The organism is Peiella sedimenti, from assembly GCF_030504955.1.
In the GTDB taxonomy this organism is placed as follows: Bacteria; Pseudomonadota; Alphaproteobacteria; order Caulobacterales; family Caulobacteraceae; genus Brevundimonas; species Brevundimonas sedimenti.
Window position 1 is genome coordinate 164,988 of record NZ_JAUKTR010000001.1, and the last position, 53,416, is coordinate 218,403.

The window sequence follows — 53,416 nt, forward strand, 5'->3', positions numbered from 1 at the left end:
GCTGGAGGCCATCGTCACCCGCCTGCCGCCGCCCAAGGGAGACGAGGCCGCGCCGCTGAAGGCCCTGCTGGTCGACGCCTGGTACGATCCGTACCTGGGCGTGGTGGTGCTGGTGCGCGTCTTCGACGGACGGCTGAAGGCCGGCCAGCAGATCCGCCTGATGCAATCGAAGGCCACCTACCGCGTGGACAAGGTCGGCGTCTTCAAGCCCAAGGCCACCGACGTGGACTCGCTCGGCCCGGGCGAGATCGGCTTCATCACCGCCCAGATCAAGGAGGTGGCCCACGCCGCCGTCGGCGACACCGTCACCGAGGAGAAGCGCCAGACCGACAAGCCGCTGACGGGCTTCAAGGAGGTGCAGCCGGTCGTGTTCTGCGGCCTGTTCCCGGTGGACGCCGCCGACTTCGAGGACCTGCGCGCCGCCATCGGCAAGCTGCGCCTGAACGACGCCAGCTTCTCCTACGAGATGGAGACCTCGGCCGCCCTGGGCTTCGGCTTCCGCTGCGGGTTCCTCGGCCTCCTGCACCTGGAGATCATCCAGGAGCGTCTGAGCCGCGAGTTCGACCTGGACCTGATCGCGACGGCGCCCAGCGTCGTCTACAAGATCACCATGACGGACGGGTCGGTGATCGACCTGCACAACCCGGCCGACATGCCCGATCCGGTCAAGATCGACGCCATCGCCGAGCCCTGGATCAAGGCCACCATCTTCACGCCCGACGAGTACCTGGGCGGCGTCATCAAGCTGTGCCAGGACCGCCGGGGCGAGCAGCGCGAGCTGTCCTACGTCGGCGCCCGCGCCATGGTGGTCTACGACCTGCCGCTGAACGAGGTGGTGTTCGACTTCTACGACCGGCTGAAGTCGGTCTCAAAGGGTTACGCCTCGTTCGACTACGAGATCGAGGGCTACCGCACCGGCGACCTGGTCAAGATGTCGATCCTGGTCAATGCCGAGCCGGTCGACGCCCTGTCGATGCTGGTGCACCGCGACCGGGCCGAGGCGCGGGGCCGCTCCATGGTCGAGAAGATGAAGGAGCTGATCCCCCAGCACCTGTTCCAGATCCCGATCCAGGCCGCCATCGGCGGGCGCATCATCGCCCGCGAGACGGTCCGGGCGCTGCGCAAGGACGTCACCGCCAAGTGCTACGGCGGCGACATCACGCGCAAGAAGAAGCTGCTGGAGAAGCAGAAGGAGGGGAAGAAGAAGATGCGCCAGTTTGGCAAGGTCGAAATCCCCCAGGAGGCCTTCATCGCGGCCCTCAAGATGGATGGGGATTGAGGGGGGGGGTAGTGCCGACGGTGGTCAGCGAACCGCTAGTCAAAGTCGTGGAGATGGGCGAACAATCCTTAACGCGGAGGATGCCATGTCGCTCGAAGGGTGGATCAAGGCTGTCGATCTTCAAATGCGCCGGGACTGGTGCATAGACAGTATCGACGCAGGCTTGTCCCCTGAAGAACTGAAGCGGTTTTGGGGCCACGGTGAGACGCCCGCTGAGTTCGTGGCGTGGTTCGCGAAGAAGCACGACCTGCTCAGGTTTGAGCAGCATCCGTTTCGGGTGCGCCCCCGCTGATGCCGGGCTATTGGTGGGTCAATCATAAGCAGACGCTTCGGCAGGAGATCGAAGGTGAGTACCTTTGGTCCCCAAAATTCGAGCGGAATGGCGCCCGAAGCCAATTCTACGACAACATGCGACTGGCCTCACCCGGCGATATCGTTCTGTCGTTCGCCAACGGCCAGATCGGCTCGATTGGCAGAGTCGCCGACTTCGCTATCACCGCGCCCAAACCGGAGGAATTCGGCTCAATCGGCGCTTATTGGGATCAGGAGGGCTGGTACCTCCCGGTATTCCGGACGCCCTTGCGGCCTCCCGTCCGTCCGAAGACACTGATTGACGAACTGAGCCCTCTCCTCCCCGAGAAGTATTCTCCCATTAGCCCAATGACTGGGAACGGAAACCAGAAGGCTTACCTCGCTAGCATCACACAGGACGTCTTCGAGCTACTTGTCGCGGCAACCGTTTTCAGGAGCGACGTCTTGATGAGCGGCGGTGGCAATAGCCTGACATATGAGGCCGTCGCCGAGCGCTTAGACGACGCAGTTCAGCGGGCGATCGAAAGAGATCCTGGGCTCGACACGACGATCAAGGACAAAGTCATACAGGCGCGACGCGGCCAAGGCGTGTTCAGAAAGTATGTGGAGGCGCGGGAGAGTGCGTGTCGTCTAACCGGGATCAGAAATCCGGCACTTCTCATCGCCAGCCACATCAAACCGTGGCGCGCGTGCAGAACAGCGAACGAACGGCTGGATGGCGCCAATGGACTGTTGCTGACACCGGACGCCGATCACCTCTTTGACCGAGGGTTCATCACCTTTAGCCCCTCAGGGCAGGTGATGGTGTCGCAGCGGGTGCCCGACGAGGACCTTAGGCGCCTGGGCTTCGAGCAACTCGTTCGGCAACGCTTTGGGGTGGCGGAAACACCGGCGGAATGGACCACCGACGGATTTCCAGAATCCGCGAACGATTACCTCGCCTACCATCGCAAGCAGGTCTTCGTGGCTTGATCAGCTGGCGGCGTCGGCCAAGAACCCCCCGTGAGTCTCTCGGCGGCCAGCATGCCGGGCTGGCGGGGCGGGTCAAGGATCGGCCCTGAAGGGCCGACCGGCGCGGCGCGCGCCTGACGCAGGCGCGCGTCCTTGACGCGCCGCCGCCGTCGCCCGGCGATGATCCTGCATGAGAGATTGGGCGGCTCAGGCCGGCATCTTCTCCAGCGCACGGGCGCCGCGAATGCTGGTGATCAAGAGGACGGCACCGGCGGTCTGAACTATCCAACTGAGCCCGGTCGTCCAGGCGGACGTCACGGTGGGTTGGTCGGCCGGCATGGGCAGGCCCATCAGGGGGAACAGATAAACCGACAGAGCGCCCAGCACGCCGACGAGTGTCCAGACAAGGATGATCGCTGGAATCCAGACGTTCGGCTGACGCCACTGAAGCACGGCCAGTCCCAGATAGAGGGCGACGAACAGAAAGCCCCAGATCAACACGGGCAGGAACATGCCCTCCGCCATCGCCGCCGTCATGGAAGCCACCGCATCAGCCTCCGCCGAAGAGACGCCCGGCGCTTCGACAGGCGCGCTCATCAAGGCGACAAAAGCGTCTCGGTTGAGGACCAGCTCGACCGAGCTCAGCAAGAGCACCAAGGCCGAAGCGACCAGCGAGATCGCGCCCCATCTGGCGGCGCGCAGCGCCGATGCTCGGGTGGCCGGCCTGACGAGCGGATTAGCGTCGGTCAGCCAGCCTTTCAGGTCGGATGAAGCCATGGTCGCGTTCTCCCCGACGCGACGTTAGGCAGGCCGTAAGGCGATGAAAAGGGCCCACCTCCGTAGCGCGGGGAAAGGCCGTCCGAAAACGGCGACCAACGCCCCCCGCCTGCCAGTGATCTGGGGAGAACAAAGTTCAGTTCAAGAATTGGCCGGCGGCGATTTTTGCGCCGTCATCCGCCCCCTGTTTTCTGAAGGGCGGAGCCTCCATGACCACCGATGACGCGCGCGCGACGCAGACCCTTTACCACGGCACGCGGGCGGACCTGGTCCCCGGCGACCTGATCCATCCGGGATACGCCCCCAATTTCGGCAGCCGCCCGGCGGCGGCCTTCGTCTATCTGACGGCGACGCTGGAGGCGGCCGCCTGGGGCGCCCAGCTGGCCCGGGCGCCGGGCCGCGAGCGCATCTATGTGGTCGAGCCGACCGGCCCCATTGAGGACGACCCGAACCTGACGGACAAACGGTTTCCCGGCAATCCGACCCTGTCCTACCGCAGCCGCCACGCCCTTCGCGTGGTGGCCGAGGTCGAACGCTGGACCCCGCATCCGCCCGCGCATGTGCAGGCCATGCGCGACCGGATGACCGAGCTGGAGCGCCAGGGCGTGGAGATCATCGAGGACTGAGGCGGGGACTTATCCACGCCGATCCGGGCCGGCGCAGACTGGCGGGATGAGCGACACAGACGCTGACGCGGACCCCGGCCCGGAGCCCGACGATCACGAGACGCGGCCCGCCCACTATCACCTGTCGCGGGCGACGTGGAAGATGATCCTAGACGAGTACAAGGCCGGGGCCACCGCGCCTTTTCTCGCCGCGAAGTGGAGAGTCTCGGTTCAGGCGATCCGGGCGCGCATCACGCGGCACAAGGCCACCAAGCGCGACTGGGGCGACGCCCAGGCCCTGGCGCAAGCCCAGGCGCGGGATGAGGCGCTGAGGGTCAAGGCCGAACGCTCGCCCAAGGCGCGCGCCGCCCGCCTGTTCGAGGGTCTGGTCGACGAAGCGGCCGGCCCCGGCGACGAAGCCACGCCCGCCGCCCTGATGCGCCAGGCGGTGATCGCCTCGGGCCGGGCCATGCATGGGCGGCTGTGGAACGAGGCCAGGGTGCTGTCGGGCCTGGCGGAGGCCTATGGCCGGCTGGCGCGGGCGCAGCGGGACGCGGGCCTTGGCCCCGACTGGGGGCCGCCCATGGACGCCCGGCGCGAGGACGAGATGCGCGAGGAACTGCTGCGGCGGCTGGCCCGCCGCGCCAAGGAGCTGAGGGCCGAACGGCGCGCCCAGGGCCTGCCGCCCTATGACCCGGATGAAGATGAAGACGAGGAGGACTGGGAGCAGAGCGAGGAGGCGGAGCGCGACGATGACGGGGTCGAGTGGCTGTGACGACGCCCTCGCGATCCCCGCCCTTGCACCCTAGCGCCTGAGCGCCTCGACCCCCGGCAGGACCTTGCCCTCCATCCACTCCAGGAAGGCGCCGCCCGCGGTGGAGACGAAGGTCATGTCCTTGGCCACGCCCGCGTGGTTCAGGGCCGCCACCGTGTCGCCCCCGCCGGCGACGGCGGTGATGGCGCCGGACCTGGCCAGCTGGGCCGCGGCCTGAGCGGCCTTGACCGTGGCGGCGTCGAAGGGCGGAACCTCGAACACGCCCAGCGGGCCGTTCCAGATCAGGGTGCGCGACAGGGCCATGGCCTTGGTCAGCCGCTCGACGCTGAGCGGGCCGGCGTCGAGGATCTTTTCGTCATCGCCGATCTCCTCGCGGGCCAGGACCGTGCGGGCCTCGGCGCCCGGCTTGACCTCTCGGGCCACGACCACGTCCTGGGGCAGCAGGATCTCGCAGCCCTTGGCCTCGGCCTCGGCCAGGATTTCGCGGGCCGTCTCGGCCATGTCCTTCTCGGCCAGGGAGCCGCCGATATCGACCCCTTGCGCGTAGAGGAAGGTGTTGGCCATGCCGCCGCCGATGGCCAGCCGGTCCAGCCGCCCGACCAGGTTCTTGAGCAGGTCCAGCTTGGTCGAGACCTTGGCCCCGCCGACGATGCCGATGACCGGCTTGACCGGCTTGCCGAGGGCGGCGTCCAGCGCCTCCAGCTCGCGGCGCATGGATTCGCCCGCATAGGCCGGCAGCAGGCGGGCCAGCCCCTCGGTGGAGGCGTGGGCGCGGTGCGCGGCCGAGAAGGCGTCGTTGACATAGAGGTCGCCCACCTCGGCCAGCTGGGCGGCGAAGGCGGGGTCGTTCTTCTCTTCGCCCTTGTGGAAGCGCACGTTCTCCAGCAGCAGCACGCCGCCCGGATCGAGGTCGGCCACGGCGGCCTTGGCGGCCTCGCCCACGCAGTCCTCGGCGAAGCGCACGGGCGCGCCCAGCAGGGCCTCCAGCGTCTCGACCACCGGGGCCAGGCTCATGGACGGCACGCGCTCGCCCTTGGGCCGGTCGAAGTGGGCCAGCAGCACCACCTTGGCGCCCAGGTCGCGCAGGCGCTGGATGGTGGGCAGGGCGGCGCGCAGGCGCGTGTCGTCGGTGACGCGCCCGTTCTCCATGGGCACGTTGAAGTCCACGCGGACGAGGGCGGCCTTTCCGGCCGCGGCGGAAAGATCGTCGAGGGTGCGGAAGTCGGTCATGGCGCGGCTCTATAGGCGGCCCGGGCCGAGGTGAGAAGGGCGGGAGGCGCGCTCCCGCCCCTTAGACGGGTATCAGCCGGTCCAGCCGACGATGCCGTCCACCGTGCCGGTGGTGACCGAGTGATAGCCCGGCCGCGCCTGGGCGTAGATGCGCCGGGCGATGGGCTGGCCCCAGTCGCCCTGGTTCATCAGGCTCTGGAACAGGGGGGCGATGAACTTGCGCCGGCCCTGACTGGTCAGGAACTGCTCCAGCGAGGGCAGGGCGGGCTCATAGCGGTTGCGCACGGCGATCTGCAGCCAGGCGAAGCGCACCTCGCTGTTGCCGGCCTGGGACAGGCCCAGCGTGCGGTCCAGGTCCGCCAGCTGGGCGGCGGTCAGCTGCTGGGGCAGGGCGCCCAGGAAGTGCTGACGCTCCTGGGTCGACCAGTTGGACCAGGTCACGGCCGAGGCGGGGCCTCCGGCGGCGAAGGCCTGGGCCTGGGCGTCCACGGCCGCGAAGGCGCCGGACTGCGGGACCTGGGCGAAGGCGGGCACGCCCGGCTGGTGGATCCAGGCGTCGAAGCCGATGCGGCGCTCCCAGTCCTGATTGCCGCGGATCAGGTTCTCGCGGATGTCCGCCACGAAGCCCGCCGTGGTGATGGGCTGGAAGGCGCGGCGGTCGAAGTAGGAGCGCATCCAGCGGTCGAAGTTCTCACGGCCCACCACGCTTTCGATGTGGCGGAGGAAGGCCGCGCCCTTTTCATAGGCGATGTCGCTCATGCCCTCGTCGGGGTCGCGCCCGGCCAGCTCGAGCTGGAGCCGCTCGTCGGCCTCGGGCGTATCGGCGATGGTCTCGTGCAGGTCGCGCCAGCCCAGGGACTGCAGCATCAGCGCCCGCTCACGGCCGTACATGGCCTCCATGATGCGGTTCTCGAAATAGGTGGTGAAGCCCTCGTTGAGCCAGAAGTCGTCCCACACCGCGTTGGTGACCAGGTTGCCCGACCAGCTGTGCGCCAGCTCGTGCGCCACCAGCGAGACCAGCGAACGGTCGCCGGCGACGATGGTCGGCGTGGCGAAGGTCAGGCGCGGGTTCTCCATGCCGCCGAACGGGAAGGAGGGCGGCAGGATGAGCAGGTCGTAGCGGCCCCAGCGGTAGGGGCCGTAGATGCCCTCGGCCACCTCGACCATGCGCTCCAGATCGGCGAACTCGTGCGCCGCCTCGGCCAGGCGCGACGGCTCGGTGTAGACGCCCGTGCGGGGTCCCAGCGGCTGGAAGGCGATGTCGCCGACCGCGATGGCCATCAGATAGGGCGGGATCGGATTGTCCATGCGGAAGCGGTAGGCCTTGCGGCCGCCGGGCGCCGGCTCGCCCTCGGGCGTCAGCATCTCGGCGCTCATGACCGCGCGCAGCTCGGCAGGCACGGTGATGCGCGCCGTATAGGTCTGGCGAATGCCGGGGCTGTCCTGGGTCGGAACCCAGGTGCGGGTCAGGATGGCCTGGCCCTGGCTGAACAGGAACGGGTGCTGGCCGCCCGCCGTCTGGGACGGGCTGAGCCACTGCAGGGCCGCCGCGTCGGGACGGGTGGCGTAGTCGACCTCGACCCGGTGCGTCCCGCCGCCGGGCAGCGGGATGTGCAACGGCCGTCCCAGGATGGCGTCGGACTGGCCCAGGCGATGCTGGACGGGGCGACCGTCCACGCGCACCGCGCGGATGTCCATGTTGCGGACGTCGAGGATGACCTCGTTCGCCCCCTCGGCGGCGCGCACGTTCAGGGTCGCCGTCCCGGCCAGGGTCTTGGCCTGGAAGTCGGCGTTGAGGTTCAGGTCCACGTGGGTGACGGCGGCGATCTCGGGCCGGGCGTAGGAGTGGACATCGCGGACGTAGGACGGCTGGGCCGGCGCCTCTGGCGCGGCGGGCGGCGTCTCAGGGGCGCCAATGCCGGGCAGGCTGGCGCAGGCCGACAGCGAAAGGGCGGAGCAGGCGGCGAGCAGCAGGCCAGGGCGAATATGGGCCGAGCGGGTCATAGCGTTTCCTCTTCGCTTCGTGCGAATTTTGCGCCCGACATAGCCCCGCCCGCCCGTCGGCGCTATCCCTTCGAGACCGGAGGAGCCGCCATGCCCTATGTCTGTCACCCCGCGCCGCGCCTGATCGTCGAGGACGGCGGCGTGTCGCGCCTGGGCGACCTGGCGAAGGAGCTGGGCGGAACAAGGGTCCTGCTGGTGACGGACGCGGGGCTCGTGGCGGCGGGTCTGGCCGCACGGGCCGAGGCCGCCCTGACCGGGGCCGGTCTTCCGGTCGCCGTCTTCGATGGGGTGGAGCCCGACCCTTCGTGGGGCTCGATCCAGCGCGCCGTCGATCTATCGCAAGATGAGGGCTGCGACCTGATCGTGGGGTTCGGCGGCGGCTCGTCCATGGACACGGCCAAGGTGGTCGCCCTGGCCCGCGCGGACCGCGACGTGGACGCCGTCATGGCGCTGAACGACGACGGCGGGGGCCGTCTTGCGATGATCATGGTTCCGACCACCGCCGGCACGGGATCGGAGGTCACCCCCATCGCCGTCGTCACCACGCCCACGCACGAGAAGGTGGCGGTGAACCATCCCATCGCCGTCGCCGACATCGCCCTGCTGGACGCCGAGCTGACCCTGGGCCTGCCCACCCGCGCCACGGCCATGACCGGCATCGACGCCGTGGTGCACGCGGTCGAGGCCTACACCACCCGCCTGCGCAAGAACCCGGTCTCTGACGCCCTGGCGCGCCAGGCCCTGCGCCTGCTCAGCGGCAATCTGCGCCAGGTGCTGGCCGAGCCCGGCGACGTGGCGGCGCGGCGCGCCATGCTGGAGGGCGCAATGCTGGCGGGGCTGGCTTTCACCAACGCGCCGGTGGGGGCCGTGCACGCCCTGGCCTATCCGCTGGGCGGGCATTTTGGCGTGCCGCACGGCCTGGCCAATGCGCTGGTCTTCCGACAGGTGCTGGAGTTCAACGCCCCGGCGTGCGGCCATCTGTATGCGGAGCTGGCGGCGGACCTGCCCGCCGACCTGACCGGCGGCGATCTGTCGGCCGAGGGCTTCATCCGCGGGATCGACCGCCTGCTGGATGCGTTGCCGCTGGAGCGCCGCATCACCCTGATGGGCGTGGCCGAGACGGACGTGCCAATGATGGCGGCCGACGCCATGAAGATCGAGCGCATCCTGGTCAACAACGCCCGCCCCATGACCCATGAGGCGGCCGAGAGCCTGTACCGGAGCGCGCTTTGATCTCGCTGAAGCTGGACCGCCCTGACCTGATCCGCACCGGCGCCTATATCGGCGGGCAGTGGATCACCGACGGCCCGACCTTCAAGGTGCAGAACCCCGCCGACGGCTCGGTGGTGGCCGAGGTGCTGGACGGCGGACCCGAGCTGGCGCGCCAGGCGGCGGACGCGGCCGCCGAGGCCTTCGAGACCTGGCGCAAGGCCCTGCCCAAGACCCGCTCGGACCTCCTGCGCCGCTGGTTCGATCTGGTGACCCGGCACGCCGAGGACCTGGCCCGCCTGATGTCTCTGGAGCAGGGCAAGCCGCTGTCCGAAAGCCGCGCCGAGATCGCCTACGGCGCCGGCTACATCGAGTGGTTTTCCGAGGAGGCGCGCCGGAACGGCGGCGACGTCATTCCCCGCAACAAAGACGGGCGCGAGATGTTCGCCCTGACCGAGCCGCTGGGCGTGGCGGCGGTGGTCACGCCCTGGAACTTCCCCAACGCCATGATCGCGCGGAAGATGGCCCCGGCCATCGCGGCGGGCTGCACCGTGGTGGGCAAGCCGGCGGCGGACACGCCCCTGTCGGCCCTGGCCCTTGCGGCCCTGGCGGAAGAGGCGGAGTTCCCGCCGGGCCTGCTGAACCTGGTGCCCGCCGCGCACGGCAATGCGCGGGGCGTGGTCCAGGCCTGGCAGGACGACATGCGGGTCCGGAAGCTGTCCTTCACGGGTTCGACCCAGACGGGCCGCAAGCTGGCCGAGGCGGCCGCGCCGACCCTGAAGCGGCTGTCGCTGGAGCTGGGCGGGGATGCGCCCTTCATCGTCCTCGACGACGCCGATCTGGACGTGGCCCTCCAGGCGCTGAAGGCGGCCAAGTTCAGGAACGGCGGCCAGGCCTGCACCGCCGCCAACCGCGTGCTGGTGCACCGCGACGTCCAGGACGCCTTCGTCGCCCGCATCGAGGCCCTGATCGACGGGCTTAAGGTCGGCCCCGCCACGGACCCTGAGGCCGAGATCGGGCCCCTGATCCATCAGGACGCCGTGGCCAAGGTGGAGCGGCTGGTGGGCCAGGCTATCGAGGCCGGGGCGCAGCTGCGGCGCGGCGGCCGCGTGCATCCCCAGCTGGGCGGGACCTTCTACGCGCCGACCCTGCTGACCGGCGTCACGGCGGAGATGGAGATTTCCCGCACCGAAGTCTTTGGTCCGGTCATCGCGCTGCAGACCTTCGCCGATGAAGCGGAGGCCATCCGCATGGCCAACGACACCGAGTACGGCCTGGCCGCCTATCTGTTCTCGAAGGACGCCGGGCGCTGCTGGCGCATGACCCGCGCGTTGGAGTTCGGCGTGGTCGGCGTGAACGAGGGGCTGGTCTCCACCGAGGTCGCGCCCTTCGGCGGGGTCAAGCAGTCCGGCTACGGCCGCGAAGGCTCGATCCACGGCCTTAGCGAGTACCAGTCGCTGAAATACGTCTGCTTCGGCGGCATCGGCGACTGACGCTCCGTTACTGAGACAGCCGCTCCGCCAGCCGGCGCGTGCGGTTGGCCACGGTCAGCGCCGTCAGGGCCGCGATCACCATCAGGCCGAGCATGAGGGCGTGGCCCTTGAAGCCCGCCAGCGGCTCAATGAGGGCGCCGGCGATGGCGATGTTCAAAAGGCCCATGCGCAGGGGCTTGGCGGCCGGCCCGGCGAAGTCGGTTTGGCCGCTGAGTGACCGGCCCAGCTCGCGCACATAGGCGGTCAGTACCGCCAGGAGCGCCGCCAGCCAGCCCAGCGCCGGGCCCCACTGGGGCGCCAGCACCGCGGCGCCATAGCCCGCGCCCACCAGCAGAAGCGCGTCGGCCAGACGGTCCGGCAGCTCATTCCAGATGGGGCCGGTGGGCGAGCCCCTGGCCTGCTCCACGGCGATCAGCCCGTCCAGCACGTTGCAGAGCAGCCGCCCGTTGACCCCGATCAGGGCCAGGACGAGCCAGAGGATGCGCGCGCCGCCCGCGGCCTCGCCGCTCTGGGCCAGGGCCCAGCCGCCCAGCGCCGCCAGCACGACCGAGGCGGCCGACACCGCGTTGGCCGAGACCCCCAGCCGCGCCAGGGTGAAGGCCGTGTGGGAAATGGCCGGCAAGCCGCGCGCCTTCACAGGCCGGCGATGTTCAAGGTCCTGCATGGCGGGCTCCGCGCGATTCAGCCATTGTCAGGCTTAGCGATCCCCCCGCCCGGAGGCGAGCCTTGTCCTTATCCGCCTTCCCGATCCCGATGGATGCGCCTGAGCCCCTGGTCTGGGGTCTGGCAGGGGTATTGGGCGTGCTGCTGCTGGGGACGGCGGCGGCGCTTCTCATGCCCAGGCTCAAGCCCGGGGCCGACCACGGCGAGCTGCGCAAGAGGGTGGCCTCCTGGTGGGTGATGATCCTGCTGATCGCGGCGGCGCTGCTGGCCGGGCGGACGGCGGTGATCGCCCTGTTCGCCCTGATCTCGTTCCTGGCGCTGAGGGAGTTCCTGTCGCTGGCGCCCTTGCGGCGAGAGGACCGGCTGGTCCTGCTGTTCGCCTTTCTGACCATCCCGGTCAGCTACGCCCTGATCGGGACGCGGCTCTATCTGATATATCTCGTGGCGGCGCCGGTGTGGTTCTTCCTTCTGGCCTCGTTCCTGATGTGCGTCATCGGCCAGACCAAGGGTTACCTGGCCCGGGCCGCGATCATCCAGTGGGGCGTGCTGGGCTGCGTCTATGCGCTGGGCTATGGCGCCATGCTGATGAACGTGCCCGAGGCCGAGCTGCCGGTCGCGGGCGCGGCGGGGCTGGTCTTTTTCCTGCTGGTCATGACCGAGCTGAACGACGTGCTGCAATACGTCTGCGGGCGGCTGTTCGGACGCCACAAGGTCATTCCGGCGGTCAGTCCCAACAAGACCTGGGAGGGTCTGATCGGGGGCTGGGTCCTGACCGGGGCGTTGATCTGGCTGCTGGCGCCGGTCTTCACACCGCTGGAAGGGGTCGGCAGGCTGGCCATGGCCTTTGGTCTGCCCCTGGCGGGCTTCGCGGGCGACGTGACGCTTTCGGCCATCAAGCGGGACCTGGGGGTCAAGGACGCCTCGGGCCTAATCCCCGGTCATGGCGGCGTGCTGGACCGGGTCGACAGCCTGGTTTTCACCGCCCCCTTCTTCTTCCACGTGCTGGCCTTCTATGCCCTCGACAGCTTCTGAGCCCGGCTGGCTGAGGCTGGTGTTCCTCAGGGCCGTGGCGCGGCCCCTGGCCCTGCTGATGACCGGCGCGGACGTCATGCATCGCGGGCGGTTGCCCAAGAGCGGCCCGGCCATCCTGGCGGCCAATCACAACAGCCATGTGGACACGCTGCTCCTGCTGTCGGTGTTCGATGCGCGGACCGTGGGCAAGGTCAGGCCCGTGGCGGCGGCGGACTACTTCCTGTCCAATCCGGTGCTGTCGTGGTTCTCGCGGCGGCTGGTGGGGATCACGCCCATCGCGCGCAAGGTCCAGCGCGGCGAGGATGTGTTGGCGCCCGCCAAGGCGGCGCTCGACGCCGGCGAGATCGTGCTGGTCTTCCCCGAGGGCTCGCGCGGCCAGGCCGAGGCGCTGGGGCCGCTGAAGGGCGGGGTGGCCAGGCTGGCCGAAGCCTATCCCGACGCGCCGCTGATCCCGGTCTGGATACAAGGGGCGGGCCGCGTCCTGCCCAAGGGGGCGCACCTGCCGGTGCCGCTGACCTGCTGCGTGGTCGTTGGCGAGCCCGTCAGCCGCGAGGGCGGCAGGCCAGAGGTCATGGCGCGGCTGAAGGCGGCGCTGGAGGCCCTGCGCGATGAGGCGCCGCCGCTGCGCTGGCGCGAGGAGGAGACTGCGCTAGAAGACGGCGCATGAGGATCATCTCGGGCGAGTTCAGGGGCCGGGCGCTGCAGGCGCCGGAGGGGCGCAACACGCGGCCCACCAGCGACCGCGCGCGCCAGGCCGTGTTCAACGTGCTGGAGCACGCCGCCTGGGCGCCGGAGCTTCAGGGCGCGCGGGTCATCGACCTATTCGCGGGCTCGGGCGCGCTGGGGTTCGAGGCCCTGAGCCGGGGCGCGGCCTTCTGCCTGTTCGTGGAGACGGATGAGGCGGCCCGAGGCGCCATCCGGGACAACATGGACGCCTTCGGCCTGTTCGGCCGCTGCCGGGTGCATCGGCGGGACGCGACGGATCTGGGCGTCAGGCCGGGTTCGGCGGGCGAGGCCTTCGGGCTCGTTTTCCTCGATCCGCCCTATGGGCTGGGCCTGGGCGAAAAGGCGCTGGTCCGGCTGATCGAGGGCGGCTGGATCACCGAGGACGCGGTGGTGGTCTATGAGCGCGGCGCCGACGAGCCCGACATCGAGACGCCCGGCTACGAGCGGCTGGACGCGCGCGACTACGGCGCCGCGCGCGTCCTCTTCCTCAAGCGGTCACCAGCGGCGGGCTGAGACCCGGTTGTCCAGCTGGCTGCGCAGGCGCGCCAGCCCCTCGCGATTGATGCGGTAGGGGCCGCCGCCGTGCGAGGCGATCAGACCCTTACGCTTCAGCTTGCGCCACACCGACAGGGTGCAGTCGCCGAGCCGCAGGCCGTCCCGCGTCATGCAGACGGCTTCGAGGATGCGGCCGAAGGCGTCGCGCTCCAGAAGGATGCCGCCGCCCTGGGCCAGCACGTGCAGCGTCCGCTGCTCCGCGCGTGAGATGTTCATGGGAGTGTCCGGTAAAAGGCGTGACAGGTCGCGCCGGGCCGATCAGGCTTCCGGCGGGCGGGTCAGAGGCGTTTCACAGACGACGCTGCGAAGGCCTCAGGCCTGTCGCGCAATCTCGGACATGGACTTCCCGTTGGGTTTGCCGCTTTCCTTTAGCTTGGCCGCTGCGAACGAGGAAGCCATGCTGGACCGCCGCCAGATGATGATCGCCTCGGGCGCGGCCCTGGCCCTGCCCGGCGCCGCCTGCGCGCAAGAAGGCTGGCGCCCTCGCGCGTCCCTGCCCTGGACCGTGCAGGAGATATACGCCGCCGTGCACCGGGGCCGCATCGTCACGGCGGGCGGCCTGGCGCGCGGGGCCCAAGGCCTGCGCATCGAGGACCGCACCGGCCTCTACGACCCCGCCGCCGACGCGTGGAACGAAGGCCCGCGCCTGCCCGAGGCGCGGCACCACCCCATGATCGTCGAGGCGGCGGGGCGGCTGTTCGCCTTCGGCGGCTACCGGCGCGGCCAGGGCGACTGGACCGCCACCAATACGGCCTGGGAGCTGACGGACGCGGGCTGGACCCCGGCCCCGGCCATGCCCGGACCCCTGTGCGAGACGGTGGGCGTGGGCCTGAACGGCCGCGTCCACCTGGCCACGGGCCGCTCGCCCATCGGCGCCGCCAACGCCCAGTGGCAGGACCAGGGCGACGTGGACGTGCACTGGGTCTTTGATCCTGCCGCCGGCCGGTGGGAGACGGCCCGGCCCAATCCCATGGCCAGGAACAGCGCGGCGGGCGCGGTGCTGGACGGCGCCTTCTGGGTCGCGGGCGGGCGTACGGTGAACGGCGGAGGGACGGGACGGCTGGACCGCTATGATCCGGGCGGCGACCGCTGGGATACGCTGGCGCCCATTCCCCGCTCGCCCGGCGGCCAGCAGGTGGGCGGGGGCCTCGCCATGGCGGCGCGGGGCGGCAAGCTGGTCGCCTTCGGTGGCGAGTGGTTCTCAGGGCAGGGCGGCGGGGTCTTTCCCGAAACCTGGATCTATGACCCGGCCAGGGACGTGTGGGAGCGCGGCCCGGACATGCGCACGCCGCGTCATGGGCTGGCGGCGGGCGAGGTGGGCGGCGTCATCTACGCCATCGCCGGCGGCGAGGTGGTCTCGGGCGGCCGCGCGGGGGGCGTGGTGGAGGCGCTCTAGCGCCGCCCGAACAGCCGTTCGATATCGGCCAGCTTGAGCTCCACATAGGTGGGGCGGCCGTGATTGCACTGGCCAGAGTGGGGCGTGGCCTCCATCTGGCGCAGCAGGGCGTTCATCTCCTCCGCCGTCAGCCGGCGGCCCGCGCGGATGGAGTGGCGGCAGGCGTGGTCCGCCCCCACCTCGGCCAGCCGCTCGGGCAGGGACAGGGCCTTGCCCGTTTCGGCCAGATCATCGGCGATGTCGCGAACCATTCCGGCGATGTCGAACTCGCCCAGCGCCGCCGGGGTCTCGCGCACCAGCACCGCGTCGCCGCCGAAGGGCTCGATGACCAAACCCAGCCCCGCCAGCTCATCCGCCGCGTCGGCCAGGCGCGCCGCCTCGGCGGGCTCCAGCTGCACGATCTCGGGCGTCAGCAGAGCCTGCCGCGCCACCCGTCCCTCGGCCTGTTGCGTCTTGATCCGCTCATAGACAAGGCGCTCGTGCGCGGCGTGCTGGTCCACCAGGACGAAGCCGTCCCGCGTTTGAGCCAGGATGTAGGTCTCGTGGATCTGGGCCCGCGCGGCGCCCAGCGGAAAGTCCTGAAGGGGGCGATCCTCGGGGGCGGGGACCGAGGGCGCATACTCGACCTCCACCTCCATGCGGGCGCTGACCTCGGCCACGCCGGGCAGGCTGGATGTGGAGGCAGGCGGCGCGCTCCAGCCGGTCCAGCCGCTGTAGCCCGACGCGGACGGTTGGGCCGGGCGCCATGCCGGGGCGCCCCGGGGCGCGAAGCCGGCCAGGGCCGCCTGGGCCGTGGTGGTCGAGGCGCGATTGGCCTCCGCCGCCAGGGCGTGCTTCAGCCCGCCCACGATCAGGCCGCGCACCAGGGCCGGGTCGCGGAAGCGCACCTCGGCCTTGGCCGGATGCACGTTCACATCCACCGACAGGGGATCGACGTCCAGATAGAGGGCCGCCACCGGGTGCCGGTCCCGCGCCAGGAAGTCGGCGTATGCCCCCCTCAGCGCCCCCTGCAGCAGGCGGTCGCGCACCGGGCGGCCGTTGACGAACAGGTACTGGTGGGCGCCGTTGCCCCTGGAAAAGGTCGGCAGGCCCGCATAGCCCGTCAGCAGCAGGCCCTCGCGCGCCTGATCGATGAGGACGGCGTTCTCGGAGAAGGCGCGGCCCAGGACCGCCTCAAGCCGCGCCAGACGGCCGTCGTGACCGTGCGGCTCCGCCGGCAGGCGCAGGATGGTCTTGCCGTCCAGCTCGAGCGTGAAGGCCACGGTCGGATGGGCCATGGCCTGGCGTTTGATCTCCTCGGTCACGGCCATGGCCTCGGCGCGCTCGGACTTCATGAACTTCAGCCGCGCGGGCGTGGCGTAGAATAGGTCGCGCACCTCGACCCGCGCGCCGTGCGGGCCGGGGAAGGGCGCGGGGCCGACCCGCCCGACCGCGCCGCCTTCGATGCGCAAGGCATGGCCCTCGCCGCCCGCCGTGCGCGAGGTCAGGGTCAGCCGGGCCACCGAGCCGATGGAGGGCAGGGCCTCGCCCCGAAAGCCCAGCGAGCCGATGCGCAGCAGGTCCACGTCGCCGGCGTCGTCCGGCTCCAGCTTGGAGGTGGCGTGGCGCTCGACCGCCAGCGGCAGCTCGTCGGGGCCCATGCCCTTGCCGTCGTCGGCCACCAGGATGCGCGACAGGCCGCCGCCGTCCACCTGCACCTCGATGCGGGTCGCCCCGGCGTCCAGGGCGTTCTCGACCAGCTCCTTGACCGCGCTGGCCGGGCGCTCGACCACCTCGCCGGCGGCGATGCGGTTGACGACCTCGGGGGGCAGGCGGCGGATGGGCATGGCGACTCAGGGAGCTCGGGACCAGAGCCTAGCGGATCAGGCCCGGTCCCGTAACGGAAACGGCCGCCGGGTCGCCCCGACGGCCGTTGATAAATAGGCGCTGAAGCCTGGCCCTACATGCCCGGCAGCTTGATGCCGCCTTCCGAACGGCGGATGACCACGTCGCGGCCGCCGGTCAGGGCGCGCAGGCGCTCGGCTTCCGAAGCGGGGTCGATGACCAGGGTGCCGCCGCCGGGCGCCGCCGTGCTGGTGGCGCTCTGGGTGGACGGGTCGCCCCGGCGCCAGAACATCAGGCGGTCGGCGAAGGATTCCTGCTTGTGGGCCAGGTCGCCGACCTCGTCATCGATGACGAAGCGGGCCAGGGGATCGGCGCGGTCGGCGCCGGCCTGGCTGGCCAGGGCGCTCTCGGCGGCCGAGCGTTCAGCGGCGGCGCGCTGGCCCAGCAGCACCTGACGGGCCTCGCTCTCGGGGGCCAGCTCCTGCGGGCGCGGCTGGCCCGGACGCGGCGGCGTCAGGCCGTATTCCGGCGGCAGGGTCAGGGGCGCGGTCGACACGACCAGGAACTCGTCCGGCGTGATCTTGCTCACGCCCATCTGGTCGCGAAGGGTGTTGCAGCCCGAGGCCGCCAGGCTGGCGGCGCCGATGACGGCCACGGTCGAAAAGGCGCGAAGCTTCATTTCAGACTCCAGGTCGCCGGCCCCAGCCCTCGGGCGCGGCGAAGAGATCAGGTGTTACCGCGTTCCGGGCTCGACGCCAACCGGGTCGCCGCGCCGCAGGAAGAAGGAGTCGACGATGAGCAGGATCACGCCGACGGTGATGGCGCTGTCGGCCACATTGAACACCCACGGAAAGCGCAGGGCCGAGAAGTCGAGGAAGTCGATCACGGCCCCGACGCGAACCCGGTCGATGACGTTGCCCAGCGCTCCGCCCATGATCAGGCCGACGGCCAGGGCGAACAGCTCGTTCAGGAACCGCGCCGGCCCCGTGTGCACCGTCTTCAGCGGCTGGGGCCGCCAGACCCACACGGCCAGGGCGATGGCCACCCCCACCGAGAACAGCGACAGCAGCCAGCGGCTGGTCTCGCCGCCGGTCAGAAGACCGAACGAGACGCCACGGTTGTAGACCAGGCTCAGCTTGAAGAAGGGCAGCACGTCGATCTGGGCGCGCTGCAGCAGGTCAAGCCCGTGCAGCACCCAGGCCTTGGTGATCTGATCCAGCACGATGACGACGGCGGCCGTGACATAGGCGATCGCGGCCGAACGGGGCAGGGAAAGGCTCATGGCGCTCCCTTAGCCGTTGCCGTTCAGATGCGCCACGGCATCCTGACACCGGCCGCACAGACGCGTCTCGGCGTCGAAGTCCGGCATGCGCCGCCAGCAGCGGGCGCATTTTTCGCGTTCCAGCCGTCGGGTGATCGCTTGGACGTTCCGCCCTTCCAACACCACCTGATCATCAGGCAGCGCTGACACAGCTGCTCCACTGGTCCGGAACACTTCGGCTGCGTCCAAGTCTTCGAAAGCAGCCACGTAGCCGGGATCACCGATCCGGACAAAGGATTCTGCGTCGAGAGAACCACCGATGATCTTGTCGCGCCGCATGACTTCGAGCTCGGCGTTCACCACCTCAAGCACAGCTTCGATCTTTGCCCACCGCTCCGCCTCGGCGTCGTTGCGCCACGCCTCCGGCGTCTCCGGCAGCACGCGCAGGCAGTTGGAGCCGCCGTCCGGGAAGCGCGTCGCCCAGGCCTCGTCCATGGTGAAGGGGGTGATCGGCGCCAGCCAGGCGGTCAGGCGCATGAAAACCTCGTCCATCACCGTGCGGGCCGCGCGGCGGCGGATCGCGTCGGGCCGGTCGCAGTAGAGGCTGTCCTTGCGGATGTCGAAATACAGGGCCGACAGGTCGCCCGAGCAGAACTCGAGCACACCGCGCACCACGTCCTGGAAGCGATACTCGGCGTAGGCCTTGCGGACCTGGCCGTCGAGCTCCCACAGGCGGTGCAGGATGTAGCGCTCCAGCGGCGGGAATTGCTCAAGGTCCGTCAGCCGCTCGGCCTCGTCGAAGCCGGCCAGCGCGCCCAGCAGATAGCGCACCGTGTTCCGCAGCTTGCGGTAGGCGTCGACCGTGGTCTGCAGGATCTGCTTCCCGATGCGCTGATCCTCGGCGTAGTCCACCAGGGCGGCCCACAGGCGCAGGATGTCGGCACCGGACTCCTTGATGACCGCCTGGGGCTCGACCGTATTGCCCCGCGACTTGGACATCTTCTCGCCGTTCTCATCCAGGGTGAAGCCGTGGGTGAGCACCGCCCTGTAGGGCGCCCGGCCGCGCGTGCCGCAGGCCTCAAGCAGGGAGGACTGGAACCAGCCGCGGTGCTGGTCCGAGCCCTCCAGATACAGGTCCGCCGGCCAGTGGCTGTCGTCGCGGCCCTCGATGGTGAAGGCGTGGGTGCAGCCGGAATCGAACCAGACGTCGAGGATGTCCTCGACCTTCTCGTACCGCTCCGGGTCGTGCACGCCCAGGAAGTCTGACGCGGGCCGCGTGAACCAGGCGTCGGCGCCCTCCGCGCGGATGGCCTCGACGATGCGGCGGTCCACCTCCGGGTCGTGCAGCGGCTGGCCCGTGTGCTTGTCCACGAACATGGCAAGGGGCGTGCCCCAGGCGCGCTGGCGGCTGATCAGCCAGTCGGGGCGGCCCTCGACCATGGAGCGGATGCGGTTGCGGCCAGCCTCGGGATGGAAGGCGGTGGCGTCCAGGGCCTCCAGCGCCCGTTCGCGCAGCGTGCCGTCGCCGTCCAGCGGCTTGTCCATGCGGACGAACCACTGCGGCGTGTTGCGGAAGATGACCGGCGCCTTGGACCGCCACGAGTGGGGATAGGAATGCTCCAGCCGCCCGCGCGCGAGCAGGGCGCCCGCCTCGATCAGCTTTTCGGTGACGGCGGCGTTGGCCGGGCCGAACTTGCCGGTCTTCTTGCCCTCGGTCTCCAGCACCTTGAGGCCGCCGAACAGGGGGACATGCTCGAAATAGGCGCCGTCCGCATCAACGGTCTCGGGCACCTCGTGATGACCGTGCTCTCGCCAGACGGCGTAGTCGTCCGCGCCGTGGCCGGGCGCGGTGTGCACGAAACCCGTGCCGGCGTCGTCGGTGACGTGATCGCCGGACAGCAGCGGCACCGAGAAGCCATAGCCGGGATGCAGGGGCGCCAAGGGGTGCGCGCACTCCAGCCCGGACGGATTGATCGACCCCAGCCGATCGTACTTCGCCACCTTGGCGGCGGACATGACGTCAGAGGCCAGCTTGTCGGCCAGGATCAGCCGGTCGCCCGGCCTGGCCCAGGGCTGGAACTCCAGTCCCTCCTCCAGCGCCTGCACCTCATAGAGGCCGTACTCGATCTCGGGACCGTAGCTGATGGCCCGGTTGGCCGGGATGGTCCACGGCGTCGTCGTCCAGATGACCACGCTGGGCGTGGCGTGCCTGAAGGCCAGAAGGTCGTCGTCGTGATGGTCCGTCGCGCCGGTGACCGGGAACTTCACCCACACCGTGGGGCTGACGTGCGGGTGGTACTCAACCTCGGCCTCGGCCAGGGCGGTGCGCTCGACCGGGCTCCACATGACCGGCTTGGAGCCGCGGTACAGCTGGTCCGAGTTCTTGAAGCGGTGGAACTCCGAGACGATGGTCGCCTCGGTGGCGTAGTCCATGGTGGCGTAGCGGTTGGCCCAGTCGCCCAGCACGCCCAGGCGCTTGAACTCTTCCCTCTGGGCCTCGATCCAGCCGGCGGCGTAGTCGCGGCAGGCGGCGCGGAACTCGGCCTTGGAGACCTCGTCCTTGCGCCGGCCCTTGGCCCGGAACTGCTCCTCGATCTTCCACTCGATGGGCAGGCCGTGACAGTCCCAGCCGGGCACGTAGTCCACGTCCTTGCCCAGCAGGAACTGCGAGCGGACGACGAAGTCCTTGAGGATCTTGTTCAGCGCGTGCCCGATGTGGATGGCCCCGTTGGCATAGGGCGGCCCGTCGTGCAGCACGAACAGCTCGGCGCCCCGGCTCTGGCGGGCCTTGCGCAGCGCGCCGTACAGGTCGCCCCACTGGTCAAGGATCAGCGGCTCCTTTTGCGGCAGCCCGCCGCGCATGGGGAAGGGCGTCTCCGGCAGGAAGACGGTGGAGCGGTAGTCCGGCTCGTCGGGATTCGGGGTCGGGGTCTGGGCGTCGGCCATGGCGGGTGTACTCGATGGTCTCGATGGTCGTTCGGGGCGAAGTGGGCTTTACCCGGCGCAGCCGCGGCCTGGCCGACGGCTTACGCCGGGCGGCTAATCGAAATCGAGCGGGCGTCGCGAACGGTCATGGGGTTGCTGTAACAGGGGCCGCACCGGTGGGGAAGGGAGAAGGCCGTCAGCCCTGCAGCACCCGCCGGGCCTGGACCGCGTCTCGGGCGATCTGGTCCTTGAGCGTGTCGAGATCGGCGAACTTCGCCTCGGGCCGCAGGAAGGCGATCAGCTCCACCTCCACCACCTGGCCGTAGAGATCGCCGTCGAAGTCGAATAGCCAGACTTCAAGCAGGGGTTCGGGCGTCTCGAACATGGGCCGCACGCCCAGGCTGGCGACGCCGTCCAGCACGCGCCCGTCGGGCAGGCGCATGCGCGCCGCATAAATGCCGAAGCGCGGCCGCACATAGTCGTCCAGCGCGATGTTGGCCGTGGGATAGCCCAGCTCGCGCCCTCGCTTGTCGCCGTGGATGACCTCGCCCTCAATGGCGAAGGGACGGCCCAGAATCTCGGCGGCGCGGGCCGGATCGCCCGCCTTCAGCGCCTCGCGCACCGCCGAGGAGGACAGCTTGTCCCCGCCGGGTCCGGCCTGCACCGGCGGCGTCACTGACGCGGTGAAGCCGAAGCGGCGGCCATACTCGCGCAGCAGGTCGGGCGAGCCGGTTCGGCCCTTGCCGAAGGTGATGTCAAAGCCCGCCGCCACGTGGCGCGCGCCCAGCCCCTCGGCCAATACCCGTTGGGCGAAGGCCTCGTCCGTCATCTCCGCCAGCTCGGCGTCGAAGGGGATCAGATACAGCCGCTCGACCCCCAGGGCGCTCATGGCGCGGGCGTCCTGCCCGACCGAGGCGACGCGGAACGGCTCGGCCTCGGGCTGGAACCAGCGGCGCGGATGCGGGTCGAAGCTGATGACCCCGGCCGGTACGCCCAGGGCCGCCGCCGCGGCCACCGCCTCGCCGATAACGCGCTGGTGGCCCAGATGGACGCCGTCGAAGTTGCCCAGCGCCACGGCGGCGCCGCGCAGCCGCTCGGGCAGGTTCTTCCAGCCCCGGATGATTTCAATGTCGGCCACGGCGCCGCTAGTCGCGGTTGCGGCGCTTGCGCGGCACGCGGATGACGGCTTCGCCGTCCAGCACCGGCTCGCCGTCCACAAGGCACTCGGTCTTGAGAGTCACGCGGGCGCTGGCCTGGTCGATGTCGATGACGGTGACGCGCGCCGTCACCTGATCTCCGATGCGCACGGGCTTATGGAAGGCCACGGTCTGCTGCAGATAAATGGAGCCCGGCCCGGGCAGTCGGGTGCCCACCACGGCTGACACAAACGACGCCGACAGCAGGCCGTGGGCGATGCGGCCGCGATACGCCGTGCGGCTGGCATAGGCTTCGTCCATATGCACCGGGTTGAAGTCGTCCGACGCCTCGGCGAAGCGCTGGATGCGGTCTTCGGTGATCTCGCGCACCAGCGCCTCGGTCTGGCCGACCGACAGCTCATCAAGGATGTAGCCCTGGAAATCCGTCTCGCTCATGGGGCGGATTTAGCGCGGGGCGCCCGAATTGGCGAGCCTACCACCTCAGGGCCGGCATGACCCAGCGGGCCGAAAGGCCGTGCCGCTCCAGCAGCTCCGCCGCCTCGCCCTCGTCGCGGTGCAGCCCGCCCGAAATGAACAGCACGTCCAGCCCCTGGTCATTCCCGCCCTTCACATCGGTGGGCAGGCCATCGCCGATGCACAGCACCCGGGCCGGGTCCACGTCGCGGCCCGTGATCCGCTCAGCCTCGGCCAGGCAGGCGCGATAGATGGGTGCGAAGGGCTTCCCGGCCATGACCACCTTGCCGCCGAGGCTCTCATAAACGTCGGCCAGGGCGCCCGCGCACCAGATCAGATGATCGCCCCGGTGAACCTTCCGGTCGGGGTTGGCGCAGATCATCTCCAGCCCCCGCTCCGCGCAGGCGGCCAGCGCCTCGCGGTAGTCCTGGGGGTCGTCCTTCTCGTCATCATAGAGACCGGTGCAGCTGATGAAGGCCGCGCTGTCGGCCGAGGGCAGGGGCGTGATCCCCGTGCCCTCGTAGAGCGCCAGGTCGCGCTCGGGCCCCAGGGCCCAGGCCCCCGCCGGCCCGCGGGCCTTCAGCTCGGCGCGCGTGGCGTCGCCTGACGAGACAAAGCCGTCCCAGACCTGGCGCGGAACCTTCAGCGCCTCCAGCTGGGGCAGGATGTCGGACGAGGGGCGCGGGGCGTTGGTGATCAGCACGACCGCACCGCCCTGATCGCGCCAGTTCATCAGGGCTTCGCAGGCGGCGGGATGGCGCTCGCAGCCGTTGTGGATCACGCCCCACACGTCGCACAGCAGCACGTCGTAATCGCCGGTCAGGCGGGAAAGGCCGGAAAGCTGGTCAGTCATGCCCGCTGGTTAGCGGGCCTTGGCCTCGCGCGCCAGCAGGGCCCGCTTGCGGTCCGTGCCATAGGCGTAGCCGGTCAGCGACCCGTCAGAGCCCACCACGCGGTGGCAGGGAACGATGACGCAGATCGGGTTGGCCCCGCAGGCCGCGCCCACGGCCCGGGCCGCGCTCGGCTTGCCGATCTCGGCGGCCAGGCGGCCATAGGTCCAGGTCTCGCCAGCCGGAATGCGCCGCAGCGCCTCCCACACTCGCCGTTGAAAGGCCGTGCCGCGGATGTCGAGCGGCAGGCCGTCCATGGGGCGCGCGGGCTCGTCGATCAGCCGAACCACCGCCTCGAGATGACCCTTCAGTCGCGCATCGCCGGGGTCCACCTCGGCCTCTGGGAAGCGCAGGGTGAAGCGCTCCATCAGGGCCTCCCCCGAGTCGCCCAACTCGATGGCGCAGACGCCCCGCTCGGTCGCCGCCACCAGCACCCAGCCCAGCGAGCAGGGGGCTGTCGCCGCCCTGATCGACAGCCCCGCGCCCTTGCCGCGCCACTGGCTGGGCGTGGCCCCGAAGCGGGCATGGGCCTTGTCGTAGAAGCGGCTGGGCGCGCCGTATCCGGAATCGTAGATGGCCTCGGTGATGCTGGCGCCCTCGGTCAGAGCCGCCTTGGCGCGGCGATCCCTGACCTCGGCGGCATAGGCGGCGGGCGTCACGCCCAGCCGCGCCTTGAACAGGCGGTGGAAGTGGTGTGGCGACAGACCCGCGCGCCGGGCCAGCTCGATCAGCGGCGGCGTCTCCTCGGCCGTCTCGATCAGGCGGCAGGCGCGCTCAATGGCCTCGTCGTCGGGCGCGGCCTCATCGGGGCGGCAGCGCAGGCAGGCGCGATAGCCGGCGGCCCGCGCCTCGGCCGTCGTCCAGAAGAAGCTGACGTTCTCCGGCTTGGGCATGCGCGCCGGACAGCCGGGACGACAGTAGATGCCGGTGGTCTTCACCGCGCCCACGAAGGCGCCGCGCATGGATTTGTCCTTGCGCGCAAAGGCGGCGTAGCAGGTCGCGTGGTCCAGGGGCTGGGCGGGCGTGTCGAGCATGGGCGCGTTCATGGCGCACACCCTAGGCCCGCCGGTCAAGCAGCGGCGTCCCGGCCCTTGCGGTCAATGTCCCTCGGCTAGACCTAGCGACCCCTCAGGGTTGCAGTGCTTGGGATGATGCCCTCAAGATAAGCCACAAGGGGGGACGGGTTCATGCAGCGAAGCGTCTTGATCTTGTGCGTGGCTATGGGATTGGGAGCGTGTGAGCGTATTCCAGGGACGGAGGCTCACACGATTGCGAAGGGCCAACGGGTAGCTGCAGACCTCCTGATAGATCCCTCGTCAGCACAGTTTCGACGCAGCGTCCTTAGAAAAGGTCCTGGTGACTCTGGCGGTGAGGGACCGCGACGCGTGGTGTGCGGGGAGATCAACGGGAAGAACCGCAATGGTGCATACGTCGGCTTTACTCGCTTTTTGGCCGACCCCGATGGCACCGAAGCGCTCCTAGAGCCCCTAGTCCTCTCATCAGAGGAGGAGCGCGACCGAGCAGCCGAGCGCTGCCGTAGGCACGAAGGCGAGCGCTTTTACAGCGAGGTCCAGAGAGACCTCGCCGTCATGGATTGCGAACGCGCAAGGGACCTTGCAGAAGAGTACGTTCAACTCGCCGAGTTCGATCTCACTTATGCGGCACTCTGCGAAGTCGACGAAGCAAACGATCGGGCCGATGGCCAGGCCGAGAGCGGTTCGACCAGCGAGAGCCGTTCCTAACCGAGGCTCACCCGCGAAAAGCCATTACAGCCTCGCGCGCACCTGGTCGGCCACCGCCTCGGCGGTGATGCCGAAGTGACGATACAGGTCGGGCGCCGGGGCGCTGGCGCCGAAGCTGGACATGCCGACAAAGCCGCCGTCCGTTCCGATGACCGCGTCCCAGCCCAGGCGCACGCCGGCCTCGATGGCCACGCGCACGCCGTCGCCGACGACCTCGTCGCGGTAAGCCTTGGGCTGGGCCAGGAACAGCTCCAGGCTGGGCACGGAGACGACGCGGGTGCGCACGCCCTCGGCCTCAAGCATGCGCTGGGCCTCCAGCGCGAGGGCCACCTCGGTCCCCGTGGCGAACAGGGTCGCCATGGCGGGGCCGGAGGCGGGCGCCAGCTCATAGGCGCCGTGGGCGCAGGGATTGCCCTGCATCGCGCGGGTGCGGACGCCCGGCGTCTTCTGCCGCGACAGGGCCAGCAGGGTCGGTCCGTCCCTGCGCTCCAGCGCCAGCTTCCAGCACTCCATGGTCTCGACCACGTCGGCGGGGCGGAAGACGCGCAGGTTCGGCATGGCGCGAAGGCTGGCCAGGTGCTCGACCGGCTGGTGCGTCGGGCCGTCCTCGCCCAGGCCGATGGAGTCGTGCGTCATCACATGCACCACCCGCACACCCATCAGGGCGCCCAGGCGGATGGCCGGGCGGCTGTAGTCCGAAAACACCATGAAGGTGCCGCCATAGGGGATGACCCCGCCGTGCAGGGCCATGCCGTTCATGGCGGCGGCCATGCCGTGCTCGCGCACGCCCCAGTTCACGTAGCGGCCGGCGTAGTCCGGCGCGTCAAAGGTCTGGGTTCCCTTGACGAAGGTGTTGTTCGAACCCGTCAGGTCGGCCGAGCCGCCGAACAGTTCCGGGACCTGGCCGAACAGGGCGTCCAGCGCCAGGCCCGAAGCCGCGCGCGTGGGCTGGGCCGTGCCCGCCGCAGTGTGCTCGGCGATGGCGGCGTCCAGCCGGGCGAAGGCGCCCTCGGGCAGGGCGCCGGAGACCGCACGCTCGAACTCGGCCGCACGGCCGCTGTCGGACAGGCGCGCCTGCCAGGCCTTGCGCAGGCGGGCGCCCTTGCGGCCCGCCGCCTTCCAGGCGCGCGCCACGTCCTCGGGAATTTCGAAGGGGTCGTGCTCCCAGCCGAGGCCCAGGCGGGTGGCGGCGATCTCGGCCGCGCCCAGGGCCGCGCCGTGGGTCTTGTGGCTGCCCTCCATGGTGGCGGCGCCGCGCCCAATGCGGGTGCGGCAGGCGATCAGGGTCGGCTTGTCCTGGCGCGTGGCCCAGGCCATGGCGCGGCGGATCTGGCCCTCGTCGTGGCCGTCGATGCGCTTGACCGCCCAGCCGCAGGCCTTGAAGCGCGCCAGCTGGTCGGTGGCGTCCGACAGGCTGACGGCGCCGTCGATGGTGATCTCGTTGTCGTCCCACAGCACCGTCAGTCGGTTCAGCTGATAACGCCCGGCCAGGGCGATGGCCTCCTGGCTGACGCCCTCCATCAGACAGCCGTCGCCGGCGATGACCCAGGTCCGGTGATCCACCAGCTCGGGGCCGAATCGGGCCGCCATATGGCGCTCGGCCATGGCCATGCCGACGGCGGTGGCCAGCCCCTGGCCCAGCGGCCCGGTGGTGGTCTCGACGCCCGGCGTGTGGCCGTACTCGGGGTGGCCCGGCGTGTTCGAGCCCAGCTGACGGAAATCGGCCAGCGACTGGCTCGTGACGCCCTTGTATCCGGTCAGGTGCAGCAGGGCGTAGATCAGCATGGAGCCGTGGCCGGCTGACAGCACGAAGCGGTCGCGGTCGGCCCAGGCGGGCTGGCTTGCGTCGTACTTCAAGAACCTGGTGAACAGCACCGTCGCCACGTCGGCCATGCCCATGGGCATGCCGGGATGGCCTGAGTTCGCCTTTTCGACGGCGTCCATGGCCAGCACGCGGATGGCGTCGGCCATGCGGCGGGTCGAAGGTTTCGTGGACGTGGCGGCCATGGGGCGACCCCTTCGGTCTGGAGCGACGACTCTCGCGAAAGGGGCGCTTTACCCCAAGCGTCCGACAGGCTCTAGTAAGGGCCGCCCGAAACTGGCGGGATTCCTTGGACGCATCGCCATGACCCAGGCCACGGTCACTCCATCCTTGGACGAGGCCGCCCAGCGGCTGAACCGCGCCGTCGCCGCCCTGGAGGCGCGCGCCCGCGCCCTCAAGGCCGCCAAGGTCGCGCCGCCCGAAGACGACCTTTTCGCCGCCTCGCCCCAGGCCAATGGTCAAGACCCGGCCCTGCGCCAGGCGGCGGAAGAGGCCTCGGCCGCCCTGGCCGACGCCATCGCCGAGATCGAGCAGATGAAGCAGGGAGCCGTCTGATGGCGACGGTCTCTGTCCAGGTGAACGGCCGCACCTATCCGGTGGGCTGCGCCGACGGCCAGGAGCAGCGCGTGACGGCCCTGGCCGGCCGCTTCGACGCCGAGGTGCGCAAGGTCGCCGCCGAGGTGGGCCAGGTGGGCGAGATCCGCCTGTTTCTGATGGCGGCCCTGATCCTGGCCGACCAGCTGGCCGAGGCCGACGCCCGCGTGCTCAACGCCACCGCCGCCTTGCCCTCTAGCGCGGGCGACGGCGACGCCCGCGCCGCCGAGGCCCTCAATCGCGCCGCCGACGCCATCGAGAAGCTGACTGCGGGACTTTAGTCCGGGCGAAATCTCACCACGAAAAAGGGCGGCCCGCTCGGAGCCGCCCTTGATCAGTCGCAGATATGCGCCGCGCCTCAGCGGTGCATGACTTCCGAGATGGTCAGGGTGGCCGGCTCGATCGAGTTGCGGCCATAGGTGCCGATCCAGATGTCGTACTGGCCCGACTGCGGCTTGGCGAAGGCGACCCAGGGGTTCAGCCCCTCGCCGCTGTCGTCGTCGCAGTACCAGGTGCCGTCCGGCGCGTTGACCACCAGCGTCACGTCGGCGCTGGCGTGGGCCGAGATCCACAGGGGCAGGCTGGAGCCGGCCGTGTAGTTCAGGCGCACGTCGGGCGCGTTGGCGATCCAGCCCTGGCAGCTGTCGAAGCGGGTGGTGGCGTCGATGCCGCCGCCGGACCGCACCGACACGTCGTACGGGTCGGGCTGGAAGCCGGCGCGCAGGTTGACCGTGCCGTAGGTCGGGTTGCCCGTATAGTCCTGGGCTGCGGCGGCGCCGGCGCAAAGGCCCGCGGCCAGCAGAATGGCGGTGAAGGTGCGCATTGTGGTGATCCCCTATGTGGCCGCGCTCGCGGCGGTCCTGAAACGACGCCCCTGGAAAACACTCCTGTCGTTGATCGCGATCAAACCGCAAAGCCTCGGTCTTGAAAAGCGGCGGGCGGCGGAAGTCGTCGGAAACCCGCGTTTTTTGGGCCAGGTGTGTGCGACATTCCATACTCCGGCTGCGGTTGCGGTTGACCGCCGCCCGCCCGCCTTGCCATTCAGGGGATCAGTCGCAGGGAATCCGCTTCGCCATGAAGATGAGCACGCGCATCGGACGCGAGACCGCCTTCATCAAGGGAATCTCGCGCCTGTTCCGTCGCATCCGGCCCATCAGGCCCGACGGGACGGACCTGGTCTGCGACGACTGGGAAGAGGCGGTGGACCGCTGGCCCGAGAACGTCGCGGTCATCGGCGAGGACCGCCAGGTCACCTATCGCGAGCTGGACCTGATGGCCAACCGCTTCGGCCACTGGGCCAAGGGGCGCGGCCTTAGGAAGGGCGACGTCATCGCCCTGATGATCCCGAACCGCATCGAGTATCTGGCCGCCTGGATCGGCTTCTCCAAGGTCGGCGTGGTCACCGCCCTGGTGAACACCAACCTGACTGGTCAGGCCCTGGCCCACTGCCTCAAGATCGTCGGCGCCCGGCACCTGATCTGCGACTTCGAGACCTTCGAGGCGGGGGAAGAGGCGAAGGGCCGCATCACCGATCGCACCATCTCGCTGTGGGTGCTGGGCCTGCGGGCCGAGGACGAGACCAGCGAGCGCCGCGGCCTGGACACCCCGGTCAAGGGCGCCAGCGCCGTGCGGCCCGACCGGTCGCAGCGGGCCGGCATGACCAACAAGGACCTGGCCCTCTACATCTACACCTCGGGGACCACCGGCCTGCCCAAGGCCGCGCGCATCACGCACCAGCGGGCGCGCCTGTACATGCGCGCCTTCGCCGGAGCCACGGACGCGAACCAGACTGACCGCATCTACTGCGTCCTGCCGCTCTATCATTCCACCGGCGGCCTGTGCGGCGTCGGCGCGGCGCTGCTGAACGGGGGCGCCGTGGTGCTGCGCCGCCGCTTCTCGGCCAGCCAGTTCTGGACCGATGTGGCCGAAAAGGGCTGCACCATGTTCGTCTACATCGGCGAGCTGTGCCGCTATCTCCTGAACTCGCCGCCGCACCCGCTGGAGCGCCAGCATCGCTTACGCTTCGCCTTTGGCAACGGCCTGCGGCCCGAGGTCTGGCCCGCCTTCCAGGAACGCTTCGCCATACCGCGCATCATGGAGTTCTACGGCTCCACCGAGGGCAACGCCTCGCTGTTCAACTTCGACGGCAAGCCGGGCGCCATCGGCCGCATTCCCTGGTACCTCAAGAGCCGCATCAATGTGCGTCTGGTGCGCATGGACGAAGCGCATGCCGAGCCGCTGCGGGGCGCTGACGGCCTGTGTCGCGAAGCCGCTCCGGGCGAGATCGGCGAGGCCATCGGCCGCATCGGCGAGGGCGCCAAGTTCGAGTTCGGCGGCTATGCCGACCGCGCCGCCTCCGAGAAGAAGGTGCTCGAGGACGTCTTCAAGAAGGGCGACCGCTGGTTCCGCACGGGCGACCTGATGCGCATGGACCGGGACGGGTACTTCTACTTCGTCGACCGCATGGGCGACACCTTCCGCTGGAAGGGCGAGAACGTCTCCACCACCGAGGTGGCCGAGCGGCTGTCCGGCGCGCCGGGCGTGCAGGAGGTCATCGCCTACGGCGTTCCGGTCGAGGGGGCCGAGGGCAAGGCCGGCATGGTGGCCCTGCGCATCGACGGAAAGTTCGACCCCGCCGCCTTCGGTGAGCACGCCGACCGCGAGCTGCCGCCCTACGCCCGCCCGGCCTTCGTGCGCCTGCTCAGGAACGCGCCGGACACCACCGGCACCTTCAAGTACCGCAAGGTCGATCTGGAGCGCGAAGGCTGGTCCGAAGACGTGACCGATCCGCTCTATGTGCGCTCGGGCGACAAGTACGCCAAGCTGACCCCGGCGGCGCGCCGCAAGCTGGCCGAGGGCGCCCTGCGCCTTTGATAAGGCGGGGGTTCCGCCCCTGAGACGACCCGCCGCACCGCGCGGCCCCCTCAGCGCCCCATTTGCCCGGCACAACGACGTTCTCGCGAGCGGCCACACCTCTTGGCTCTCGCAATAGCTTGACAATCGTAGCGTTTTTAAGAGGCGTTTCTCCTTGAACAGCCCCACGAAAATCCTCGCGGCCTTTCTGGCCGTGACCGCCTCCGTCGTCGCCATCGGCGCCGCCTCGGCCCAGGTGCGCGAGCCCGGCTCGCCCATGCAGAAGGCCGTGGCCTTCCTGACCAAGCCCGCGCCCAAGACCGAGCTGGTGGCCGTGACCGCCTATGTCGGCAAGGACGTGGACGGCGACGGTGCGGCCGACTTCGTCAATCCCACGGGCAAGTCCGTGCGCCGGCACGACAGCTTCGGCCAAGGCCATTTCCACGCCTCGCGCGACGGCGGTTCGCGCCGCCACGCGGGCGTCGACTATCTGGCGGACGCCGGCCAGGCGGCCCAGGCGCCCATCTCAGGCTACGTCACCAAGATCGGCCAGACCTACGGCGATACGGCTCGCTACAAGTATGTCGAGATCAGCAATCCCGCCCTCGGCTATTCCGCGCGGGTCTTCTACGTGAACCCCACGGTCCAGGTCGGCCAGGCCGTCCGCGTCGGTCAGAGCGTGGGGCGCGTGCAGTCGCTGCAGGGGCGCTATCCCGGCATTTCGGACCACGTCCACCTGGAGGTGGCGCGCGCCGGCCGTCCGCTGGACGCCGCCACCCTGATCGCCGAGCAGACCCGCATGGTCGAGGTGCCGGCCTAAGGCTCAGCGAACATAGCGCTGAACCCGCTCACGGGGTTGATCGAGCTTGCCGGTGTAGTGAACCAGCCGGCCCTGGGTGTCGAAGCCCGCCACCGAATAGAAGTAGCCGTCCGGGCGCGACGGGTCGGCCATGGTCGAGACCAGATCCAGCCCTCCGCCGGGCCGGCACATCACGTGATGCAGCGCGATGGGATGGGCCAGCAGGTCGGCGGCGAAGGCCGAGGCTTCGTCATAGGTGCTGCTTTGGGCGCCCCACTGGACCTCTATGGTTCGGGGCTCATGGAAGACGCGCATCGTCACCCGGGCGACCAATCCATCGCACAGCCCTTCGTGGATGCGCACCTCATCCGCCGAGTCGCGGGAATGCCGCGCCGTGACGATGATGCGGTCAGGCGGGGCGGGCTGCGCGGCCGCGGCAGGCGCCGTCGCTCCAGTCAGGCCCAGCATCAGCCATAGCATGGGCCCGTCTCCTCTCTGGCGCGCGGGGGTGGCGTCCCTCATGGGCGTGGCAAGCTCTCTGGCGTCTCTTCGTAGGCGCCGCGGTACACGACGCTCATGCTTGCGACCTCATAGGTCAACATGGACCAGACCACACGGCCGTCCGGTCCCCGCACGGTCGCCACACGCACCGATATATCGCCGCTGGCTTCGCAGTTGATGTAGACGCCGGCCGGCGCGCCGGGGCTGAAGGTCTCTCGTTCGAATTGCGTTTCGGCCGGGAAGGTCGGCGTCCGGCCGTCCACCGTCAGCCGCGCGTCGGTGGCCATATGATCCCACCGCAGGACGAGATGGTGGTCGCCGCAGCGGCCCTCCGCGCTCATGAAGCGGTCGGACGCCGCGTGGCCGCGATCAGCTGTGATGGTGATTACTGGATCGGGCGGCGCAGGCAGCATGCGATCGTTTCACCAGCTTATCAGGCCCATGCGCCCATCGCGAAACCAGACCGCGGCCTCGCTCGCACGGCCGTTTTCGTCCTGCCCCAGGATCCGGACACTCTCGTAAGGGCCGTCAGCACAGCCCACCTCGACACGCGTGAGGAACTTCATGCGCTCACTGATGAGGGCGTTCCATGCAGCGAGGTCTGCTGCGTCAGCACTACTGTCGGCGCCCCTCCATGCCAGAACCCTGAGTCCGTCGCTGTCCTGGGCGAGGTCCAGGCGCATTCGATGGCCGCGGCAGAGGTATCTGCCGGTGAAGCTCAGCCTCGTCCCTGTGAAATTCAGGTTGCGGCGATGCTCGCGCACCTCGGTCGGGACGTCTGTGTCTATCTGATACGGCGGAGTCCCGCGCGGCAGAGGCTCGCCACTAACCAATAAGACGAGGGCTATCGCAATCATGGGGTCTCGTTACCACAGGTCCCGCCGGTATTTGTGGCCTGGGTCTGACGGGCTCCGGCGGTGTTCTGGTACATGTCGTACTCGTACTCATCGCCTCCATGGACGATGTAAATTCGCATCATTGCTGAACTTGCGCCCTGAGACACCATGAAGTCTGGCCACTGCCAGTCACCGGAATTGGGCAGATGATGACTGTCAGTGGGTTGCACCGTAACCCACACGCCAGGGGAGATCTCGCGCTCTGTAGGATGGCTATGAACGACACCGACCACCTGAGACCAGGACGTCAGCCCGAAATCTCCAGGTTGTGAAGCTGGGTTTAGCGCCGTCCATCCGCTGTTCGTTCCCGGCATGAGCGTTGTGCGCTGCAGCTGTCCATTAGCGTCCCGATAGATCAGCGCACCATACTCGCGCCGGTCACTATCGGGCATGTTGCGTATCTCGTCGCGAATGCTTCGGGCCAGTTCATCCGCCCGGCGGTCGTCGCATTCACTCCAGCCTTCCGGCCGCTCGGGAAGGGGCGGCGCATTCGGATCCAGCTGATCCACGTCGCTATCGGGACTGCCGGGCCCGCCGCCTCCGCCGCCGCCGCCGCCATCCCAGGGCGTGATCGGGTTGCCGGTGACCGTTATGCCATCGACCTCGGTGACGTCGTCATCCTCGTCGTTCCAGCTGAACTGCGGTCCGTCGTCAGTCCACGCCGGGGACTTGGCCGTGGCGGCGTAGGGATCGGCCGGAGGCGGCGCTTCCGCCAAGGGTGAGTTGACATCGATCCAGGCGTCCTGAAGCCCGTGGGGCCGCCAGCCGCCATCCTCGAACCACCAGTCGGACATGATCTACCTCCCTCAGCCTGTGCGGGGAGGCTCACACGAGGGAGAGGGGACTGCAACCATCGCGCGAGCAATGTCCACAGCGTGGAGTTTAGCTACTCGCCCGCCGGTTCGGCCTCGCGCCAGTAGGGCTCGACCTGGCCCTTCAGCTTGATGGTCATGGGCAGGCCCTTGCGGTCCAGCGCCTTGCCGGCCAGTACGCGGATCCAGCCCTCGGAGACGCAGTACTCCTCGACGTTGGTCTTTTCCTGGCCGTTGAAGCGGATGCCCACGCCGCGCTCCAGCACGGCTTCGTCGAAGAAGGGCTGGCCGGGGCTGGCGCACAGGCGGTCGGGGGGCGTGTCGGACATAAGTCGTCAGATAGCCGGGTCCGCCCCGCTCGCCAAGGCCGCCTTCTGCTCGCCCCGGTTCAGTATGGTGGTGGCCGCCAGGTCGGCGCTGACATTGCCGACGGTGCGGAAGATGTCCGGCGCCACCTCCACCGCCAGCAGCAGCGGCAGCAGGTCGATGGGCACGCCCATGGCCACGCAGATGGGCGCCATGCTGATGTAGAAGGACACCTGCCCGGGCAGGCCCACCGACGAGATCGACACCGCCAGGGCCACCAACCCCGCCGCGATCATCTGGGGCAGGCCCACCTCGATGCCCATGACGTGGGCGATGAACAGGGCCACCGTCAGGTTCACCGCCGGGCTGGTCATGCGGAACACGGCCACCGCCAGCGGCAGGGTCAGGCCCGCCACCCGCTCCGGCACGCCCAGCTCATCGACCGCGCGCTCCACCATGACCGGCAGGGTCCCCAGCGAGGACTGGGTCGAGAAGGCCACCGCCTGGGCCGGGGCGATGGCGCGCGCGAACCGGGGCAGGGGCACGCCCCCGAACGCCGCGGCCAGCGGATAGGCCGTCAGCGCCACCAGAATGCCCGCCCCGCAGGCCAGCACCACATAGTGGCCGATGGCGCCCGAGGACTCGAACCCCCCCGATAGGCCCAGCGTCATGGCCAGGGCGAAGACGCCCACGGGCGCCGCCCACAGCACCCAGCGCACCACCACGATCATGGCCTCGGCTATTGCCTCGAAGAAACCGACCAGCAGACGCCGCTGATCTTCCCTCAGGCGCGTGACGGCGAAACCGAAGAAGACCCCGAACACCACCAGCGGCAGCATGGCCGTCTCGGCCGCGGCCTTGACCGGGTTGCCGGGCGCCAGCGAGGTCAGCCAGGTGGCGAAGTCAGGCGCGTTGACCTGGGGCGCATCGCCGGCCGCCCCGGCCACCAGGGCCGCGGCCGCGCCCGCATCCACCGGCCACAGCCGCAGGGCCAGCGGAATGACGATGAAGGTCGCCACCACCGTCGCGCTGAGCAGGGTCAGGAACAGGATCACCGCCCGCCGCGTCAGCCGCCCGCTGGCCGCCGCGTCCGCCATGGAGGCGATGCCCGTGATCAGCAGGGCCAGCACCAGCGGCACCACCGTCATCTGCAGCCCTGACAGCCACAGGCTTCCCACGGCCCGCACCGAGGCGGTCAGCCAGTCCGGGGCGGTGTTCAGACCCTTCAGCCAGGCCCCGATGACCAGGCCCAGGATCAGCGCGGTCAGCACGCGCACGCTCAGGGATCGGAACAGGCGCGTCATCTGGGGCTCCCCGCGGAATGGTCCAGCCACTTAAGCACGCCCTCGGCGGCGGCCAAGCCCGTCGCGAAACAGGCCTGGAGCAGATAGCCCCCGGTCGGCGCCTCCCAGTCCAGCATCTCACCGCAGACGAAGACGCCCGGCAGGCGCTTCAGCATCAGGCTCTCGTCCACCTCGCTGAAGGCCACCCCGCCCGCCGACGAGATGGCCCGCTCCAGCCCCTCGACTCCCACGACCGTGAGGGGCAGCGCCTTGATCCGGGCCGCCAGGGCCTGAGGGTCGCGCGGCGGCTCGCCCGCCTCGCGCAGCAGGCCGATGGCCTCAGGCGACAGGCCGGCCGCCTTCCTCAGCCGGTTCGACAGGGACTCGCCCGGCTTCGTCCGCGCCAGCCGCGCGGCCAGCACGGCCGCCTCCAGGTCGGGCTTCAGATCAAGCATCAGCACCGTCTCGCCGCCGCCGGCCAGCGCCTCGCGCGCCCGCGCCGCCAGGGCGTAGATCCCGCCGCCCTCCAACCCTCGCCGGGTGATGACGGCCTCGGCGCGCGTGGTCTGGCCGCCCAGGCGCATGGCCACGCCCTTCAGGGGCCGCCCCGCGAAGCGTTCGGCGAAGGCCGGGCTCCAGTCCAGGCGCAGGCCCATATTGGCGGGCTGAAGATCGCGCACCTCGACGCCGCGCGCCCGCAGCAGGTCCGCCCAGGCGCCGTCCGATCCCAGCCGCGGCCAGCTGGCGCCGCCCAGGGCCAGCGCCACCGCGTCCGCACCCTGCGCCGCTCCGCCCTCGAAGCTCAGCCGCCCCTGGTCGTCCCAGCCGGTCCAGCGGCTGCGTGTGCGAACCTCGACCCCCAAGCCCTCCAGCCGCGCCAGCCACGCCCGCAGCAGGGGCGACGCCTTCATGGCGGTCGGGAACACCCGCCCGCTCGATCCGACGAAGGTCTCCTGACCCAGCCCCCCGGCCCAGGCGCGCAAGGCCGCTGGATCGAGCGCGCGCACCATCGGCTCCAGCACCGCCTGCGCCTCGCCGTAGCGGGACAGGAACCGCTCCAGATCCTCCGAATGGGTCAGGTTCAGCCCGCCGCGGCCCGCCATCAGGAACTTGCGCGCTGCGGACGGCATCTGCTCGTGAACGGTCACGGCCAGCCCGGCCTCGGCCAGCCGCTCGGCCGCCTTCAGGCCGGCGGGTCCGGCTCCGATGATGGCGACAGTCTTCAGGCGGCGATCCCCGGCTCAGCGTTCAGGCTGAGGCGGGAAGTACAGCTTCGAGGTGTCGTAGCCCAGCGCTTCCGCGCGCGCCGTCAGTTCGCGCCTCAGCGCGTCGCTGATCTGCGGATCGCGGGTGAAGATGTTCAGCTCGCCGAAATCGGGCGTCACGCTGATGAACCAGCTGTAGTCGGGCGCCACGGCGGCGACCCAGGTCTCGCGGCTGACAAAGGGCAGATAGGTCACCCGGATGCGGGCGTCGCGGCCGGGGTCCAGGATGCGGCCCTCGCCCTCCACCGCCTTCTCGCGGCCGTCGACCGTGTCGATCCGGCAGGAGTCGCGGACCTCGACCGTATTGGGGCCCGTCCAGGCGCCATAGCGGGTGATCCCCGCCACGCAGCCGCGTGTCAGCCAGGTGGGCCGATAGGCGATCTCGTGCCAGTCGCCGGTGTAGAGCCGCGTCCGGTCGATCTGCGGCACGGGCGGCGGGGCGCCGCCGGGTCCGCGCGCCGTGATGCAGCCGGTCAGGGCCAGGCTGGCGACGAGCGCCAGGGCGGGGACCAAGGGGGATTTCCGGTGCATGTACGCCTCCTGTCGGCTGGACATGGCTCCATACGTCGTTACGCAAGCTTGAGTTCACCGCCCGCCGCCCCACATTGGGCGCTCGCGATTCCACTGGGGGTTACATGGCCGCGCCGCCCGTCCTGTCGATCACGGGACTGACCAAGACCTACGCCTCGGGCCTCCAGGCCCTGAAGCCCGTCGATCTTCAGATCAGCAAGGGCGAGATCTTCGCCCTGCTGGGGCCGAACGGCGCCGGCAAGACCACCCTGATCAGCATCGTCTGCGGCATCGTCACGCCCTCGGGCGGCAAGGTGCTGGTCGACGGCTGCGACATCATCGAGGACTACCGCGGCGCGCGTCAGAAGATCGGCCTGGTGCCCCAGGAGCTGACCACCGACGCCTTTGAGACGGTCTTGGCCACCGTCACCTTCAGCCGCGGGCTGTTCGGCAAGGCGCCGAACCCCGCCCACATCGAAAAGGTGCTCCGCTCGCTCAGCCTGTGGGACAAGCGCAACTCAAAGATCATGACCCTGTCCGGCGGCATGAAGCGCCGGGTCCTGATCGCCAAGGCCCTGTCGCACGAGCCGGAAATCCTGTTCCTGGACGAGCCCACCGCCGGCGTCGACGTGGAGCTGCGCCGCGACATGTGGGCCCTGGTGCGGGAGCTGCGCGACCAGGGCGTGACCATCATCCTGACCACCCACTACATCGAGGAGGCCGAGGAGATGGCCGACCGGGTGGGCGTGATCTCCAAGGGCGAGCTGATCCTGGTCGAGGACAAGACCACCCTGATGCAGAAGCTAGGCAAGAAGCAGCTGACCCTCAACCTGCAGGAGCCGCTGGAGGCCCTGCCGGAGGGCCTGTCGGAATGGCCCCTGGAACTGGCCGCCGAGGGCCACGAAATCCGCTACGTCTTCGACGCCAACGCCGAGCGGACGGGGGTCCCGTCCCTGCTTCGCCGTCTGGCCGATCTGGGCATCGGCTTCAAGGATCTGAACACCACCCAGAGCTCGCTCGAGGACATCTTCGTCAGCCTGGTCCACGAAGAGGGGAGGGCCGCCTGATGAGCTTCAACGGATACGGAGTCTGGGCCATCTACCGCTTCGAGATGGCGCGCGCCCTGCGCACCGTGTGGCAGTCGATCGTCACGCCGGTCATCACCACGGCGCTCTATTTCGTGGTGTTCGGCTCGGCCATCGGCAGCCGCATGACCGAGATCGACGGCACGGCCTACGGCGCCTTCATCGTGCCGGGCCTGATCATGCTCAGCCTGTTCACCCAGTCGATCTTCAACGCCTCCTTCGGCATCTACTTCCCCAAGTTCACGGGCACCATCTACGAGATGCTGTCCGCCCCGGTCAGTCCGCTGGAGATCGTGCTGGGCTATGTGGGCGCCGCGGCCACCAAGTCGGTGGTGCTGGGCCTCATCATCCTGGCGACGGCGGCCTTCTTCGTGCCCCTGCAGATCCTGCATCCCATGGCCATGCTGGCCATGCTGGTGCTGATCGCCGTCACCTTCTCGCTGTTCGGCTTCATCATCGGAGTGTGGGCCCAAAGCTTCGAGCAGCTGCAATTCATCCCCATGCTGATCGTCACGCCCCTGACCTTCCTGGGCGGGTCCTTCTATTCGATCGACATGCTGCCGCCAGTGTGGCGCACCATCACCCTGTTCAACCCGGTGGTCTATCTGATCTCGGGTTTCCGCTGGACCTTCTTCGGCCAGGGCGATGTGAGCCTGGTCTGGAGCCTTGTGGCCACCGGCGGCTTCCTGCTGACCTGCCTGGGCGTGATCGCCTGGATCTTCCGCACGGGCTATCGGCTGAAGACCTGATCCGGCGGCGGGTTCGCCCAAAAATGGGCGCGGTTGGGCGCCAGCGTGGAACGCGGGGGAGCCGTTCGACGCTGACACGTGAGGCCCCCCATGACCCCGCGCGCTCCCAATCCCTATCGGCCCATGATCGAGTGGCGCCCCATGCCGCGCCCGACGCTCAGCTTCGGCGAGCACACGCCGGGCGTCGGCGCGCTCGACTGGCGGGCGCGCCCCACGGCGGTGCCCTCCGCGGCGCCGGAGCCTTCGGCCCGTCCGCCCGAGCCGCGCAGCTTCGCCGAGGCCGAGCCGGTCGAGGTCGCCGAGATCGCCGAGATCGCCGAGGCGCCCGCCGCCGCTCCGATCGGCTCAAGCCTGACCCGGCCCGCTCGGCGATCGCTGCTGTGGGGCGGGGCCGCCGCCGGCGCCGTGGCCGTGGCGGGCCTGTTCTGGATCGGCGCCCAGCGTGCCGATCAGCCCTCGCCGACGGCGCCGGCGACCGTCTCCCAACCGGTCCCCGCTCCAGCCGCCGCCCCGCGTGAGCCGGTCCTGTCCGCCTCCGGATCAACCGCGGCCGGCTCGGACGCCCTCCCCGGGCCCGCACCCGAATCCCGCCCCGCGACGGGCGATAGGCTCCCGACGCCTGAGCCCCGTCCCCCGGTCGCGCGCCAACCCGCCCGCGCACCGGCTTCTGAGCGCCCGGCCCCTCAGGCGGCCGCGGAGACGCAGGCCCAGCCGCCGCAGCCCATTCTGATCCCCTCGGCCCCGCCGGTGGAAACGCCCGCACCCCCGCCCATACCCACGGTCAGCGCGCCGGCCTCCCAGGCGCCGTCCGATCCCGATGCGCCGGTCACGACCCGCCCGGCTGAGATCACGCCGGCCGATCAGGGCTGAAGGATCGCCCGCGCCGTCTCCATCGCCTCGCCATAGGCGCGCCAGCGTCCGACCGAGCTGCGATAGATCGGCCTGCGCACCTGGGCGGCGCTGGCGCTGTCGACCGGGGCCTTGTTCTCGTGGAAGTCCAGGCAGGCCGGATCGAAGGGCAGGCCGCAGAAGTCGAGCAGGCGACGGGTCTCGCCCTCCTGGTCCTCGACCATCTGCTCATAGACGGCCTCGGCATAGCGCTCGGGCGGCAGCGTCGCCTTCAGGTGGTCGGCCAGATCGTTGAAGCCCTTCACGAAGCGCGCCGTCTGCTCCAGGTCGAAGGTGAAGTCGTAGTTGTTGAAGCGCGTGGTGAACTTCTGGCGGAAGATGGCCAGGCAGCTGTCCATGGGATCACGGCGCAGGCAGATGATCCTCGCCTCGGGCAGGGCCTTCAGGATCAGCCCGGCATAGATGACGTTCAGCGGCGTCTTGTCGATCAGCCACCGCACCTGGCCGTCCGCCGTCCAGGCCGCGCGGCTCTGGCGGCGGTAGGCTTCGCCCAGCGCGGCCAGGTGCTGAGCCGGCGCAGCGGCGGCGGCCCGCAGGATGGCCGCATCGGCGAGGCGGCGCCCGCCGGTCCTCGCCAGCTGCCGCACCAGAAGGCCCAGGGTCGGCGGCTCGCCCAGGGACTGCACCTCTGGGTGGCTCGACAGGATGCGGTCCACCAGCGTCGTGCCTGATCGGGGCAGGCCCAGCACGAACAGCGGACGGGGCAGGGGGGCCTCGGCCGGCGCGGCGAAGGGCGGCCGGGCGATCTCGATCGCGGCCTTCAGCATCTCGGCGTCGGCGTCCGCGTCGTTCTTCACCTGGGCCGCCTTGCCGGCCTTGGCCTTCAGCAGCCAGGCCATGGCGGACGCGGGATCGCCCATGTCTTCGTGGGTCTTGGCCAGGGCGTGCCCGATATGCAGCCGCCGCTCGGGGTCGGTGGTCGCGCCGAACAGCTTCTCCAGCTGCGGAATGAAGTTGTTGTCCTCAGTCTGCTTCACCATGCCGACCAGGGCGGAATAGGCGGCGTCGTTGCGCGGATCGGTCTCGATGGCCTTGCGAAAGGCGGCCTCCGACGCGGCCAGGTCGCCCATGTGCTGCTCGGACCAGCCCAGGTTCAGCCACAGGCCGGACCGCTTCGGCGCGCCCTGCGTCGCCGCCCGGAACAGCTCGCGCGCCTGGGCGTGGGCCCCGGTGCGGTTGAACACCACGGCCAGGCTGTCCAGCGCCTCCACGTCGACGCCGGATCGGTCCTTGGGCAGCCGGCTCCAGGCCCGTTCGGCCGCCTGCCGCGCCGCGAGCGGATCGTTGCGCACGAAGTGCAGCCGCGCCTGGAAGGCATGAGCCTCCGGCGACCGGTCCGAGGCCGCGACGGCCCGGCCCAGGAACTCCTCGGCCTCCTTCAGGGCCCCGGACATCAGCGCCGCCTGACCCAACAGCGTCCAGGCGGCGGCGTCGTTCGGATCGGTCCCAAGGGCGCGACGGCACAGAGCCTGCACGTCGCGGAGCCGGCCTTCGCTCAGGGCGCGCCGGGCGGGCGCCAGGTCGGATCGGGGCGGGGCAGGGGCCATGCGGGGGGTTTCCGACGATTTCGCCCGCCTCGCAACCCGGCCCAGCAACCCGGCCCTGCGAGCCGGCCCGCAAGGGCGGCGCCCTCTTGGCCATTGAGCTTGGCCGCCGCCCTGCTACGACTCTCTCCCGGCAGATGGAGGAACGGCCATGGCGATCACGCGACGCACCACTCTGGGATGGCTGACGGCGGGCGCGGCCAGCGCCCCGCTGTTGTCGGCCTGCGCGACCGCGCCTGTGGTCCCTTCCGGCTCGGACAGCGCCTTCGGCCAGATCGCCGCCCAGTGGCTGGACGAGAGCCTGCGCCTGTCGCCGGTGGCCGCCACCGGCCTGGGCGACCATCGTTTCGATCATCTCGTGGACGACGTCTCCACCGCCGGCCGCGCCGCCCAGGTGAACCTGGCCCGCAGCGTGCTGACCCGACTTGACGCCCTTCCCAGCGAAGGCCTCAGCCGCGCCGATCAGGTGGACGCCGCCCTGCTGCGCCAGAACCTTCGGGCCCAGATCTGGTCCGACGCCGAGCTTCAGTCCTGGGCCTGGGATCCGCTGACCTACGCCGCCACGGCGGGCGGGGCGCTTTACAGCCTGCAGGCGCGAGAGTTCGCACCCCTGCCGGACCGGCTGCGCTCGGCCACGGCGCGCATGCGCGCCCTGCCGGCCCTGCTGGCCGAGAGCCGCCGCCAGCTTCAGCCCGCGCGCGTGCCCGAGATTCACGCCACCACCGCCGTCGGTCAGAACCGCGGCCTGCACAGCCTGGTCGACGGCTTCACCGCCGAGGCGAACGCGCTTCAGGGCGCCGAGCGCGAGGCCCTGCTGTCGGCGGCGGCCCAGCTCAAGGCCGCGGTGGACGAACACCAGCGCTGGCTCGAAACCGAGCTGGTCCCCAACGCGCGCGGAAACTGGCGAATCGGCGCCCGCCTCTACGATCAGAAGCTGGCCTACGCCCTGAACTCGGACCTGACCCGCCAGGAGATCGTTCGCCGGGGCGAGCGGGCCCTGGCCGACACCCGCGCCCAGATGTACGTGCTGGCGACCCGCATCCTGGCGGGCCGTCCCGGCGCGCCCGAGACCCCGGCGAACCCCAATGCCGATCAGCAGCAGCACGCCATCGAGGCGGCGCTCGAGCTGGCCTACGCCGAAAAGCCCGGACGCAACGCCATCGTCTCCACCGCCGAGGCCATGCTGGAGCAGACCACCGCCTTCGTGCGCGAAAAGGATCTGGTCACGGTGCCGAACGACCCGATCCGCATCGGCCTGGTGCCCGAGTTCCAGCGCGGCGTGGCCCTCGCCTATTGCGATGCGCCGGGCCCGCTCGATCGCGGCCAGGCCACCTACTACAAGATCGCGCCCCTGCCCGAGGACTGGACCGACGCCCAGGTCGACAGCTTCCTGCGCGAATACAACCTGCGCTCCATGCAGGAGCTGACCATCCACGAGGCCATGCCCGGCCACTACCTGCAGCTGGCCCACTCCAACCGCTACCCATCGGTCATCCGCGCCGTTCTGGGCTCGGGCACCTTCACCGAGGGCTGGGCCTGCTACGCCCAGGACGTCATGGCCGAGGCCGGCTATCTCGGCGGCGAGGACCTCTATCAGCTGGTGCACCTGAAGTGGGTGCTGCGCATGATCGCCAACGCCATGCTCGACCCCGCCGTCCACGCGGGCGACATGACGCGGGACCAGGCCATCGACCTGATGGTGCGCGGGACCTTCCAGCAGGAGCGCGAGGCCGCCGGCAAGTGGACCCGCGCCCAGCTGTCCTCGGCCCAGCTGCCCACCTACTTCGTCGGCTGGGAAGAACACTGGGAGGCCCGCCGCGCCGCCGAGCGCGCCTGGGGTTCAGGCTTCAACCTGAAGCGCTACCACGACGGCCTGCTCAGCTTCGGCTCGCCGCCGGTGCGCTACGCCAGGGCCCTTCTGCTGGACGAGGCGATCCCGGCCTAGCCCTTCGCCTCGGGCTTGAACGGCACATAGCCCCGCTCGACCGCGCGGCGCAGGCCCTCGTAGGCCTCGGCCAGCTCCTCATAGGTCTGGCGCAGGCTGCTCAGCCGCACGGCCTGGTCCGGCCGGATCGGTCGGCCCGGATCGCTCATCAGCAGGGCCTCGTTGATCCACTGCGCCCGCGCCTGGGCGCAGGCCACGGCCATGCGCTGGAAGCCGCGCGCGTCGGCGTGGCGCAGGATCTGGCCCATGACCTCGCGGTTGGCCACGTAGGCGGCGTAGTCGATCTGCTCCAGCTGGCCGCGCAGGCGGCGCTGCTCCTGCGGATCGATGTCCTGCGGCTCGAAGTGGTCGGTGACCCGGCGATAGGTCGAGGTGACGGTTGTGGCCATGACGCGATGCCCAGACAGACCTGTTCAACAGGAGGCTGCGCCGCGCCGGTTAACGAGCCGTGAGCGGGCTCAGCGCCGCCGCAGGGTCCAGTCGATGGTCCCCGTCCCCGAGCGGCCCACGAACTGCGGCCCCTCCAGGGTCAGCATCGCCTGGCCGCCCGAGCCGTCGCTCAGCGTCAGGTCTGGCGCCGCATAGCTCCACCGCGTGAACGGCTGGGGCAGGGCGGTCTCGCAGCCGGCCCCCATGCGCACCCCGCCGCCCGGCTCCAGCGCCAGGTTGCAGGCCTCTCCGCCCCGGCCCGACAGGACGTAGTCGCCCCGAATGGCGGCCTGGTCCGCGTCGGCCTCCACCGGCGCGGCGGGCGCCTCGGCCGGCGCCTGACAGGCCGCCAGCCCGCTCAGCAGCAGCGGCGCCGCGACCAGGCTTGCGTAAATGGATCGCCTCATGACGCTCTCCTCCCGATCCTCTTGTGTCGATTTTGGTTAATGACCACAATAGCTTGTAGAGAACAAACCCCGAAGACGGCGGTGTAAGTGATTCGGACACCCTCTGTTCCGCCACCGTTCCGCCACCGTCGTGGGGGCCGTTAAGCTTCTCCATAACGCAGCCGTCGCCCGAGCGATCCCGTGCATCCGGTCGGCGGGGTTGAGGCCTCGAACCGTTCGTCACAGGATGCTCCCATGCAGGCCGCGCCCGCCCGCCTTCGCCGCTACGGCCCCGGACTGGCCCAGAGCCCGCACGCCCACGAGGGCGCGCACCTGTCGCTGGTGCTGGCTGGAGACTTCGAAGAGACGGTGGGCCGCCGCACCGACCGGGCCGGGTTCGGCCGCCTCGGCGTTCGACCCGAAGGCCTGCGCCACGCCGTGCGCTTCGGCCGCCGCGGCGCCCTGGTGCTGACCCTTGACCTGGGCGGGGCGGACGCGCCGCGCGACCCGGCCTGGACGCCGCCCCTGCCGGAGGCCCAACTGTCGGCCCTCGTCCCGCTGCTGTTCGAGGGCGGGCGCCTGGGTCAGGACGCGGCGTGGGATCTCAAGGCCCTGGCCAGCGCCGACGTCGCGCCCGAGCGACCGCCCGCCACTTGGCTGACCGACCTCTACGAGGCGTTGATCGAGGCGCCCGCCGCCGCCTCGGTCGAGGCCCTGGCCGAGCAGGCCGGGCGCCACCGCGTCCATGTCTCGCGCAGCTTCGCCGCCGCCTTCGGCCGGCCCATCGCCGTGGTCCGGCGCCAGGCCATGCTGGATCAGGCGCTCTGCGCCCTGGCCTCCGGGCAGTCCGCCGTTCAGGCCGCGCTGGACGCCGGCTTCTACGACCAGAGCCATTTCAGCCGCGTCTGCCGCCAGGTCACGGGCCTGGCCCCCCGCGCCCTGATGGCCCGCGCCGCCTGAGGCGTTACATTCGTCCAAGACGGCGGTCGGCTTCCGGCTCCAGGCTCGGCGCGTGTTCAAGGAGCCGCCATGTCCCGCCTGCTGATCGCCCTGCTCGCCTCGTCCAGCCTGATGGCCGCGCCGGTCCCGACCGCCGCCCGGACCGACCCAGCGGCCGCCGTCGCCCCCGTCTCGGACGCCGACTTCCAGCGTGCGTCCCAGCAGCTTCTCGACCTCGCCCGCGCCGCCCAGGTCGCGCCCGGCGCCTCGCCCGCCATGGCGGTGATCATCGTGCGCCGGGGGCAGGCGCCGATCATCTGGGTTGAGGGCCGCCTCGACGCCCGCGGTGACCGCGCGGCGGACGCCGACACCCCCTTCTACATCGCCTCCCAGACCAAGGCCTATACGGGCCTCCTGGCTCAGCGGCTGGACGAGCGCGGCGTCTTCGATCTGGATCAGACCATGACCGACGTCTGGCCCGGCCTGCGCATGCCCCAGGGCGTCGATCCCTCGGCCATCACCTTCCGTCAGCTGCTCAGCCACCAGGCGCCGTTCGAGAACGACGCCATCACCTTCCGCGCGGCCTACACCGACCTGGTGCCCTATGCCGACTATCCGCGCCTGCTGGCTCAGGCGTCGACCCCGCGCGAGGCGGGCTTCCGGTATGACAACCTCGGCTACAACGTCTACGCGGCGGCCCTGCACGCCCGCACCGGCAAGGACTGGCGCGACTGGCTGCGCGACGACCTGTTCCAGCCGCTGGGCATGAACCGGACCTCGGCCCGCACCTCGGACTTCCCCGCCGCAGAGCTGGCGGCCTACCACCAGTGGATGGGCGGCGACGACTGGAGCGTCACGCCGGTCAAGCCTGACGACACCATGCAGGCTGCTGGAGGTCTGGTGACCTCTCCCCACGACATGGCCCGCTGGCTTCAGGTCCAGCTGGGCGAACCTAACCCGGTCGTCACGCGCGATCAGGTCGCGGCTACCCATGTCCAGCAGGTCGCCGCCGAAATTCGCGGCGATGTGGTTCCGTGCCAAGGCTATGGCTTAGGCTGGAACATTTGCCGGTTAGGACAAGCCGACGTGCGCGTGCACGGCGGCGGCTATACCGGGGTGCGGTCGGTCATGGCTGTCTCGCCCGATCTCGGGGTGGGGTTCGCCGTCCTCACCAACAGCGACAGCATGACCGGCGGGCTGACCCAGATGCTCACCCAGATCTTCTTCGAGTCCCTGCAGAATTCGGCCCACCCAGCCCCGACCGCCGAGCAGATGACGGCGCAGTACGGTAGGCGCATCCAGCGCCTGCTGGAGGGCCGCCGCCAGGGCCTGGAGCGAGCCCGCGCCGACGCCCAGTGGGGCGGCTGGTCCTGGACGCCCTCGGCGAGCGAGCTTGACGCCTATGCGGGGCGCTACCGCAGTCCGACGCTGGGCGACCTTGTGATCGACCGGGAAGGCCAGGCGCTGACCGCGCGGCTGGGCGTCATTCGCGCGACGCTTCAGGCCGCCCAGGCCGACCTGTTCGGCGTCCAGACCGGCCCCTTGGACGCGCCGCAGCCGGTGCGTTTCGCGCGCGGCGCTGACGGCCGCATCCAGGCCCTCGACTGGACCGGCGACCGTTTCGAGCGGGTGGAGTGACGGCGGCCGTCCGCGAACGACCGCCGCCTCCCCCTCAACGGCAATCGCGCGCCGCCGTTTCACCAGCCAGGGCCGCGACTATCGAACCGGTGGATTCGGCATGCAGGCCCGCCTGCCCCAGCTTGTGGCTGGTGTAGTAGAGCAGGCTCCGATCAGGCGAGAACTCTGGCCCGTACTCGAAGGTGGAAGAGTTCACATCCTCCCCTAGCGGGACGGGCCGACTCCACCCCGTCCACATGCGAAAGGCGATGAACAGGTCGTCACGCCCCCGGCCCTGGGGATCGTCCGTCCTGTTGAAGACGATCAGGCATTCGTCGGGCGTGACCGCCAGCGTAGACTCCACCAGAGGCGTGTTCAGCTCAGCCAGCGGCGCGACCGAATAACCCGCCGCGCCCGGTGAGGCCCGGTAGAGGTCGACTGGCCCGCCGCCCTCGTTCGCACGCGAGGACGAGAAGTAGATGACGCCGCCGTGGACCTGGACCGCATCGATCTCGTCTCGATCTGAATTGATGGGCTCCGGCAGGGGAGTCGGCAGGCCCCAGCGCTCTCCGTCCCAGGACACGCGCCAGATGTTCAGGTCCCGCCGGTCCGCCGTCGCGCCGGGTATGGAGCGGTTGGACGTGAACAGCAGGCTGCGCCCGTCCGGTGCGAAATGGGCCGCCCTGCCGTCCAGGCCGGCGTTGAAGGGCGCTTCCTGGGGCTCGCTCCACACGCCGCCGATGCGCCGCGAGACATGGAGCCTGTGATTACGCCAGTCGGCGTCGTGACGGCCGAAGATCACCACGTCGCCTGAGGGGTGAAGAGTCATCCAGGCTTCTCCCCCAGGCCCGTCGACCACAGAGGGTAGGCCGCCCTCGGGCTCTGGCGGCTGACCGGGGCTCAGGAAGGAGAAGACGGCCGCGACAATGGCGGCGGTGAGTTCAGTGAGTTGCATGGCTGATACACGGGCGCGAAAGGCCCGCCGCCCGGAGGACGGCGGACCCTCCGTTCAGGCCCGCACCCCCGTGCGCCAGCCGGCGCTGTCGTGCTCCATATATTCGGCCACGGCGGCGGCCATGTCTTCGCCGAAGTAACGGGCGACCACGTGCAGGGCGCTGTCGATGCCCGAGGTCAGGCCGCCGGCGCTGACCAGATTGCCGCTATCCACGAAGCGTCGCCCCCGCAGAAGATTCACCTGCGGAAACTGTTCGGTGAAGCGATCATAGAAGTTGTGATGGGTGGTCACGCTCCTTCCGTCCAGAAGGCCCGTCCGGGCCATCAGGAAGGCGCCGGTGCATACTGGCATGATGACATGGGCCTGATCATACACCTGCCTCAGCCACGCGACCTTCACGTCGGTCGTGGGGCCTGGCCTCACGCCTCCAGCCTGCGCGGGGATCACCACCACATGCGGCTGCGGCGCCGTATCCAGGCTGTAGGTGGGCGTGATGATCATACCGCCCGTGACTCGGATTGGCTCTGCTGTGGGCGCGACCACCTGCAGCTCAAAGGAGGGATTCCGGTGATCGGCGAACACATCCTGGAACACCTCCCACGGTCCGGCGAAGTCAATCATGGTGGCCTGTTCATCGAGCAGGAAGGCTACCCGGATTGGTCCTTGCGGGCGGGGCAGGGGGTCCAACTGCTTGGCATGAGCGGCGGTTAAACCCGCGCAGAGGGCGCTGGCGCCCACGGTCGCGGTCAGGGTTGCGCCCGCCATCAGGGCGCGTCTCGTGGTCTTGATCTTGGTCATGGTCGTCATCCTTTGTTCGACCTGAATTTCGGACCACCGCGCGCGGGCGCGCACGCTCGCGCGAAGCGGCGGTTTCGCGTTGAAATCAGACGTTCAGGATGACGGGGGGGGGCGTGGGATCGTGGCGGCGGGGCGGCCAGACCCAGGCTTAAAACCTGCGGCGTCGCTCCGGGCGTCCGCTCGAATGCGGCCGGGTAGAGGATCGGCTGACGCAACTGGAGCGGTCGGTCAGGTTCGACCGCCAGCACAGGCGGCGCGCAATGCCGGCTGTGCGTCCAGGTGACCGCGGGAGACTCGCGCTTGCGCTCCGGGGTCCACTCGGCGGAGGTGCGCATTACGCCGTTGGCGGTGCACAAGGTGAGGATGGGCGCCTCGCCCGGCGCCTGGCTCAGCATATAGCCGGGGGGCACCGCCAGCCGCAGCATGAGGATCATCACCGTCAGGACGATCGTCCTGACGTCGATCCTCGTTGCGCTGTTGCGGCGCAGAGGCATGGCCCCTCTCCTCAGACGAAACCAGCCTGACACGGAACCGCCGCTAGCGAAAGGAGATGGTTGCCAAGCCATGGCCAACCGGGCGAAATCCCCCGCCACAGACGTGAGGGGACGACGCCATGCAGGTTCAGGACGCCGCCGCGCCCACGGCGCTGATCACCAATGACGCCGTGGTCATGGGCCTGCTGGCCCTGATCCTGGCCTTCGTCTTCTGGAGCTCCAGCCTGACGAACGGCCTGGCCCGGCGTTTCTACGCGATCTTCCCGCCGCTGCTGCTCTGCTACTTCCTGCCCTCGCTGCTGACGACCTTCGGCCTGGTGGATCCGGAGGAGTCGCGCCTCTACTTCGTGGCCTCGCGCTACCTACTGCCGGCGGCTCTGGTGCTGCTGACCTGCTCGGCCGACCTGCCCGCCACGCTCAAGCTGGGGCCCAAGGCGCTGATCATGTTCTTCACCGGCACGCTGGGCGTCATGATCGGCGGCCCCATCGCCCTGTTCCTGACCAGCCTGATCGCGCCGGACCTGCTGGGCGCCGGGCCCGAGGCCATCTGGCGCGGCATGGCCACCGTGGCCGGCAGCTGGATCGGCGGCTCGGCCAACCAGGCCGCCATGTACGAAATCTTCGGCGCCGGACCGGACGTCTTTTCCATCTGGGTGGCGGTGGACGTGATGATCGCCAGCGCCTGGATGGCGGTGCTGCTGTGGATCGCCGCCAACCAGCGGGCCGTCGATCGCTTCTTCCGCGCCGACTCGTCCGCCGTGGACGCCGTCCGCGCCAAGGCCGAGGCCTATGAGGCCGAGCACGCCCGCAACCCGACGCTCAAGGACCTCATGATCATCCTGGGCGTGGGCCTGGGCGCCATGGGGATTTCCCACGCCGTGGCCGATCCCCTGGCGGCCTGGTTCGAGGCCAGCGTCCCGTGGAGCGACCGGGTCTCGCTCGATTCCAGCTTCTTCTGGCTGGTGCTGATCGCCACCGTCATCGGGGTGATCCTGTCCTTCACCCCGGCGCGCAAGCTGAACGGCGTCGGCGGCGGCAAGGTGGGCTCGGTGTTCGTCTATATCCTGGTGGCCACCGTCGGCCTGAACATGAATGTGGCCGCCATTCTGGACAGCCCCGCCTTCTTCCTCATCGGCGCGGTCTGGATGCTGATCCACGCGGCCCTGATGATCGGCGTGGCGCGCCTGATCCGCGCCCCGTCCTTCTTCCTCGGCGCGGGCTCCATGGCCAATATCGGCGGGGCGGCCAGCGCCCCGGTCGTGGCCGCCGCCTTCCATCCTTCGCTGGCGCCCGTGGGCGTGCTGCTGGCGGTGCTGGGCTATATCGTCGGCACGGCGGCGGGGTGGGCCACGGGCCTGGCCATGGCGGCCATCTCCGGCGCGGCGCTCTAAGCCCCAGGGCCCGGACCTAGGGAGCCTGACGCCAGGCTGGGCGTTTCAGGCGGCATGACCGCCGCCGCCCAGAAACAGGCCGAGACCCACTACGCGCGGGATCTGGTCCGCGCCTTCGGCGGCGCGCTGATCTTTGCCGTGCCGCTGTTGATGACCATGGAGATGTGGTGGTTCGGCTTCCACATGGACCGGGTCCGCATGGCCGTCTTCATCGCCGCCTCGGCGCCGCTGCTGATCGGCCTGGCCTATTACGCCGGCTTCTCGCACCGGCAGAACCTGCTGGACGCCACGCTCGACGCCTTCGCGGCCCTGGCCGTCGGCGCGGTGACGGCGTCGGTCCTCCTGGTGCTGGTCGGCGCGCTTCAACAGGGCGATGCGCCGCGCCAGCTGATCGGTCAGGTTTCCCTTCAGGCGGTGCCGGCCGCCATCGGCGCCCTGCTGGCGCGACGTCAGTTGCGGGGCGGCGGCGCGCCCGAAGACAAGAAGCCTGAGACCTATGCGGGCGAACTGTTCCTCATGGTCATCGGCGCCCTGTTCCTGGCCCTGAACCTCGCCCCCACCGAAGAGATGGTGCTGATCGCCTGGCGGGCCTCGCCCTGGCATATGCTGGCGCTGCTCGCCCTGTCGCTCGGGGTCATGCACGTCATCGTCTATCAGGCCGGCTTCGGCGGGCAGGAAGAGCACGGCCGCCCGCTGACCGCCTTCTTCCACTTCACCCTGGCCGGGTATGGGCTGGTGCTCCTCACCGGCCTTTTTGTCCTGTGGCTGTTCGGGCGCACGGATGGCCAGGCCCTGTCCGAGATCGTCGCCACGTGCGTCGTGCTGGGCTTTCCGGCCGGATTGGGCGCCGCCGCCGCGCGGCTGCTGGTGTAGCCATGGCCGCCAGGAAGGACAGGAAGGGCGAAATCGCCGGACGCCCCATCCTCGAATGGGCCATGGCCGCGCTCGGGGCGCTGCTGACGCTGACCGCGCTGGGCTTCATTCTCATGGACCTGCGCACCGCCGCGCGCCCGCCTGAGCTCAGCGTCCGGCTGGTCGAGACGCGCGCAACGTCTACGGCCACCTATGCCGAGATCGAGGTGCGCAACGCCGGCGGCCAGACCGCCGCCCAGGTGCATGTGGAAGGACAGGCCGGTCCCCACGGCGCCGCGGCCGTGCTCGACTACGTCCCGGGCCGCGGCCGCGAGCGGGCCACGCTTGTCTTCCCCACCCAGGCGCCTCCACCGTCGCGGCTGCACGTGGTCGGCTGGAGCGAGCCCTAAACGCCTCAGTCGATCGCCGGCGCCTGTTCGATCACCGGCCCCCGCGCGCCGGCTTCCGGGTCGCGGCCGTTGGGGTCGCTGGCCTTGGGCACATAGGTCAAAAGGGCCGAGTCCGACCACGTCCCGTCCGCGTTGCGGGTCTGGAAGTGCTGGATCACGTGCCCGTTCGGCAGCGGGGTCCAGGCGCCACGGATCGGGCCGCGCTGGACGATGCCGTTGCGGCCGAACAGCATCTGCTCGGCGTGCAGCACCATCTGGCCGCGCGCGTTCAGGGCGCCGCGATAGCCGGCGTAGTTGTTCGTGCCCATCCACTCCTGTCGCCACTCGCCGCTGTCGGGATCGACGAAGTTCAGGCTCAGGCCCTCGACGCCGCCCGCGTTGGTCCACTCTTCCAGAACGGCGCAGCCGCTCGAGCGCTTGGAGATGCGGCTGCTTCCGCCCAGCTGGCCGTTGCGGCCATAGACGTTCCACTCGCCGACCCAGAAGTCGAACTCGTTGGCGTGGGGCACGGCGGCGCAGCCCGGGGGCGGTCCGGGCGGCGGCGTCTGGGCCAGGGCGGGCGCGGAAACAGCTAGGGCGGCGGCGGTCATCAGGCGAAGCAGCATGCGGCAGGTCTCCCCATTCGCGGCCAAGCCTGCCGCGCACGCGTGAGAAGGTATCCGCGTTCAGGCCCCGACGAACGAAAGAATCTACCAACCGCCGCCCTGCCGTCACCAGGATCAGGCCAGATACCGCTCGGCCCAGGCCGCGATCAGTCCGGCGGTCCAGTCGGCGTCCGCCGGGTCCGTCAGCAGATGGTCCGCGCCGTCCAGGGCCACGAAGCTCTTGGGGTGCCGCGCCGCCTGAAAGATCAGCCCCGCCTGGTCGACGCCCACCACCTCGTCGCGCGGCGCGTGCAGCACCATCAGGGCCGCGTCCAGCCGGGCCAGCCGTTCCGCCTGATCGTGGCGCTCCACCTCGCGCACGAAGGTCTCGCTCAGCCGGATGTCTCGCCCGCCCGCCCGGCCCATGCCCTCGCGCGCGTTCACCGTCTCCAGCACATGGGCCACGTCGAAGGGCGCGCCCAGCGTGGCCACCGCGCGCACGCCCGGCGTATCGCCCGCCGCGGCGATCACCGCCGCGCCGCCCAGGCTGTGCCCGACCAGCAGGGCGGGGGCCATGCCCGCGCTCGCCAGCGCCCTGGCCGCCGCCGTCACGTCCGCCACGTCGGTGCAGAAGCCTTCGGGCGCGGGCGCCTCGCCCAGGCCCGCGAAGTCGAAGCGCAAGACGCCGATCCCCCGCGCCGCCAGCCCCCGGCTGATGCGCACCGCCGCCAGGCTGTCGCGCCCGCAGGCGAAGCAGTGGGCGAACAGGGCCCAGCCGCGCGCCGGGCCGTCCGGCCGCTCCAGCCGACCCTCGACCGGGCGGCCGTTGGCGGCGGTGAAGGCGAAGGCTTCGGTCAGCGGCACGCCGTCACGGCCCGTCGCAGCGCCTCGGCGGCCGGCACGGTCAGGGATGGGCCCTGCGGCGCCTCCACCGTGATCGGCGTCTCGGTCTGCGCAAGGAGGGCCGCCGCCTCGCTGTCCGGCGCCGTCTCGCCGCGCCAGATGTAGTCCGGCCCCAGCTGGGTCGCCTCGGCGCTCGCGGGCAGGGTCGCGCTGCGGCCGCCGCTGCTCAGCCGGATCTGCCCCTGGGCGTCCGCCGCCGCCGCTGTGTAGCGCCGCAGCACCAGCCGCGCCGCGCCGCCCGATCCCTCGCAGCCGACGCTCAGCACGCCCTCGGACTGGGGCGGGCCATAGACCGCCAGCTGGCTCGTGTCGTTCAGCACCCAGGCCATGGACGGGTCCGGCCTGTCCTGCGGCGCCTGCTCGCCCGCCGGCTCGGGCGCGGGCTGGGTGCCGGGCACGGGCTCCACCGTGGTCGGCGGCGCCGGCTCGGCCTCACAGCCGGCCAGGACAAACGCCAGCGCCAGCCCTGAGACGGCCAGGGGGATCTGTCTGCGGGTCATGTTCGCCTCCGCTGTCTGCCAGTCAG

57 protein-coding genes (1 of these 57 running past the window's edge) are annotated in these 53,416 nt (G+C 70.2%); 25 read left to right on the forward strand and 32 right to left on the reverse strand.

The genetic code is table 11. The annotated features are described in order from the left end of the window. The 3 genes from lepA to Q0812_RS00830 all read left to right on the forward strand — a co-directional run. Positions 1–1,279, forward strand: the 3' portion of a protein-coding gene (gene lepA, locus Q0812_RS00820; RefSeq protein ID WP_302108392.1) for a translation elongation factor 4. Its footprint begins 527 nt before the window's first position; 1,279 of the gene's 1,806 nt are visible here — the last part of the coding sequence; its start codon lies beyond the left edge, outside the window; it ends in the stop codon at positions 1,277–1,279. A gap of 85 nt (positions 1,280–1,364) precedes the next feature. Beyond that, entirely contained in the window at positions 1,365–1,571 is a 207-nt protein-coding gene (locus tag Q0812_RS00825) for a hypothetical protein (RefSeq protein WP_302108393.1), read from the forward strand. After that, entirely contained in the window at positions 1,571–2,563 is a 993-nt protein-coding gene (locus tag Q0812_RS00830; RefSeq protein WP_302108394.1) for an HNH endonuclease, read from the forward strand. Before Q0812_RS00825 ends, Q0812_RS00830 begins: the two co-directional genes overlap by 1 nt. Positions 2,564–2,749: 186 nt before the next feature. Here the strand turns inward: Q0812_RS00830 and Q0812_RS00835 are convergent, their stop codons facing one another. After that, positions 2,750–3,319, reverse strand: a complete 570-nt coding sequence (locus tag Q0812_RS00835; protein WP_302108395.1) for a hypothetical protein — start codon at positions 3,317–3,319, stop codon at positions 2,750–2,752. 209 nt (positions 3,320–3,528) lie between these two features. On the opposite strand from Q0812_RS00835, the gene arr reads away from it, so the two are divergent. Both arr and Q0812_RS00845 read left to right on the forward strand, forming a co-directional pair. Next, positions 3,529–3,945: an NAD(+)--rifampin ADP-ribosyltransferase gene (arr, locus tag Q0812_RS00840; protein WP_302108396.1), complete on the forward strand. Its 417-nt coding sequence runs from the start codon at positions 3,529–3,531 to the stop codon at positions 3,943–3,945. A gap of 46 nt (positions 3,946–3,991) precedes the next feature. Beyond that, on the forward strand, positions 3,992–4,699 hold the full coding sequence (locus Q0812_RS00845; RefSeq protein WP_302108397.1) for a hypothetical protein: 708 nt from the start codon (positions 3,992–3,994) through the stop codon (positions 4,697–4,699). 30 nt (positions 4,700–4,729) lie between these two features. Here the strand turns inward: Q0812_RS00845 and Q0812_RS00850 are convergent, their stop codons facing one another. Further along, positions 4,730–5,929: a phosphoglycerate kinase gene (locus Q0812_RS00850; protein WP_302108398.1), complete on the reverse strand. Its 1,200-nt coding sequence runs from the start codon at positions 5,927–5,929 to the stop codon at positions 4,730–4,732. Positions 5,930–6,001: 72 nt separating this feature from the next. Next, positions 6,002–7,933 (reverse strand): M1 family metallopeptidase, encoded by a 1,932-nt coding sequence (locus tag Q0812_RS00855; protein ID WP_302108399.1) that lies wholly within the window; start codon positions 7,931–7,933, stop codon positions 6,002–6,004. Positions 7,934–8,023: 90 nt separating this feature from the next. On the opposite strand from Q0812_RS00855, the gene Q0812_RS00860 reads away from it, so the two are divergent. Further along, positions 8,024–9,166, forward strand: a complete 1,143-nt coding sequence (locus tag Q0812_RS00860) for an iron-containing alcohol dehydrogenase (RefSeq protein ID WP_302108400.1) — start codon at positions 8,024–8,026, stop codon at positions 9,164–9,166. After that, positions 9,163–10,635, forward strand: coding sequence for an NAD-dependent succinate-semialdehyde dehydrogenase (locus Q0812_RS00865; protein WP_302108401.1), 1,473 nt, complete (start codon positions 9,163–9,165; stop codon positions 10,633–10,635). The genes Q0812_RS00860 and Q0812_RS00865 overlap by 4 nt, the downstream gene beginning before the upstream one ends. Positions 10,636–10,642: 7 nt before the next feature. Here Q0812_RS00865 and Q0812_RS00870 read toward each other — a convergent pair whose 3' ends face one another. Continuing rightward, positions 10,643–11,299, reverse strand: coding sequence for a CDP-alcohol phosphatidyltransferase family protein (locus Q0812_RS00870; protein ID WP_302108402.1), 657 nt, complete (start codon positions 11,297–11,299; stop codon positions 10,643–10,645). A gap of 62 nt (positions 11,300–11,361) precedes the next feature. On the opposite strand from Q0812_RS00870, the gene Q0812_RS00875 reads away from it, so the two are divergent. Genes Q0812_RS00875 through rsmD form a run of 3 tightly spaced genes read left to right on the forward strand, consistent with a single transcriptional unit; the run spans position 11,362 to position 13,569 of the window. Further along, positions 11,362–12,330 carry a phosphatidate cytidylyltransferase gene (locus Q0812_RS00875; RefSeq protein ID WP_302108403.1) on the forward strand — a complete coding sequence of 323 codons (969 nt, stop codon included), beginning with the start codon at positions 11,362–11,364 and terminating at the stop codon, positions 12,328–12,330. After that, entirely contained in the window at positions 12,311–12,997 is a 687-nt protein-coding gene (locus tag Q0812_RS00880) for a lysophospholipid acyltransferase family protein (RefSeq protein WP_302108404.1), read from the forward strand. Before Q0812_RS00875 ends, Q0812_RS00880 begins: the two co-directional genes overlap by 20 nt. Next, positions 12,994–13,569, forward strand: coding sequence for a 16S rRNA (guanine(966)-N(2))-methyltransferase RsmD (gene rsmD / locus Q0812_RS00885; protein WP_302108405.1), 576 nt, complete (start codon positions 12,994–12,996; stop codon positions 13,567–13,569). Before Q0812_RS00880 ends, rsmD begins: the two co-directional genes overlap by 4 nt. Here rsmD and Q0812_RS00890 read toward each other — a convergent pair. Then, a complete protein-coding gene (locus Q0812_RS00890) occupies positions 13,552–13,827 on the reverse strand; it encodes a YjhX family toxin (protein ID WP_302108406.1) in 276 nt (91 codons plus the stop codon). The two genes, rsmD and Q0812_RS00890, sit on opposite strands and share 18 nt — an antisense overlap. A gap of 157 nt (positions 13,828–13,984) precedes the next feature. Between Q0812_RS00890 and Q0812_RS00895 the strand changes: the two genes are divergently transcribed. Further along, positions 13,985–15,007 (forward strand): Kelch repeat-containing protein, encoded by a 1,023-nt coding sequence (locus Q0812_RS00895; protein WP_302108407.1) that lies wholly within the window; start codon positions 13,985–13,987, stop codon positions 15,005–15,007. Here Q0812_RS00895 and mutL read toward each other — a convergent pair. The 8 genes from mutL to ada form a co-directional block, all read right to left on the reverse strand. Next, the gene (mutL, locus tag Q0812_RS00900; protein WP_302108408.1) at positions 15,004–16,833 is read right to left on the reverse strand and encodes a DNA mismatch repair endonuclease MutL; all 1,830 of its coding nucleotides are present in this window, start codon (positions 16,831–16,833) and stop codon (positions 15,004–15,006) included. The genes Q0812_RS00895 and mutL overlap by 4 nt on opposite strands. Before the next feature lie 113 nt (positions 16,834–16,946). Beyond that, positions 16,947–17,510 (reverse strand): DUF3035 domain-containing protein, encoded by a 564-nt coding sequence (locus Q0812_RS00905; protein ID WP_302108409.1) that lies wholly within the window; start codon positions 17,508–17,510, stop codon positions 16,947–16,949. A 54-nt stretch (positions 17,511–17,564) separates the two neighbouring features. After that, positions 17,565–18,113 (reverse strand): signal peptidase II, encoded by a 549-nt coding sequence (gene lspA, locus Q0812_RS00910; protein ID WP_302108410.1) that lies wholly within the window; start codon positions 18,111–18,113, stop codon positions 17,565–17,567. Between the two features lie 9 nt (positions 18,114–18,122). Next, positions 18,123–21,038, reverse strand: a complete 2,916-nt coding sequence (gene ileS, locus Q0812_RS00915; protein WP_302108411.1) for an isoleucine--tRNA ligase — start codon at positions 21,036–21,038, stop codon at positions 18,123–18,125. Between the two features lie 175 nt (positions 21,039–21,213). Then, complete coding sequence (locus Q0812_RS00920; protein WP_302108412.1) at positions 21,214–22,155, reverse strand: bifunctional riboflavin kinase/FAD synthetase; 942 nt, start codon at positions 22,153–22,155, stop codon at positions 21,214–21,216. A 7-nt stretch (positions 22,156–22,162) separates the two neighbouring features. Next, entirely contained in the window at positions 22,163–22,609 is a 447-nt protein-coding gene (locus tag Q0812_RS00925) for a MaoC family dehydratase (RefSeq protein WP_302108413.1), read from the reverse strand. A gap of 37 nt (positions 22,610–22,646) precedes the next feature. Then, entirely contained in the window at positions 22,647–23,480 is an 834-nt protein-coding gene (locus Q0812_RS00930) for a TIGR01459 family HAD-type hydrolase (RefSeq protein WP_302108414.1), read from the reverse strand. 9 nt (positions 23,481–23,489) lie between these two features. Beyond that, positions 23,490–24,563 carry a bifunctional DNA-binding transcriptional regulator/O6-methylguanine-DNA methyltransferase Ada gene (gene ada / locus Q0812_RS00935; RefSeq protein ID WP_302108415.1) on the reverse strand — a complete coding sequence of 358 codons (1,074 nt, stop codon included), beginning with the start codon at positions 24,561–24,563 and terminating at the stop codon, positions 23,490–23,492. A gap of 342 nt (positions 24,564–24,905) precedes the next feature. Between ada and Q0812_RS00940 the strand changes: the two genes are divergently transcribed. Continuing rightward, positions 24,906–25,259 carry a hypothetical protein gene (locus Q0812_RS00940; protein WP_302108416.1) on the forward strand — a complete coding sequence of 118 codons (354 nt, stop codon included), beginning with the start codon at positions 24,906–24,908 and terminating at the stop codon, positions 25,257–25,259. A 24-nt stretch (positions 25,260–25,283) separates the two neighbouring features. Here Q0812_RS00940 and tkt read toward each other — a convergent pair whose 3' ends face one another. Beyond that, on the reverse strand, positions 25,284–27,266 hold the full coding sequence (gene tkt, locus Q0812_RS00945; protein WP_302108417.1) for a transketolase: 1,983 nt from the start codon (positions 27,264–27,266) through the stop codon (positions 25,284–25,286). 118 nt (positions 27,267–27,384) lie between these two features. Between tkt and Q0812_RS00950 the strand changes: the two genes are divergently transcribed. Together Q0812_RS00950 and Q0812_RS00955 are read left to right on the forward strand one after the other, a co-directional pair. Then, positions 27,385–27,636: a hypothetical protein gene (locus tag Q0812_RS00950; RefSeq protein ID WP_302108418.1), complete on the forward strand. Its 252-nt coding sequence runs from the start codon at positions 27,385–27,387 to the stop codon at positions 27,634–27,636. Then, positions 27,636–27,956, forward strand: coding sequence for a cell division protein ZapA (locus Q0812_RS00955; RefSeq protein ID WP_302108419.1), 321 nt, complete (start codon positions 27,636–27,638; stop codon positions 27,954–27,956). Before Q0812_RS00950 ends, Q0812_RS00955 begins: the two co-directional genes overlap by 1 nt. 77 nt (positions 27,957–28,033) lie before the next feature. Here Q0812_RS00955 and Q0812_RS00960 read toward each other — a convergent pair whose 3' ends face one another. Next, positions 28,034–28,498 (reverse strand): peptidase S1, encoded by a 465-nt coding sequence (locus tag Q0812_RS00960; RefSeq protein WP_302108420.1) that lies wholly within the window; start codon positions 28,496–28,498, stop codon positions 28,034–28,036. Positions 28,499–28,749: 251 nt separating this feature from the next. On the opposite strand from Q0812_RS00960, the gene Q0812_RS00965 reads away from it, so the two are divergent. Then, on the forward strand, positions 28,750–30,549 hold the full coding sequence (locus tag Q0812_RS00965; protein ID WP_302108421.1) for a long-chain-acyl-CoA synthetase: 1,800 nt from the start codon (positions 28,750–28,752) through the stop codon (positions 30,547–30,549). A gap of 154 nt (positions 30,550–30,703) precedes the next feature. Continuing rightward, on the forward strand, positions 30,704–31,348 hold the full coding sequence (locus Q0812_RS00970; protein ID WP_302108422.1) for a M23 family metallopeptidase: 645 nt from the start codon (positions 30,704–30,706) through the stop codon (positions 31,346–31,348). Positions 31,349–31,351: 3 nt separating this feature from the next. Here Q0812_RS00970 and Q0812_RS00975 read toward each other — a convergent pair whose 3' ends face one another. From Q0812_RS00975 to Q0812_RS01010, 8 genes are all read right to left on the reverse strand, one after another. After that, positions 31,352–31,807, reverse strand: a complete 456-nt coding sequence (locus tag Q0812_RS00975) for a hypothetical protein (RefSeq protein ID WP_302108423.1) — start codon at positions 31,805–31,807, stop codon at positions 31,352–31,354. A gap of 38 nt (positions 31,808–31,845) precedes the next feature. Next, positions 31,846–32,241, reverse strand: a complete 396-nt coding sequence (locus Q0812_RS00980) for a hypothetical protein (protein WP_302108424.1) — start codon at positions 32,239–32,241, stop codon at positions 31,846–31,848. A gap of 9 nt (positions 32,242–32,250) precedes the next feature. After that, positions 32,251–32,685: a hypothetical protein gene (locus tag Q0812_RS00985; RefSeq protein WP_302108425.1), complete on the reverse strand. Its 435-nt coding sequence runs from the start codon at positions 32,683–32,685 to the stop codon at positions 32,251–32,253. Then, complete coding sequence (locus tag Q0812_RS00990) at positions 32,682–33,518, reverse strand: hypothetical protein (protein WP_302108426.1); 837 nt, start codon at positions 33,516–33,518, stop codon at positions 32,682–32,684. Before Q0812_RS00990 ends, Q0812_RS00985 begins: the two co-directional genes overlap by 4 nt. A 92-nt stretch (positions 33,519–33,610) precedes the next feature. Further along, a complete protein-coding gene (locus Q0812_RS00995) occupies positions 33,611–33,865 on the reverse strand; it encodes a DUF3297 family protein (RefSeq protein ID WP_302108427.1) in 255 nt (84 codons plus the stop codon). A 6-nt stretch (positions 33,866–33,871) separates the two neighbouring features. Further along, a complete protein-coding gene (locus Q0812_RS01000; protein ID WP_302108428.1) occupies positions 33,872–35,146 on the reverse strand; it encodes a dicarboxylate/amino acid:cation symporter in 1,275 nt (424 codons plus the stop codon). Next, positions 35,143–36,336: a TIGR03862 family flavoprotein gene (locus tag Q0812_RS01005; RefSeq protein WP_302109186.1), complete on the reverse strand. Its 1,194-nt coding sequence runs from the start codon at positions 36,334–36,336 to the stop codon at positions 35,143–35,145. The genes Q0812_RS01000 and Q0812_RS01005 overlap by 4 nt, the downstream gene beginning before the upstream one ends. Before the next feature lie 30 nt (positions 36,337–36,366). Then, complete coding sequence (locus Q0812_RS01010; RefSeq protein WP_302108429.1) at positions 36,367–36,945, reverse strand: lipocalin family protein; 579 nt, start codon at positions 36,943–36,945, stop codon at positions 36,367–36,369. A gap of 80 nt (positions 36,946–37,025) precedes the next feature. Between Q0812_RS01010 and Q0812_RS01015 the strand changes: the two genes are divergently transcribed. The 3 genes from Q0812_RS01015 (at position 37,026) to Q0812_RS01025 (ending at position 39,604) form a co-directional block, all read left to right on the forward strand. Next, the gene (locus Q0812_RS01015) at positions 37,026–37,967 is read left to right on the forward strand and encodes an ABC transporter ATP-binding protein (RefSeq protein ID WP_302108430.1); all 942 of its coding nucleotides are present in this window, start codon (positions 37,026–37,028) and stop codon (positions 37,965–37,967) included. Next, positions 37,967–38,734 carry an ABC transporter permease gene (locus Q0812_RS01020; protein WP_302108431.1) on the forward strand — a complete coding sequence of 256 codons (768 nt, stop codon included), beginning with the start codon at positions 37,967–37,969 and terminating at the stop codon, positions 38,732–38,734. The genes Q0812_RS01015 and Q0812_RS01020 overlap by 1 nt, the downstream gene beginning before the upstream one ends. A 90-nt stretch (positions 38,735–38,824) precedes the next feature. Next, complete coding sequence (locus tag Q0812_RS01025; RefSeq protein WP_302108432.1) at positions 38,825–39,604, forward strand: hypothetical protein; 780 nt, start codon at positions 38,825–38,827, stop codon at positions 39,602–39,604. Here Q0812_RS01025 and Q0812_RS01030 read toward each other — a convergent pair. Then, a complete protein-coding gene (locus tag Q0812_RS01030; protein ID WP_302108433.1) occupies positions 39,595–41,190 on the reverse strand; it encodes a tetratricopeptide repeat-containing sulfotransferase family protein in 1,596 nt (531 codons plus the stop codon). The genes Q0812_RS01025 and Q0812_RS01030 overlap by 10 nt on opposite strands. A 148-nt stretch (positions 41,191–41,338) precedes the next feature. On the opposite strand from Q0812_RS01030, the gene Q0812_RS01035 reads away from it, so the two are divergent. After that, entirely contained in the window at positions 41,339–43,132 is a 1,794-nt protein-coding gene (locus Q0812_RS01035; protein ID WP_302108434.1) for a DUF885 domain-containing protein, read from the forward strand. Here the strand turns inward: Q0812_RS01035 and Q0812_RS01040 are convergent. Both Q0812_RS01040 and Q0812_RS01045 read right to left on the reverse strand, forming a co-directional pair. Continuing rightward, positions 43,129–43,521, reverse strand: a complete 393-nt coding sequence (locus Q0812_RS01040) for a hypothetical protein (protein WP_302108435.1) — start codon at positions 43,519–43,521, stop codon at positions 43,129–43,131. The genes Q0812_RS01035 and Q0812_RS01040 overlap by 4 nt on opposite strands. Positions 43,522–43,590: 69 nt before the next feature. Continuing rightward, the gene (locus tag Q0812_RS01045) at positions 43,591–43,968 is read right to left on the reverse strand and encodes a hypothetical protein (RefSeq protein WP_302108436.1); all 378 of its coding nucleotides are present in this window, start codon (positions 43,966–43,968) and stop codon (positions 43,591–43,593) included. A 234-nt stretch (positions 43,969–44,202) separates the two neighbouring features. Here Q0812_RS01045 and Q0812_RS01050 point away from each other — a divergent pair, with 234 nt between their 5' ends. Both Q0812_RS01050 and Q0812_RS01055 read left to right on the forward strand, forming a co-directional pair. Next, positions 44,203–44,907, forward strand: a complete 705-nt coding sequence (locus tag Q0812_RS01050; RefSeq protein WP_302108437.1) for a helix-turn-helix domain-containing protein — start codon at positions 44,203–44,205, stop codon at positions 44,905–44,907. Positions 44,908–44,976: 69 nt separating this feature from the next. Then, positions 44,977–46,524: a serine hydrolase gene (locus Q0812_RS01055; protein ID WP_302108438.1), complete on the forward strand. Its 1,548-nt coding sequence runs from the start codon at positions 44,977–44,979 to the stop codon at positions 46,522–46,524. A gap of 34 nt (positions 46,525–46,558) precedes the next feature. Here Q0812_RS01055 and Q0812_RS01060 read toward each other — a convergent pair whose 3' ends face one another. The 3 genes from Q0812_RS01060 to Q0812_RS01070 all read right to left on the reverse strand — a co-directional run bounded on the left by Q0812_RS01060 (position 46,559) and on the right by Q0812_RS01070 (position 48,750). Beyond that, on the reverse strand, positions 46,559–47,332 hold the full coding sequence (locus Q0812_RS01060) for a sialidase family protein (RefSeq protein WP_302108439.1): 774 nt from the start codon (positions 47,330–47,332) through the stop codon (positions 46,559–46,561). A gap of 180 nt (positions 47,333–47,512) precedes the next feature. Next, positions 47,513–48,256: a GlxA family transcriptional regulator gene (locus tag Q0812_RS01065; protein ID WP_302108440.1), complete on the reverse strand. Its 744-nt coding sequence runs from the start codon at positions 48,254–48,256 to the stop codon at positions 47,513–47,515. 5 nt (positions 48,257–48,261) lie between these two features. After that, positions 48,262–48,750 carry a hypothetical protein gene (locus tag Q0812_RS01070; RefSeq protein WP_302108441.1) on the reverse strand — a complete coding sequence of 163 codons (489 nt, stop codon included), beginning with the start codon at positions 48,748–48,750 and terminating at the stop codon, positions 48,262–48,264. Positions 48,751–48,869: 119 nt separating this feature from the next. Here Q0812_RS01070 and Q0812_RS01075 point away from each other — a divergent pair, with 119 nt between their 5' ends. The 3 genes from Q0812_RS01075 to Q0812_RS01085 are packed head-to-tail and all read left to right on the forward strand — an operon-like array spanning position 48,870 to position 51,403. Continuing rightward, entirely contained in the window at positions 48,870–50,141 is a 1,272-nt protein-coding gene (locus Q0812_RS01075) for a DUF819 family protein (protein WP_302108442.1), read from the forward strand. Between the two features lie 54 nt (positions 50,142–50,195). Next, complete coding sequence (locus Q0812_RS01080; RefSeq protein ID WP_302108443.1) at positions 50,196–51,014, forward strand: TIGR02587 family membrane protein; 819 nt, start codon at positions 50,196–50,198, stop codon at positions 51,012–51,014. A 2-nt stretch (positions 51,015–51,016) separates the two neighbouring features. Then, positions 51,017–51,403, forward strand: a complete 387-nt coding sequence (locus Q0812_RS01085) for a hypothetical protein (RefSeq protein WP_302108444.1) — start codon at positions 51,017–51,019, stop codon at positions 51,401–51,403. A 5-nt stretch (positions 51,404–51,408) separates the two neighbouring features. Here Q0812_RS01085 and Q0812_RS01090 read toward each other — a convergent pair whose 3' ends face one another. The 3 genes from Q0812_RS01090 to Q0812_RS01100 form a co-directional block, all read right to left on the reverse strand. Next, positions 51,409–52,008, reverse strand: a complete 600-nt coding sequence (locus Q0812_RS01090; protein WP_302108445.1) for a hypothetical protein — start codon at positions 52,006–52,008, stop codon at positions 51,409–51,411. A 114-nt stretch (positions 52,009–52,122) separates the two neighbouring features. After that, complete coding sequence (locus tag Q0812_RS01095; RefSeq protein ID WP_302108446.1) at positions 52,123–52,851, reverse strand: alpha/beta hydrolase family protein; 729 nt, start codon at positions 52,849–52,851, stop codon at positions 52,123–52,125. Beyond that, a complete protein-coding gene (locus Q0812_RS01100; protein ID WP_302108447.1) occupies positions 52,842–53,390 on the reverse strand; it encodes a hypothetical protein in 549 nt (182 codons plus the stop codon). Before Q0812_RS01100 ends, Q0812_RS01095 begins: the two co-directional genes overlap by 10 nt. Positions 53,391–53,416: the final 26 nt, after the last annotated feature.

What these genes read in the sequence shown, in the direction of transcription:
- Q0812_RS00825 (WP_302108393.1), top strand. Translation starts at nt 1,365, where the DNA reads ATGTCGCTCGAAGGGTGGATCAAGGCTGTCGATCTTCAAATGCGCCGG.
- Q0812_RS00830 (WP_302108394.1), top strand. Translation starts at nt 1,571, where the DNA reads ATGCCGGGCTATTGGTGGGTCAATCATAAGCAGACGCTTCGGCAGGAG.
- Q0812_RS00835 (WP_302108395.1), bottom strand. Translation starts at nt 3,319, where the DNA reads ATGGCTTCATCCGACCTGAAAGGCTGGCTGACCGACGCTAATCCGCTC.
- arr (WP_302108396.1), top strand. Translation starts at nt 3,529, where the DNA reads ATGACCACCGATGACGCGCGCGCGACGCAGACCCTTTACCACGGCACG.
- Q0812_RS00845 (WP_302108397.1), top strand. Translation starts at nt 3,992, where the DNA reads ATGAGCGACACAGACGCTGACGCGGACCCCGGCCCGGAGCCCGACGAT.
- Q0812_RS00850 (WP_302108398.1), bottom strand. Translation starts at nt 5,929, where the DNA reads ATGACCGACTTCCGCACCCTCGACGATCTTTCCGCCGCGGCCGGAAAG.
- Q0812_RS00855 (WP_302108399.1), bottom strand. Translation starts at nt 7,933, where the DNA reads ATGACCCGCTCGGCCCATATTCGCCCTGGCCTGCTGCTCGCCGCCTGC.
- Q0812_RS00860 (WP_302108400.1), top strand. Translation starts at nt 8,024, where the DNA reads ATGCCCTATGTCTGTCACCCCGCGCCGCGCCTGATCGTCGAGGACGGC.
- Q0812_RS00870 (WP_302108402.1), bottom strand. Translation starts at nt 11,299, where the DNA reads ATGCAGGACCTTGAACATCGCCGGCCTGTGAAGGCGCGCGGCTTGCCG.
- Q0812_RS00880 (WP_302108404.1), top strand. Translation starts at nt 12,311, where the DNA reads ATGCCCTCGACAGCTTCTGAGCCCGGCTGGCTGAGGCTGGTGTTCCTC.
- rsmD (WP_302108405.1), top strand. Translation starts at nt 12,994, where the DNA reads ATGAGGATCATCTCGGGCGAGTTCAGGGGCCGGGCGCTGCAGGCGCCG.
- Q0812_RS00890 (WP_302108406.1), bottom strand. Translation starts at nt 13,827, where the DNA reads ATGAACATCTCACGCGCGGAGCAGCGGACGCTGCACGTGCTGGCCCAG.
- mutL (WP_302108408.1), bottom strand. Translation starts at nt 16,833, where the DNA reads ATGCCCATCCGCCGCCTGCCCCCCGAGGTCGTCAACCGCATCGCCGCC.
- Q0812_RS00905 (WP_302108409.1), bottom strand. Translation starts at nt 17,510, where the DNA reads ATGAAGCTTCGCGCCTTTTCGACCGTGGCCGTCATCGGCGCCGCCAGC.
- lspA (WP_302108410.1), bottom strand. Translation starts at nt 18,113, where the DNA reads ATGAGCCTTTCCCTGCCCCGTTCGGCCGCGATCGCCTATGTCACGGCC.
- ileS (WP_302108411.1), bottom strand. Translation starts at nt 21,038, where the DNA reads ATGGCCGACGCCCAGACCCCGACCCCGAATCCCGACGAGCCGGACTAC.
- Q0812_RS00925 (WP_302108413.1), bottom strand. Translation starts at nt 22,609, where the DNA reads ATGAGCGAGACGGATTTCCAGGGCTACATCCTTGATGAGCTGTCGGTC.
- Q0812_RS00930 (WP_302108414.1), bottom strand. Translation starts at nt 23,480, where the DNA reads ATGACTGACCAGCTTTCCGGCCTTTCCCGCCTGACCGGCGATTACGAC.
- ada (WP_302108415.1), bottom strand. Translation starts at nt 24,563, where the DNA reads ATGAACGCGCCCATGCTCGACACGCCCGCCCAGCCCCTGGACCACGCG.
- tkt (WP_302108417.1), bottom strand. Translation starts at nt 27,266, where the DNA reads ATGGCCGCCACGTCCACGAAACCTTCGACCCGCCGCATGGCCGACGCC.
- Q0812_RS00950 (WP_302108418.1), top strand. Translation starts at nt 27,385, where the DNA reads ATGACCCAGGCCACGGTCACTCCATCCTTGGACGAGGCCGCCCAGCGG.
- Q0812_RS00955 (WP_302108419.1), top strand. Translation starts at nt 27,636, where the DNA reads ATGGCGACGGTCTCTGTCCAGGTGAACGGCCGCACCTATCCGGTGGGC.
- Q0812_RS00960 (WP_302108420.1), bottom strand. Translation starts at nt 28,498, where the DNA reads ATGCGCACCTTCACCGCCATTCTGCTGGCCGCGGGCCTTTGCGCCGGC.
- Q0812_RS00965 (WP_302108421.1), top strand. Translation starts at nt 28,750, where the DNA reads ATGAAGATGAGCACGCGCATCGGACGCGAGACCGCCTTCATCAAGGGA.
- Q0812_RS00975 (WP_302108423.1), bottom strand. Translation starts at nt 31,807, where the DNA reads ATGCTATGGCTGATGCTGGGCCTGACTGGAGCGACGGCGCCTGCCGCG.
- Q0812_RS00980 (WP_302108424.1), bottom strand. Translation starts at nt 32,241, where the DNA reads ATGCTGCCTGCGCCGCCCGATCCAGTAATCACCATCACAGCTGATCGC.
- Q0812_RS00985 (WP_302108425.1), bottom strand. Translation starts at nt 32,685, where the DNA reads ATGATTGCGATAGCCCTCGTCTTATTGGTTAGTGGCGAGCCTCTGCCG.
- Q0812_RS00990 (WP_302108426.1), bottom strand. Translation starts at nt 33,518, where the DNA reads ATGTCCGACTGGTGGTTCGAGGATGGCGGCTGGCGGCCCCACGGGCTT.
- Q0812_RS00995 (WP_302108427.1), bottom strand. Translation starts at nt 33,865, where the DNA reads ATGTCCGACACGCCCCCCGACCGCCTGTGCGCCAGCCCCGGCCAGCCC.
- Q0812_RS01000 (WP_302108428.1), bottom strand. Translation starts at nt 35,146, where the DNA reads ATGACGCGCCTGTTCCGATCCCTGAGCGTGCGCGTGCTGACCGCGCTG.
- Q0812_RS01010 (WP_302108429.1), bottom strand. Translation starts at nt 36,945, where the DNA reads ATGTCCAGCCGACAGGAGGCGTACATGCACCGGAAATCCCCCTTGGTC.
- Q0812_RS01015 (WP_302108430.1), top strand. Translation starts at nt 37,026, where the DNA reads ATGGCCGCGCCGCCCGTCCTGTCGATCACGGGACTGACCAAGACCTAC.
- Q0812_RS01020 (WP_302108431.1), top strand. Translation starts at nt 37,967, where the DNA reads ATGAGCTTCAACGGATACGGAGTCTGGGCCATCTACCGCTTCGAGATG.
- Q0812_RS01025 (WP_302108432.1), top strand. Translation starts at nt 38,825, where the DNA reads ATGACCCCGCGCGCTCCCAATCCCTATCGGCCCATGATCGAGTGGCGC.
- Q0812_RS01030 (WP_302108433.1), bottom strand. Translation starts at nt 41,190, where the DNA reads ATGGCCCCTGCCCCGCCCCGATCCGACCTGGCGCCCGCCCGGCGCGCC.
- Q0812_RS01035 (WP_302108434.1), top strand. Translation starts at nt 41,339, where the DNA reads ATGGCGATCACGCGACGCACCACTCTGGGATGGCTGACGGCGGGCGCG.
- Q0812_RS01040 (WP_302108435.1), bottom strand. Translation starts at nt 43,521, where the DNA reads ATGGCCACAACCGTCACCTCGACCTATCGCCGGGTCACCGACCACTTC.
- Q0812_RS01045 (WP_302108436.1), bottom strand. Translation starts at nt 43,968, where the DNA reads ATGAGGCGATCCATTTACGCAAGCCTGGTCGCGGCGCCGCTGCTGCTG.
- Q0812_RS01050 (WP_302108437.1), top strand. Translation starts at nt 44,203, where the DNA reads ATGCAGGCCGCGCCCGCCCGCCTTCGCCGCTACGGCCCCGGACTGGCC.
- Q0812_RS01055 (WP_302108438.1), top strand. Translation starts at nt 44,977, where the DNA reads ATGTCCCGCCTGCTGATCGCCCTGCTCGCCTCGTCCAGCCTGATGGCC.
- Q0812_RS01060 (WP_302108439.1), bottom strand. Translation starts at nt 47,332, where the DNA reads ATGACTCTTCACCCCTCAGGCGACGTGGTGATCTTCGGCCGTCACGAC.
- Q0812_RS01065 (WP_302108440.1), bottom strand. Translation starts at nt 48,256, where the DNA reads ATGACCAAGATCAAGACCACGAGACGCGCCCTGATGGCGGGCGCAACC.
- Q0812_RS01070 (WP_302108441.1), bottom strand. Translation starts at nt 48,750, where the DNA reads ATGCCTCTGCGCCGCAACAGCGCAACGAGGATCGACGTCAGGACGATC.
- Q0812_RS01075 (WP_302108442.1), top strand. Translation starts at nt 48,870, where the DNA reads ATGCAGGTTCAGGACGCCGCCGCGCCCACGGCGCTGATCACCAATGAC.
- Q0812_RS01080 (WP_302108443.1), top strand. Translation starts at nt 50,196, where the DNA reads ATGACCGCCGCCGCCCAGAAACAGGCCGAGACCCACTACGCGCGGGAT.
- Q0812_RS01085 (WP_302108444.1), top strand. Translation starts at nt 51,017, where the DNA reads ATGGCCGCCAGGAAGGACAGGAAGGGCGAAATCGCCGGACGCCCCATC.
- Q0812_RS01090 (WP_302108445.1), bottom strand. Translation starts at nt 52,008, where the DNA reads ATGCTGCTTCGCCTGATGACCGCCGCCGCCCTAGCTGTTTCCGCGCCC.
- Q0812_RS01100 (WP_302108447.1), bottom strand. Translation starts at nt 53,390, where the DNA reads ATGACCCGCAGACAGATCCCCCTGGCCGTCTCAGGGCTGGCGCTGGCG.